At 42.3% G+C, this 56797-nt stretch carries 67 protein-coding genes, 1 tRNA gene and 1 pseudogene; 35 read left to right on the forward strand and 34 right to left on the reverse strand.

What is annotated here, in order from left to right; genetic code table 11:
- A partial coding sequence (locus U5L75_00640; GenBank protein ID MDZ7726072.1) for an FAD-dependent oxidoreductase occupies positions 1 to 658 on the forward strand: 658 nt, incomplete at its 5' end.
- Between the two features lie 638 nt (positions 659 to 1296).
- On the opposite strand, the gene U5L75_00645 is transcribed toward U5L75_00640, so the two are convergent.
- Entirely contained in the window at positions 1297 to 2214 is a 918-nt protein-coding gene (locus U5L75_00645; protein MDZ7726073.1) for a GH116 family glycosyl-hydrolase, read from the reverse strand.
- Positions 2215 to 2218: 4 nt separating this feature from the next.
- Positions 2219 to 2572: a hypothetical protein gene (locus U5L75_00650; protein MDZ7726074.1), complete on the reverse strand. Its 354-nt coding sequence runs from the start codon at positions 2570 to 2572 to the stop codon at positions 2219 to 2221.
- Positions 2573 to 2944: 372 nt separating this feature from the next.
- On the opposite strand from U5L75_00650, the gene U5L75_00655 reads away from it, so the two are divergent.
- Together U5L75_00655 and U5L75_00660 are read left to right on the forward strand one after the other, a co-directional pair.
- On the forward strand, positions 2945 to 3196 hold the full coding sequence (locus U5L75_00655; GenBank protein MDZ7726075.1) for a YkgJ family cysteine cluster protein: 252 nt from the start codon (positions 2945 to 2947) through the stop codon (positions 3194 to 3196).
- A gap of 333 nt (positions 3197 to 3529) precedes the next feature.
- Positions 3530 to 5569, forward strand: coding sequence for a thioredoxin domain-containing protein (locus U5L75_00660; GenBank protein MDZ7726076.1), 2040 nt, complete (start codon positions 3530 to 3532; stop codon positions 5567 to 5569).
- Positions 5570 to 5907: 338 nt separating this feature from the next.
- On the opposite strand, the gene lipB is transcribed toward U5L75_00660, so the two are convergent.
- The 6 genes from lipB to trpB form a co-directional block, all read right to left on the reverse strand.
- Positions 5908 to 6663 (reverse strand): lipoyl(octanoyl) transferase LipB, encoded by a 756-nt coding sequence (gene lipB, locus U5L75_00665; GenBank protein MDZ7726077.1) that lies wholly within the window; start codon positions 6661 to 6663, stop codon positions 5908 to 5910.
- 8 nt (positions 6664 to 6671) lie between these two features.
- Complete coding sequence (lipA, locus tag U5L75_00670) at positions 6672 to 7532, reverse strand: lipoyl synthase (GenBank protein ID MDZ7726078.1); 861 nt, start codon at positions 7530 to 7532, stop codon at positions 6672 to 6674.
- Between the two features lie 150 nt (positions 7533 to 7682).
- Positions 7683 to 8132 (reverse strand): cytochrome c, encoded by a 450-nt coding sequence (locus tag U5L75_00675; GenBank protein MDZ7726079.1) that lies wholly within the window; start codon positions 8130 to 8132, stop codon positions 7683 to 7685.
- 556 nt (positions 8133 to 8688) lie between these two features.
- Positions 8689 to 8997 (reverse strand): hypothetical protein, encoded by a 309-nt coding sequence (locus tag U5L75_00680; GenBank protein ID MDZ7726080.1) that lies wholly within the window; start codon positions 8995 to 8997, stop codon positions 8689 to 8691.
- Between the two features lie 266 nt (positions 8998 to 9263).
- Entirely contained in the window at positions 9264 to 9860 is a 597-nt protein-coding gene (locus U5L75_00685) for a hypothetical protein (GenBank protein ID MDZ7726081.1), read from the reverse strand.
- A gap of 382 nt (positions 9861 to 10242) precedes the next feature.
- Positions 10243 to 11559, reverse strand: a complete 1317-nt coding sequence (gene trpB / locus U5L75_00690; GenBank protein MDZ7726082.1) for a tryptophan synthase subunit beta — start codon at positions 11557 to 11559, stop codon at positions 10243 to 10245.
- 1204 nt (positions 11560 to 12763) lie between these two features.
- On the opposite strand from trpB, the gene U5L75_00695 reads away from it, so the two are divergent.
- The 8 genes from U5L75_00695 (at position 12764) to U5L75_00730 (ending at position 19898) form a co-directional block, all read left to right on the forward strand.
- Complete coding sequence (locus U5L75_00695) at positions 12764 to 14224, forward strand: lyase family protein (protein MDZ7726083.1); 1461 nt, start codon at positions 12764 to 12766, stop codon at positions 14222 to 14224.
- Positions 14221 to 15447, forward strand: a complete 1227-nt coding sequence (gene hydF, locus U5L75_00700) for a [FeFe] hydrogenase H-cluster maturation GTPase HydF (protein ID MDZ7726084.1) — start codon at positions 14221 to 14223, stop codon at positions 15445 to 15447. Before U5L75_00695 ends, hydF begins: the two co-directional genes overlap by 4 nt.
- 182 nt (positions 15448 to 15629) lie before the next feature.
- On the forward strand, positions 15630 to 16718 hold the full coding sequence (hydE, locus tag U5L75_00705; GenBank protein MDZ7726085.1) for a [FeFe] hydrogenase H-cluster radical SAM maturase HydE: 1089 nt from the start codon (positions 15630 to 15632) through the stop codon (positions 16716 to 16718).
- Between the two features lie 379 nt (positions 16719 to 17097).
- Positions 17098 to 17553, forward strand: a complete 456-nt coding sequence (locus U5L75_00710) for a nucleotidyltransferase domain-containing protein (GenBank protein MDZ7726086.1) — start codon at positions 17098 to 17100, stop codon at positions 17551 to 17553.
- Complete coding sequence (locus tag U5L75_00715) at positions 17546 to 17734, forward strand: HepT-like ribonuclease domain-containing protein (GenBank protein MDZ7726087.1); 189 nt, start codon at positions 17546 to 17548, stop codon at positions 17732 to 17734. The genes U5L75_00710 and U5L75_00715 overlap by 8 nt, the downstream gene beginning before the upstream one ends.
- Before the next feature lie 20 nt (positions 17735 to 17754).
- Positions 17755 to 18078, forward strand: coding sequence for a TraR/DksA C4-type zinc finger protein (locus tag U5L75_00720; protein ID MDZ7726088.1), 324 nt, complete (start codon positions 17755 to 17757; stop codon positions 18076 to 18078).
- A 434-nt stretch (positions 18079 to 18512) separates the two neighbouring features.
- The gene (locus U5L75_00725) at positions 18513 to 19013 is read left to right on the forward strand and encodes a hypothetical protein (protein ID MDZ7726089.1); all 501 of its coding nucleotides are present in this window, start codon (positions 18513 to 18515) and stop codon (positions 19011 to 19013) included.
- A 228-nt stretch (positions 19014 to 19241) separates the two neighbouring features.
- Complete coding sequence (locus U5L75_00730; protein ID MDZ7726090.1) at positions 19242 to 19898, forward strand: tyrosine-type recombinase/integrase; 657 nt, start codon at positions 19242 to 19244, stop codon at positions 19896 to 19898.
- Between the two features lie 75 nt (positions 19899 to 19973).
- Here the strand turns inward: U5L75_00730 and U5L75_00735 are convergent.
- Positions 19974 to 20186 (reverse strand): annotated as a pseudogene (locus U5L75_00735) (DUF6444 domain-containing protein).
- A 535-nt stretch (positions 20187 to 20721) separates the two neighbouring features.
- Between U5L75_00735 and U5L75_00740 the strand changes: the two are divergent.
- The 14 genes from U5L75_00740 to U5L75_00805 all read left to right on the forward strand — a co-directional run bounded on the left by U5L75_00740 (position 20722) and on the right by U5L75_00805 (position 31013).
- A complete protein-coding gene (locus U5L75_00740; GenBank protein ID MDZ7726091.1) occupies positions 20722 to 21255 on the forward strand; it encodes a hypothetical protein in 534 nt (177 codons plus the stop codon).
- 164 nt (positions 21256 to 21419) lie between these two features.
- The gene (locus tag U5L75_00745; protein MDZ7726092.1) at positions 21420 to 21935 is read left to right on the forward strand and encodes a hypothetical protein; all 516 of its coding nucleotides are present in this window, start codon (positions 21420 to 21422) and stop codon (positions 21933 to 21935) included.
- A gap of 856 nt (positions 21936 to 22791) precedes the next feature.
- Positions 22792 to 23238: a hypothetical protein gene (locus U5L75_00750; GenBank protein MDZ7726093.1), complete on the forward strand. Its 447-nt coding sequence runs from the start codon at positions 22792 to 22794 to the stop codon at positions 23236 to 23238.
- 333 nt (positions 23239 to 23571) lie between these two features.
- A complete protein-coding gene (locus U5L75_00755; GenBank protein ID MDZ7726094.1) occupies positions 23572 to 24099 on the forward strand; it encodes a transposase in 528 nt (175 codons plus the stop codon).
- Between the two features lie 163 nt (positions 24100 to 24262).
- Positions 24263 to 24580, forward strand: a complete 318-nt coding sequence (locus tag U5L75_00760; protein MDZ7726095.1) for a DDE-type integrase/transposase/recombinase — start codon at positions 24263 to 24265, stop codon at positions 24578 to 24580.
- Between the two features lie 729 nt (positions 24581 to 25309).
- Positions 25310 to 25519 (forward strand): helix-turn-helix transcriptional regulator, encoded by a 210-nt coding sequence (locus U5L75_00765; protein MDZ7726096.1) that lies wholly within the window; start codon positions 25310 to 25312, stop codon positions 25517 to 25519.
- A gap of 5 nt (positions 25520 to 25524) precedes the next feature.
- Entirely contained in the window at positions 25525 to 25695 is a 171-nt protein-coding gene (locus tag U5L75_00770; GenBank protein ID MDZ7726097.1) for a hypothetical protein, read from the forward strand.
- Positions 25696 to 25733: 38 nt separating this feature from the next.
- The gene (locus tag U5L75_00775) at positions 25734 to 26672 is read left to right on the forward strand and encodes an ATP-binding protein (GenBank protein MDZ7726098.1); all 939 of its coding nucleotides are present in this window, start codon (positions 25734 to 25736) and stop codon (positions 26670 to 26672) included.
- An 828-nt stretch (positions 26673 to 27500) separates the two neighbouring features.
- Positions 27501 to 27878 (forward strand): ATP-binding protein, encoded by a 378-nt coding sequence (locus U5L75_00780; protein ID MDZ7726099.1) that lies wholly within the window; start codon positions 27501 to 27503, stop codon positions 27876 to 27878.
- Positions 27868 to 28632 (forward strand): hypothetical protein, encoded by a 765-nt coding sequence (locus U5L75_00785; GenBank protein ID MDZ7726100.1) that lies wholly within the window; start codon positions 27868 to 27870, stop codon positions 28630 to 28632. The genes U5L75_00780 and U5L75_00785 overlap by 11 nt, the downstream gene beginning before the upstream one ends.
- Positions 28607 to 28903 (forward strand): hypothetical protein, encoded by a 297-nt coding sequence (locus tag U5L75_00790; GenBank protein MDZ7726101.1) that lies wholly within the window; start codon positions 28607 to 28609, stop codon positions 28901 to 28903. The genes U5L75_00785 and U5L75_00790 overlap by 26 nt, the downstream gene beginning before the upstream one ends.
- Positions 28904 to 29024: 121 nt before the next feature.
- Positions 29025 to 29402 carry a hypothetical protein gene (locus tag U5L75_00795; GenBank protein MDZ7726102.1) on the forward strand — a complete coding sequence of 126 codons (378 nt, stop codon included), beginning with the start codon at positions 29025 to 29027 and terminating at the stop codon, positions 29400 to 29402.
- A gap of 455 nt (positions 29403 to 29857) precedes the next feature.
- Positions 29858 to 30592 (forward strand): N-6 DNA methylase, encoded by a 735-nt coding sequence (locus U5L75_00800; GenBank protein ID MDZ7726103.1) that lies wholly within the window; start codon positions 29858 to 29860, stop codon positions 30590 to 30592.
- 76 nt (positions 30593 to 30668) lie between these two features.
- A complete protein-coding gene (locus tag U5L75_00805) occupies positions 30669 to 31013 on the forward strand; it encodes an LOG family protein (GenBank protein ID MDZ7726104.1) in 345 nt (114 codons plus the stop codon).
- 53 nt (positions 31014 to 31066) lie between these two features.
- Here U5L75_00805 and U5L75_00810 read toward each other — a convergent pair whose 3' ends face one another.
- Both U5L75_00810 and nth read right to left on the reverse strand, forming a co-directional pair.
- Complete coding sequence (locus tag U5L75_00810; protein ID MDZ7726105.1) at positions 31067 to 31564, reverse strand: hypothetical protein; 498 nt, start codon at positions 31562 to 31564, stop codon at positions 31067 to 31069.
- Positions 31565 to 31607: 43 nt separating this feature from the next.
- Positions 31608 to 32264 (reverse strand): endonuclease III, encoded by a 657-nt coding sequence (nth, locus tag U5L75_00815; GenBank protein MDZ7726106.1) that lies wholly within the window; start codon positions 32262 to 32264, stop codon positions 31608 to 31610.
- A gap of 47 nt (positions 32265 to 32311) precedes the next feature.
- On the opposite strand from nth, the gene U5L75_00820 reads away from it, so the two are divergent.
- On the forward strand, positions 32312 to 33430 hold the full coding sequence (locus U5L75_00820) for a YibE/F family protein (protein ID MDZ7726107.1): 1119 nt from the start codon (positions 32312 to 32314) through the stop codon (positions 33428 to 33430).
- Here U5L75_00820 and U5L75_00825 read toward each other — a convergent pair.
- Entirely contained in the window at positions 33427 to 34305 is an 879-nt protein-coding gene (locus U5L75_00825) for a hypothetical protein (GenBank protein MDZ7726108.1), read from the reverse strand. The two genes, U5L75_00820 and U5L75_00825, sit on opposite strands and share 4 nt — an antisense overlap.
- Positions 34306 to 34307: 2 nt before the next feature.
- Positions 34308 to 34736, reverse strand: a complete 429-nt coding sequence (locus U5L75_00830) for a hypothetical protein (protein MDZ7726109.1) — start codon at positions 34734 to 34736, stop codon at positions 34308 to 34310.
- Positions 34737 to 34936: 200 nt separating this feature from the next.
- On the opposite strand from U5L75_00830, the gene U5L75_00835 reads away from it, so the two are divergent.
- Both U5L75_00835 and U5L75_00840 read left to right on the forward strand, forming a co-directional pair.
- Positions 34937 to 35380 (forward strand): MarR family transcriptional regulator, encoded by a 444-nt coding sequence (locus U5L75_00835; protein MDZ7726110.1) that lies wholly within the window; start codon positions 34937 to 34939, stop codon positions 35378 to 35380.
- Positions 35381 to 35407: 27 nt separating this feature from the next.
- Positions 35408 to 36259, forward strand: a complete 852-nt coding sequence (locus tag U5L75_00840) for a lysyl oxidase family protein (protein MDZ7726111.1) — start codon at positions 35408 to 35410, stop codon at positions 36257 to 36259.
- A 32-nt stretch (positions 36260 to 36291) separates the two neighbouring features.
- Here the strand turns inward: U5L75_00840 and U5L75_00845 are convergent, their stop codons facing one another.
- From U5L75_00845 to U5L75_00855, 3 genes are all read right to left on the reverse strand, one after another.
- On the reverse strand, positions 36292 to 36492 hold the full coding sequence (locus U5L75_00845; protein ID MDZ7726112.1) for a cold shock domain-containing protein: 201 nt from the start codon (positions 36490 to 36492) through the stop codon (positions 36292 to 36294).
- 142 nt (positions 36493 to 36634) lie between these two features.
- Entirely contained in the window at positions 36635 to 37249 is a 615-nt protein-coding gene (locus U5L75_00850; GenBank protein MDZ7726113.1) for a DNA-3-methyladenine glycosylase, read from the reverse strand.
- Positions 37250 to 37561: a helix-turn-helix domain-containing protein gene (locus U5L75_00855; GenBank protein MDZ7726114.1), complete on the reverse strand. Its 312-nt coding sequence runs from the start codon at positions 37559 to 37561 to the stop codon at positions 37250 to 37252.
- An 89-nt stretch (positions 37562 to 37650) separates the two neighbouring features.
- Between U5L75_00855 and U5L75_00860 the strand changes: the two genes are divergently transcribed.
- Together U5L75_00860 and U5L75_00865 are read left to right on the forward strand one after the other, a co-directional pair.
- Entirely contained in the window at positions 37651 to 38223 is a 573-nt protein-coding gene (locus U5L75_00860) for an NAD(P)H-dependent oxidoreductase (GenBank protein ID MDZ7726115.1), read from the forward strand.
- Between the two features lie 104 nt (positions 38224 to 38327).
- Complete coding sequence (locus U5L75_00865) at positions 38328 to 38702, forward strand: FaeA/PapI family transcriptional regulator (GenBank protein MDZ7726116.1); 375 nt, start codon at positions 38328 to 38330, stop codon at positions 38700 to 38702.
- A gap of 65 nt (positions 38703 to 38767) precedes the next feature.
- Here the strand turns inward: U5L75_00865 and U5L75_00870 are convergent, their stop codons facing one another.
- The gene (locus tag U5L75_00870; GenBank protein MDZ7726117.1) at positions 38768 to 39115 is read right to left on the reverse strand and encodes a hypothetical protein; all 348 of its coding nucleotides are present in this window, start codon (positions 39113 to 39115) and stop codon (positions 38768 to 38770) included.
- A gap of 228 nt (positions 39116 to 39343) precedes the next feature.
- Between U5L75_00870 and U5L75_00875 the strand changes: the two genes are divergently transcribed.
- Complete coding sequence (locus U5L75_00875; protein MDZ7726118.1) at positions 39344 to 40222, forward strand: hypothetical protein; 879 nt, start codon at positions 39344 to 39346, stop codon at positions 40220 to 40222.
- A 68-nt stretch (positions 40223 to 40290) separates the two neighbouring features.
- Here the strand turns inward: U5L75_00875 and U5L75_00880 are convergent, their stop codons facing one another.
- From U5L75_00880 to U5L75_00935, 12 genes are all read right to left on the reverse strand, one after another.
- Positions 40291 to 40686 carry a TspO/MBR family protein gene (locus tag U5L75_00880; protein MDZ7726119.1) on the reverse strand — a complete coding sequence of 132 codons (396 nt, stop codon included), beginning with the start codon at positions 40684 to 40686 and terminating at the stop codon, positions 40291 to 40293.
- 64 nt (positions 40687 to 40750) lie between these two features.
- Positions 40751 to 41173: a DUF296 domain-containing protein gene (locus tag U5L75_00885; GenBank protein MDZ7726120.1), complete on the reverse strand. Its 423-nt coding sequence runs from the start codon at positions 41171 to 41173 to the stop codon at positions 40751 to 40753.
- A 124-nt stretch (positions 41174 to 41297) separates the two neighbouring features.
- A complete protein-coding gene (locus U5L75_00890; GenBank protein MDZ7726121.1) occupies positions 41298 to 41867 on the reverse strand; it encodes a hypothetical protein in 570 nt (189 codons plus the stop codon).
- A 113-nt stretch (positions 41868 to 41980) separates the two neighbouring features.
- The gene (locus U5L75_00895) at positions 41981 to 42499 is read right to left on the reverse strand and encodes a hypothetical protein (protein MDZ7726122.1); all 519 of its coding nucleotides are present in this window, start codon (positions 42497 to 42499) and stop codon (positions 41981 to 41983) included.
- Between the two features lie 215 nt (positions 42500 to 42714).
- The gene (locus tag U5L75_00900) at positions 42715 to 43380 is read right to left on the reverse strand and encodes a hypothetical protein (GenBank protein ID MDZ7726123.1); all 666 of its coding nucleotides are present in this window, start codon (positions 43378 to 43380) and stop codon (positions 42715 to 42717) included.
- An 84-nt stretch (positions 43381 to 43464) separates the two neighbouring features.
- The gene (locus U5L75_00905) at positions 43465 to 44655 is read right to left on the reverse strand and encodes a hypothetical protein (protein MDZ7726124.1); all 1191 of its coding nucleotides are present in this window, start codon (positions 44653 to 44655) and stop codon (positions 43465 to 43467) included.
- A 75-nt stretch (positions 44656 to 44730) separates the two neighbouring features.
- Positions 44731 to 45321: a hypothetical protein gene (locus U5L75_00910; protein MDZ7726125.1), complete on the reverse strand. Its 591-nt coding sequence runs from the start codon at positions 45319 to 45321 to the stop codon at positions 44731 to 44733.
- A gap of 70 nt (positions 45322 to 45391) precedes the next feature.
- Positions 45392 to 45955 (reverse strand): hypothetical protein, encoded by a 564-nt coding sequence (locus U5L75_00915; GenBank protein MDZ7726126.1) that lies wholly within the window; start codon positions 45953 to 45955, stop codon positions 45392 to 45394.
- Positions 45956 to 46050: 95 nt separating this feature from the next.
- Positions 46051 to 47175, reverse strand: a complete 1125-nt coding sequence (locus U5L75_00920) for a hypothetical protein (protein ID MDZ7726127.1) — start codon at positions 47173 to 47175, stop codon at positions 46051 to 46053.
- A 166-nt stretch (positions 47176 to 47341) separates the two neighbouring features.
- Positions 47342 to 47779 carry a hypothetical protein gene (locus tag U5L75_00925; protein ID MDZ7726128.1) on the reverse strand — a complete coding sequence of 146 codons (438 nt, stop codon included), beginning with the start codon at positions 47777 to 47779 and terminating at the stop codon, positions 47342 to 47344.
- 226 nt (positions 47780 to 48005) lie between these two features.
- Positions 48006 to 48197, reverse strand: coding sequence for a hypothetical protein (locus tag U5L75_00930; protein MDZ7726129.1), 192 nt, complete (start codon positions 48195 to 48197; stop codon positions 48006 to 48008).
- Positions 48198 to 48275: 78 nt separating this feature from the next.
- Positions 48276 to 48347 (reverse strand) — tRNA-Asn (locus U5L75_00935).
- Between the two features lie 140 nt (positions 48348 to 48487).
- Between U5L75_00935 and U5L75_00940 the strand changes: the two genes are divergently transcribed.
- Positions 48488 to 48703, forward strand: a complete 216-nt coding sequence (locus tag U5L75_00940; protein ID MDZ7726130.1) for a DUF167 family protein — start codon at positions 48488 to 48490, stop codon at positions 48701 to 48703.
- 11 nt (positions 48704 to 48714) lie between these two features.
- Positions 48715 to 49089, forward strand: coding sequence for a ribosome-associated translation inhibitor RaiA (gene raiA, locus U5L75_00945; GenBank protein ID MDZ7726131.1), 375 nt, complete (start codon positions 48715 to 48717; stop codon positions 49087 to 49089).
- Positions 49090 to 49093: 4 nt separating this feature from the next.
- On the opposite strand, the gene fmt is transcribed toward raiA, so the two are convergent.
- The 5 genes from fmt to U5L75_00970 form a co-directional block, all read right to left on the reverse strand.
- Positions 49094 to 49960 carry a methionyl-tRNA formyltransferase gene (gene fmt / locus U5L75_00950; GenBank protein MDZ7726132.1) on the reverse strand — a complete coding sequence of 289 codons (867 nt, stop codon included), beginning with the start codon at positions 49958 to 49960 and terminating at the stop codon, positions 49094 to 49096.
- Positions 49953 to 50489 carry a peptide deformylase gene (gene def / locus U5L75_00955; GenBank protein ID MDZ7726133.1) on the reverse strand — a complete coding sequence of 179 codons (537 nt, stop codon included), beginning with the start codon at positions 50487 to 50489 and terminating at the stop codon, positions 49953 to 49955. Before def ends, fmt begins: the two co-directional genes overlap by 8 nt.
- A gap of 12 nt (positions 50490 to 50501) precedes the next feature.
- Positions 50502 to 52421 (reverse strand): hypothetical protein, encoded by a 1920-nt coding sequence (locus U5L75_00960; protein ID MDZ7726134.1) that lies wholly within the window; start codon positions 52419 to 52421, stop codon positions 50502 to 50504.
- A 72-nt stretch (positions 52422 to 52493) separates the two neighbouring features.
- Positions 52494 to 53327 (reverse strand): hypothetical protein, encoded by an 834-nt coding sequence (locus tag U5L75_00965; GenBank protein ID MDZ7726135.1) that lies wholly within the window; start codon positions 53325 to 53327, stop codon positions 52494 to 52496.
- Positions 53328 to 53429: 102 nt separating this feature from the next.
- Positions 53430 to 54947 (reverse strand): UDP-N-acetylglucosamine 1-carboxyvinyltransferase, encoded by a 1518-nt coding sequence (locus U5L75_00970; protein MDZ7726136.1) that lies wholly within the window; start codon positions 54945 to 54947, stop codon positions 53430 to 53432.
- Between the two features lie 148 nt (positions 54948 to 55095).
- On the opposite strand from U5L75_00970, the gene U5L75_00975 reads away from it, so the two are divergent.
- Both U5L75_00975 and U5L75_00980 read left to right on the forward strand, forming a co-directional pair.
- Positions 55096 to 56109 carry a rod shape-determining protein gene (locus U5L75_00975; GenBank protein MDZ7726137.1) on the forward strand — a complete coding sequence of 338 codons (1014 nt, stop codon included), beginning with the start codon at positions 55096 to 55098 and terminating at the stop codon, positions 56107 to 56109.
- Complete coding sequence (locus tag U5L75_00980) at positions 56106 to 56771, forward strand: hypothetical protein (protein ID MDZ7726138.1); 666 nt, start codon at positions 56106 to 56108, stop codon at positions 56769 to 56771. The genes U5L75_00975 and U5L75_00980 overlap by 4 nt, the downstream gene beginning before the upstream one ends.
- Positions 56772 to 56797: the final 26 nt, after the last annotated feature.

A 56797-nucleotide genomic window follows, 5' to 3' on the forward strand; every position in this document is an offset into this window, starting at 1 on the left:
CGTGGATTTCCTATCACAACAGAATCGTGTTGTAGCTGGAAAACAGATCCCCTACGATTCGAGGATATCAGCTGAAGGTCGCCATGTATTGGTTATCGGAGGAGGAGATACCGGATCGGATTGTGTCGGCACCTCTATCCGTCAGAAAGCCAAAAGTGTTACACAAATTGAGATCCTTCCAAAGCCCCCGGAAAAACGAACAGCTGACAATCCCTGGCCCTACTACGGTAAGATCCTTAAAACAACCACCTCGCATGAAGAGGGATGTAAACGGCGCTGGAATATTTCCACAGTAAAATTCAATGAACAGCAGCAGCGTGTTGTCTCTGCCGATATAGAACAGGTTGAGTGGAGCCTGGTGAATGGAAGTCACGCCATGAACCCCGTTCCCGGAACGAAAGAGACCATCCCGGCCGACCTGGTATTGCTTGCCATGGGGTTTGTGCACCCTGTGCTGGAGGGATTGGTAACTGATCTGGGACTCAACCTGTCCGAACGCAACAATATCAGGGTAAGCAGCAAACACCAGACCAGCATTGACAATGTATTTGCAGGAGGAGACGCCATTACAGGTGCAACTCTCATAGTGAATGCCATTGCCAGCGGACGGAGGGTTGCTAAAAGTGTGAATGAGTATCTGGTTGAGAAGCTGAAATAAGTTGAGCTATAAGTTTAGCCATAAGTAAAGCTTTCACTGCATACCTTCCATTTTATAGGTCCAACACTCAAAATTACATAGGACTGTGCGACTGTTTTATGCCTAAGGTATTTCCATACGAAAAGCAGCTCCCTCCTTTAACGAAAGTCCTGTCGGGAATGCAATTCTTAATGCCTCGTCACTGTAAGATGTAAAAGCATCCTGCGAGGGCACAAACTCTCTGAATACAAAGAATGACCGGCCCTCCAGGATAAGTTGCTTCAGATCCAGGGAACCGTGGATACATTCCAGAACGATTGCTGCCCGGGAAATGTTGATTGTCCCCAGCCGGTGCTTGTTGACCAGAAACAGCGTACCGGCAGCACATCAATTGCCGGTGATATTTTCATTACCTGGGTTTTTTCTTCGTAAGAATAACCGGTGAATTCCTATACCTCCACCCCTCATCGTTAATCAGCATCGTGCCCCTGCTATCGCTGAACTCCTTCACCCTCATCATATTGTTGATGCGGATACAGGCTATCGCTGGCTCCTGCTATTCGCTACTGTCCGATATCACCACTCACCTCTTCCTGGCAATCCTGCCTGTATCTTCTTCACCCACTCATTACATTAGTGCAAAAATCTTACCCTCCCTGCTATTTCCCGATGGCGACCGCCAAATCTGTCATCATTGTATCCACCACTCCCGGGGGTACAGTGGAGGTAATAATGGCATGGCTAAATTGAAGGGTTTTCTTTCTGAGTTTTTCAAATTCATTTACCAGGTATCCTGAAAGATGATCTATGTCAGTAAACCTTTGAAAATATAGATTTTCATTGCTTGTACTTTGTACTTCCACCATGCCTGATGTTTCATCAGTATGCTCAGTTTTAGCTTTCGCAGCTTTTCCCTCAGCGCTTTTTGCTACCTTGCATTTTGCTGACTGTCCCTCGCTGATTTGCCATTGAATGTGCCATGAAAAGAGAAAGGGTATGTTAACAGACTCACCGGGTTGCAGGGTGCCGGAGATATGGATAGCAGCCACACCCGGTTCGTTACCGATTTGCGAAACATCATCACCACGGCTCTTTAATATACCATCAGTCAGAAATTCCCTTTTAAAATGCTCATCTGCATCTGTTCTATCACTGTAGTGTAACAATGACATATTACTGTGGCCAGGAGTCATTATCCTTATTGCTCCAGATTCCGAACCGGGAGATTCACCTTGATAATTGCTGAAGGTAATACCCTCCCAACCACTGACTGAGTGTGATGTTATAGCTAATCTTTCGGAAATTGAAGCGTCACCTTGTAAAGCCGGATTGAGCGGATTCTCTATCATAAACAGAATGGAATATGTCATTTTTTTTCTACCCGGGTTGACCAGGTCCCATTCGATCACGGCAGCGGGCAAGCTGCTATTCAAAAGGTCAACAGGAATGAGAGGACTCCATGCATTCATGGTAACTTCCAGGGGAACCGACTCATCCAGCAGGTCGATGTTTACCACCGGGTATGCATTGTGAAAAACAGCCTCACTGAATCCTTGAATTCCTGACTGCTGAAGCATGTTTCTACCAGAAGACCTGATCCAGACTCTGCAACATGTCTCCACTAGAGATCCTGACGCCATTCGTACAATTGCGCTCCAACAAACGGACCACCGGTTCATTATCTTCAGCTGCTATATGCAAGGCAAAAAAAGACAGGAGATCATCCTCTTTCGCTGGCAAAGGGCTTTTCAATAGATCAAATTCACGTATACCACCACACCCATTCAGCACCATACTGCCGGTTCCAATCCCCCCCAGGGGTGTCTGAATTGAAGAGAGCTGCTCACCCGTGTATGAAATATCAATCCTGTGATCATCTTCTGAGCAGCCAGCAACTGCCAACACAACAAATACAATGAAAAATAAATTCCTCATCTGATATTCCGCATAAAACTGTTTAAAGATCTTTTCTATTCTTAATACAAAGATGGTTTTTATTATTTTGAAGCAGCAAGATGTCTGGTTTTTTAAGTTACCTGCGCTTGAGCAGCGTTCAGGCAGACAAATCAGATCAACTATAAAAAGAATTCGATGAACCCCTCATCATTCCAAAGATAGTTTTTGTTATTTTTGAAACAGAACGATGATCTGGTTTTTCGGTAAAATAAGCAGATAGTATGACATTTTGCTCACTTAACGAAACAACAAAGAATCTGAGTTGTTCAGAGTAAAATAAGGCTTATAAGAGCACCCTGCGCTTGAGCAGTGTTCAGGCGGACAAAATTGGGTTCACCTATAAAAAAATAGATGAAATGCAGGTCAGGATGCGGTGCATGTTGCATCGCACCATCCATAAGTTCTCCCATCCCGGGCATGCCTAACGGAAAACCGGCTGGAACGCGGTGTATACATTTAACAGATGATTTCAACTGCGGTATCTACAACCACCCGGATCGTCCGGCAGTATGTGATAAATTCCAGGCCGATCCGGCTGTATGCGGGATAGACAGGGAGGAAGCCATTATTCTGCTTTCTGTGCTGGAAGAGGGTTCCCTGTAAACGAACTCATTGGTTCCACATCGGTCCTGTTGCTGCCCCGCCCAGGAAATTTTTTCAATGGTACCCGGGCTCCTGGGCTAACCGGGTACGCTAAGGCTTGCACCACCGCTATAGCTTTAGCGCACAAGGTTAGCGGTGGTGCAAGCTTCCACCGGCGGCTGAAGTCTTTCTCCTAATTATCAAATCTCCTTATTGCTCAATGTAGTATCTGTCAAGTTATTGTAGCATAATGATAGACTGAGTCCATTTTTCAAATTACCAATCAGATCAGTTGCACCTTTCACTGAACTTTCAATATTTCATATTGTTCTAAGCAGTATAAAAAGACATCTTATGACAACCCACAAACAACACAAATTTACCAATCAACTTATCCACGAAAGCAGTCCGTATCTGTTGCAGCATGCACACAACCCGGTCGACTGGTACCCGTGGGGTGAAGAAGCATTAAAGAAAGCCAGGGAAGAGAACAAGCTCATGATTATCAGCATAGGCTACTCTGCCTGTCACTGGTGTCATGTTATGGAACATGAAAGCTTTGAAGACGAAGATGTTGCAGCATTCATGAATAAACATTTTGTATCGATAAAAGTTGACAGGGAGGAACGCCCTGATATTGACCAGGTATATATGAACGCGGTTCAACTGCTTACCGGTCAGGGTGGCTGGCCCCTGAACTGTATCGCCCTGCCTGATGGTCGCCCGATATACGGTGGAACCTATTTTACTTCCGAACAGTGGATTGAGGTACTTCGCCAGGTAAACGAATTTGTGCAAAATCATCCCGACAAAACTGAGGAGCAGGCACAACAGCTGACCCATGGTATACAGGTGCAGGAGTCAGCTTATATGAAAAGTGGTGATGTTGCTGAATTTAACCTGGAAGAATTGAAACAGATATTTTCCTCATGGAAAAGGCGACTTGATTTCAAACTTGGAGGTACCCTCGGAGCTCCAAAATTCCCATTGCCAGGTGGTTACCAATTCCTGCTGTTTTACCATTATCTCACAGGCGATAAAGAAGCACTGGAAGCTGTAACGTTAACGCTCACCAAGATGGCTGGCGGCGGAATATATGACCAGGTGGGAGGCGGCTTCGCGCGTTACGCTACAGACGAAAAATGGAAAGTGCCTCATTTTGAGAAAATGTTATACGACAATGCCCAGCTGGTCAGCCTGTACTCCAAGGCATACCAGTCAACAAAAATACCCCTGTTTAAAAAGGTCGTTACCGAAACGCTGACCTTTATCGAACGAGAGTTAACCTCAGATGAGGGCGGATTTTATTCTGCCCTGGATGCTGACAGCGAAGGGATCGAGGGGAAATACTATGTATGGAGTGTGCAGGAATTCAGGGAGGTTTTGGGAGAACATGCCGATTTGATGATCGATTATTATAACCTGGCGGAGGGAGGAAATTGGGAGAATGGCATAAATATCCTGTTTACAACGGACAACGCGGAAAGTCTGTTGGAAAAATATAAGCTTACAGCGGCTGAATTAGAAGAAATCGTGGATCATGCCAAAGAAAAACTGTTGGCCGCAAGGGAAAAAAGAGTGTATCCGGGACTGGACGACAAAATCCTGACATCGTGGAATGCATTAATGATACAGGGCTATATTGATGCATATAATGTTTTCGGGAACCGATCCTATCTTGATCATGCAGTTGCAAACGCTGAATTTTTGAAAAAGAATATGTTTTCAAAAGATTACCAGCTTTTTAGAAATTACAAAAACGGCAAGGCGTCCATTCATGGTTTCCTGGACGATTATGCATTTACCATTTCAGCATATATTTCATTGTACCAGGCCACCTTCGACGAAAATTGGCTGAATGATGCAAACAGGCTGTGTGCTTCTGTCCTTTCTCATTTTTACGACGACAACACCGGTATGTTGTATTATACCTCAGATACAGATCCGAAACTGGTTGCACGAAAAATGGAGATTCCCGACAATGTAATCCCATCGGCCAGCTCTGAAATGGCCAAGAACCTCTATCTGACAGGAAAATATTTCAACAATGATGACTATATCCTAAAGTCAAAAAGAATGCTCAACAATGTCAGGGAGCACGCAATGACCGGCGGTGAATACTACTCTAACTGGGATAATTTACATGCCTGGTTTGCCCGGGACCCCTTTGAGGTGGCAATTATCGGACCTGAATATGAGCTGATTAGACAGAGTTTTGAAAAGTATTATCTGCCCGATGTTTTCCTTATGGGAGGCAGGCAGGAGGGAAATTTACCACTGATGAAAAACAAACTGGTTGCTGGTCAGACCACCATCTACGTATGTAGAAACAAAACATGCAAACAGCCTGTCACAACTGCCGAAGATGCCCTGAAACAGATTTTAAACGATTGATTAGTTTCAAATTGCACATTGTTCCTGATATTATGTCACAGATATGCAAAGATGGGGATAGGAAGTGATGAGAGTCGATGTGAATGTAGTAGAGTCAACGTTGTTGTATTGATGACGGAACGTTGTAATGATGGAACGTTGAAGTAATGGGCTATGGAGTGATGTAATAAAGTGGTGAGGCTGTGATTGAATAGTACGTTGAAGTAAAGAAAGCGATGGAGTGAGTAGTCGTTGTCGAGAGGGAGTGATGGGTCTATTTGACAGGAAGAGAAAATAAAAGGATAAAACAAGGACTTTATTACTGTAACATAAGTGAGAAGCAAGCAGCATTTGATTGCTTATCTCAGTCTATTCAGCAAAATATCTTTCAGTTCATTTTTCACCTTCTCCATATCCATCTTTTTGCCCAGCTCCTTCTCCATCGAAGTAACCCCTTTTTCCTGAAATCCACAAGGATTGATATAGGTAAAGTAGTCCAAATCCGTATTGACATTAAAAGCAAACCCATGCATGGTCACATACCTGCTGGTGCGCACCCCGATGGCACATATCTTTCGGGCCTTGTGCGGATGATCCTCATCGATCCACACCCCGGTTGCCTCTTTCGATTGCGAAGCCTCAATTCCATAATTCCGGCAGATTTCAATGATCGACTCTTCCAGAAAACCGATATACCCCTTCAGTCCCATGTTATGCGATTCCAAATCGAGAATCGGATAGCCAACGATCTGTCCCGGCCCATGATAGGTAATATCTCCTCCCCTGTTGATCTTGTAATAGGTGGCGTCGATCTTCTCCAAAAACTCCTTATGAATCAACATATTGGTCTCATTCCCACTTTTACCAAGCGTATATACATGCGGATGCTCAACAAACAGCAGGTACTGTCCCGGGGGATCGCCCGGTCCGGCGGGGGTACCCGGATCACTCTGGCTCCCCTGCTCTCCCTGGTTATCCTGGTCCACCTGGCTGCCGCGGACTACCTGGCCTACCTTACGCTTATACTCCATCCATTTACCGAACAGCTCCTCCTGGTAGTCCCAGGTCTTTTTATAGTCCATGACCCCTAGGTCACGAAAAATTATTTCTGGCATCGCTTTGATTATTTTTTGATGTGTTTAGCCGCATGATACGAAGAGCGTACGAGCGGACTGCTTTCAACATGTGTAAATCCCTTCGTCAGGGCAATCTTTTCATATTCGGCAAACTTTTCAGGTGTTACATACACTTCCACCGGCAAATGTTCCATTGTCGGCTGAAGGTATTGTCCGATTGTCATAACCTCACAGCCCACTTCAATGAGATCATCCATTGTCTGAATAATCTCCTGTTCAGTTTCTCCCAGTCCCAGCATGATGCCTGACTTTGAAACACAGGGCGATTCACTGATCTGGCGGATCACCTGCAGGCTTGTATCATACCTGGCCCGTGTACGAATCTGGGGGGTTAGTCTTCTGACTGTCTCCAGGTTATGTGATATCACTTCAGGTCCCGCTTCAATAATTTGTCCGATCAGCTTTGCGTCCCCATCCATATCAGGGATCAGTGTCTCCATGGTAAGATCAGGGATCTCTTTTTTGAGTATACGGATCGTTTCCGCCCAGAAACCAGCCCCTTTGTCGGGCAGATCATCCCGGTCAACCGATGTAATTACCGCATGACTGATTCCCATCTTTCTGATAGAATCGGCAAGGCGATAAGGCTCGTCCGGATCCGGTGGCAATGGTCGTCCCGTATGAACGGCACAGAACTTACAGGCCCGTGTACATGTGTCGCCCAGGATCATAAACGTGGCAGTCCCCTCAGCCCAGCATTCACCTATATTCGGACAATTGCCGCTGGTGCAGATGGTATGCAGCCTGTTTTTTTGAACCACCTCCTTTACCTGCATATAGTGCTTACCCCCCGGCATCTGCATCTTCATCCAGTGTGGCAGACGCTTTCTTTCCTGACGTGCATCCATTGCTGCTATACTTTAAATTAAAAGTCCAAAAGTATAAAAAGCGTTGCAATATATTTTCAACTCTTCCCGAATTAAGTATACCAACCGGTAAACATGTTTTTGCAAACCTACTACATCCTGTTGCAAAAACTTTGGTAAGCTGTTAATAAATCACTGATATCCCTTTTTTCCTGATCCCGAATTCCTCACTTCCCTTACCTCCGCGGTGGATATTTCGTTATCGGAGGAACCAAATTCCATCCTGACATAGTTCAGTACATCCTTCACCTCCTGGTCGGAAAGATGCGGCAGGGGTGCCATGATCTGGTTGTAGATTTCGCCATTCACCTCAATCTCTCCATCCATTCCGTGAACCACGATACTGATGAGGGTTTCATTATCACCGTCCACCCATTCCTTATCCAGCGGAGGAAACATGCCGGGAACACCACTTCCATCGGCCTGATGACAGGGAAGACATTGTTTTGCATAGAGTTGCTTTCCCGGATGATTGGAAAGGTCAGCTGCTGGAATTACAGCAGACAACTCTTTCTTTACAGAATCAGGTGATACCGCTCGTGCATTTGCTTTTTTGCTCTTTCCTGAGCAGGATATTGCCATCAAGAAGAATAACAAATATTATTATAAATAACAGATTTCATAAGTATTAATCCTTTATTTAACTAATTGATATAAAATAATTTAACTATCGATTTTTATACAGGTAACTTGTAGCCTCACAGAAAAATATTTTCAATGGTGCTCAGCGAGCCCTCATCATGGAAGAGTTCGCTATCGGCACATTTATACATGTCCTTTTGTCTTTGCACCGCTGAACCTTTAGCTCGGCGAAGCCAAATACCTATTCTCAATGATGAGGGGTTCATATGTATTAATTCTTTATTTAAATGCTTGATATAAAATAATATAACTATTGTTTTAACTACAAGTGACTGGAATAAGCTATTCATATCAAGTATTAAGCCAGGGAAGTATAATGATGAAGAATTCCTCCGCTATTCAAAAGAGAGGCCAACATATCCCAGCGAAATTAGCGTAATTATCCTGAATTTTCTAACCTGTAAAGAATATCCTCCAAACCCGACCCTTTCTGGAATCGACAACATACAGCGAACCATCGGATCCGACAGCCAGACCGCATGGCCGGTGTTCGGCATCATCCCGGGTTTTTAACCTCTTTCTGTTGAGAAAATCCATCGGCAAACACTTCCCAGTCGCCCGAAGGGAGAGCTCCGGAAAACGGCACGAAAGCGATATTATAGCCCTCCTGAGGAAGCGGAGCACGGTTCCATGAACCGTGAAAAGCAACAAATGCACCATGGTGGTAACTTTCAGGAAATTGGGTATTACTGTAGAATAAAAGATCATTTGGAGCAATATGTGCCGGAAAACTCATGATCGGATCTGTCTTAGCTTCACACCGACCTATTATCTCTCCGTCACCACCGTATTCAGGAGCAAGCACCTTTGCTTTCCCTGAAAGGAATTATAGTAGCAGTAGGGCCATCCGAAATCAGCTCCATCATCCAGCATCAGGAATTCCTCAGCAGGCAAATCAGCATTTTGCTGTTCGTCATACATCTCAGGAAAAAATTGATGAAGTTGATCCTTCCATGTTGTACGGCGTACAATTTTCCTGCATGATCATTCCATTTCAGTGCCACAGCATGACGTATACCGGTTGAATAGCGGTATCCATCCCTCATCTGATCCTGGCCAGCCACATCATCCTTAAATCGCCAGACGCCACCGGCATAATCGAGGATCGGACACTGGATCCATACCGGGTGATCCTTTGGTACGCATCTGTTCCATACAGGCGTTTGAAGGTGCTCCGATGGTCACATACATATTTCCTTCTCCATCAAACTCAAAGGGTTTTGCAGCGTGCTGCCTTTCATCAACCAATCCACCGGCAATAATCTCATAATCCTCTTGCGGCAGCAGATCTTCAGCATTGGAAAAGGGATAACGCACAACCATTGAATCTGCGCTAGAATAGAGAAATCCTTTGTGCATCTCTATTCCAGTTCCGGAGACTGAACCAAAATACTTTATCAGATCTGCTTTCCCATCGCCTGTCGTATCCCTCAGCGCAACGGCGCCTTTGCCATCCTGCAAATTGCGTAATGAAACATAGACATCGCCATTCTCTCTTACAGTAATATGTCTGCCGGGTCCCAACTCATCCGCCACTATAATTGCAGAAAACCCTTCGGACAATGTCAATCCTCCATTTTCAGTATCAGCGGTCAATTCATTACTTGCCGGCTGGTTGCAGGCTGTAGCAAGTATAAGTGCCAGAAAAGAATGATATAAAACTCTCATAATTCATCGATTTGGTTTCTATTTAATAACAACCCAAATGGATAAGAGTTTAATAGAAAGCCACAATCGGGGATTCCCAATTGTGGCTTTTTATAAATGCATGCCTCTTCCTACGATTCTACAGCAATATATAAACTACCACCCGATCCTTAAATATCCCACGTACAAGCGAACTACAGGTAAAATAAGAGATGGGGCTTCATAAATGGCGATCAACCGGCATTTTCACTACCGACAGATAACCCCATGAATCTTAGGCGGTCCTGCAGTAAACTGCTAACCTGAAGCATATGTTGGATTCTGCAGTAGAAATCGATATTCCACGGTAAACATTGCTTTCCTCCAGTAAATATTACGATCAACAAGAGCTTCTGAATCACTGTTAATACTCTTCCAGCTCCCTTTCAACATCCTTGTCGCCTCTGCCTGAGAGGTTAATCAGTGCCACTTCATCCTTTTTGTCCTTCATTAGTTTCATGGCGAGTGCAATGGCGTGTGACGATTCGATGGCGGGAATAATACCCTCCAGCTTAGAGAGCAATCTGAATGCCTGGATCGCCTCCTTATCGGTAACAACATGGTATTGCGCGCGACCTGTATCCTTCAGGTTGGCATGTTGCGGACTGATACCCGGGTAATCGAGTCCGGCAGCGATAGACCATGACTGTGCAGGTTTATCATCATGATCCATGAGACAATAGGAGAAAGTACCCTGGAAGACGCCCTGTTTGCCGAGGTTTAGTGTAGCGGCTGTTTTAGGGAGGGCTCCTTCCCCACCTCCTTCAGCGCCATGAATGGCCACTGAGGTGTCGTCGAGAAATCCCTGGAAGAGTCCGATTGCATTCGATCCACCTCCTACACATGCGTAGATGCTATCGGGCAGTTTACCCTCGGCTTCAAGGAACTGCTCACGAGCCTCCTTTCCGATGATACTCTGGAAGAATCCTACAATGTTGGGATAAGGGTGCGGACCAACCTGTGAGCCAAGGCAGTAGAAGGAATCTGGATTCTCGATAAAGTAGCCCAGTGCGGCATCCACTGCATCAGCAAGGGTCTGTGACCCCTGTGTTGCAGGCAGTACTTCGGCACCCAGCAGCTTCATCCGGCTCACGTTCATCGCCTGGCGCTTAATATCGACAGCACCCATGAACACCTTGCAGGGAATACCAAATAGTGCTGCAGCTGTGGCGGTTGCAACGCCGTGCTGACCGGCCCCGGTTTCGGCGATCACCTCTTTGGCACCCATATGTTTGGCCATCAGGATCTGTCCCACAGTGTTGTTGATCTTGTGGGCCCCGGTATGGTTCAGGTCTTCGCGTTTCAGGTAGATCTTGCTTCCTACCTCAGCTGAAAGCCTTTCTGCCAGGAAGAGCGGTGAGGGTCTGCCTACGTAATATTTCAGGTAGTACTCATATTCAAGGTTAAAGTCGACATCGTTTTTCAATTTAAAAAAACTTTCGGCAAGGCGTGTGAGGTTCGGTTCTAGCACCGGCGGAACAAATGCACCGCCGTATTGTCCGTAATATCTGTTTTTGTTGTTGTTGTTGAAGGTTCCATGTTTTGTTGTATGTTTTTTGACTCGTTTTGCTAGTGTATGCTTAACTCTGTTTATAATGATGAGCATCTTGTAAATGAAGCATGCCGGAGTTTGTGATGCAGGCATATGTTTGCCTGCGTTCGCCATCCCCAGGAAAGGCATTGGCTAATCCACCATATCAAAACTTTATGTATCATTAACATTCTTTTTACATTACACATTAACAGACATTTTGCATCTACGGAGCCAGGGTCCCTTTGGCACCTTACTGCTATAGCCATTCGGCATCTACGGAGCCGGGGTCCCTTTCGCACCTTTACTGCCTTATGCTACATGACCTGTGGATTCCGATAGGGCTAAGCCACATAGCTCCCAATGCAGCTGATTTAAAAAAGCCCCGGAATTTCCCGAGGCTTTTTGTTCCTTTTCAGTACTCTCCCATTCTCACCGCAGTAAGTTATGCCACCACCAAAACTGAGAATGTGAAATGGTTGTCATAATCATCGATTTAATATACAAATATGAATAATAATTTTTTAATTCAAAACAGATCCGAGTTATTTGAACCCGATCCATATAAATTTAGCTATATCCCATCAAATAACAGCATAAAAAGACTTTAAATATCTGGCATGCACATTGAAATTGTGACATTTCATATGTATTAATACTTTATTTAACTACTTGATATAAAATAATTTAAATATCGTATTAACGACAAGTAAGTTATTCGTCCTCCTAAGTCGGCCTCATGAGCTCCACTTCGTTCCGGTTGTTACCTCGCATAATAAAATATACTCAAAGGTGCTCGGCGAACCGAACGCAGTGAGCTCGCGAATACCGCTAAAATATAACTCTATATGAGCAACCCTCATCATCGAACAGTCCGCTACGGAAACATTTATACATCTCCTTTTGCCTTTGCACCGCTGAACCTTTAGCTCGGCGAAGCCAAATATCTATTTCCAATGATGAGGGGTTCATCCGATAGTTTTAAGCTGGTAAATGAAATCCGACAAGTTGGACAGCAATCAACCATGTACTTCAGAATAAAAAAAGACTTAACAACATGATCGACCGCGATAGCAACAAGCAGCGAGCTCACTAAGCTCATTTAACAACCGGAACGATGTGGAGCTCATAATTCCGACAAAGGTGGAAGAATAATTAACCGACAGTCTAAAAGACAGGTTAACTTATTATATTTCTATATTTTATATAAGCATATTAAAGATAAATACCTTCATCTTTGGGGAGTTTGCTTTACGAACAAAAATCCCTCATTCTTAACCTGTATTGTTATTCAATTCACAAAACATTTTGTCACTCCCCTTTTTAGCGCTATTTTTGCAGGAAACCGGAACAGATGAGAACGGAAAAGGATTTTCTGGGTGAGATACAGTTACCTGCCGAAGCATTATACGGCATCCATTCCGCGCGCGCATCCGTAAACTTCCCTAACCAGGAGCCTTTTCACATCGAATGGTACAAAGCGACCGGCAAGGTAAAACTGGCCTGTTACGAAACAGTCATAAAATTCAGGAAGGCAATTGAGAAGGAGCATCCTGGTTTGCTTTCGGAGCTAAGAATCCCTTCTGCAAAAATACTTGATGCCCTGCTAGCGGCTGCCACCGAGGTCAGCTCGGGCGAGCACTATCTACATTTTGTCGTTCCCGCGGTACAGGGAGGAGCGGGTACGAGCATCAACATGAACATCAACGAGATCATTGCCAACAGGGCCCTGCAGCTGATTGGAAAGGAGCCTGGGAGTTACAACATCATCGACCCCATCGAAACCGCCAACATCTATCAGTCGACCAATGATGTGGTTCCCACCGCCCTCACCGTGGCTGTCATGGAACTGCTCAATCAATTGGAGTCAGCCGTAAACGGCACACGCCAGGAGACCGAAAAGCTTGAAAAAAAACACAGGAGCACGGTGCGGGTCAGCTATACACAGTTACAAGAGGCGGTACCGGGCACCTACGGACAGCTTTTCGGCACGTACAGTGAAGCTTTTTCGCGCGACTGGTGGAGGATCTCGAAAGCCTTTGAGCGGATCAAGCAGGTCAACCTGGGCGGTGGTGCGACAGGCACCGGCATCTCTATTCCGAGGTTCTATATCATGGAGGTGGTCGGCCAGCTAAGGAAGATCACCGGACTGCCCCTCGCACAAGGGGAAAATCTCACAGACATTACCACCAACCAGGATTCGCTGGTGGAGGTGCATGCCATTCTGAAGGCGCATGCGGTCAGCCTGGAGAAGATGGTGAGCGATCTGCGGCTGCTCTCGTCGGGACTTTCCGGGGAAAGAGAGTTGCACCTTCCTGCGCGCCAGGCAGGCAGCTCGATCATGCCAGGCAAGGTAAACCCCGTGATCCCCGAGTATGTTATCTCAGCGGCGCATCAGATCTACAGCAACGACCAGCTGATTACCGCACTTGCGGGTCAGGGCAATTTAGAGCTGAACGCCTATTTGCCCTCCATCGGTGGTGCGATGATCGGCAGCCTGAAGCTGCTCATTTCCATGGATAAAGCGGTGAAGGAGCATCTGCTCGGCGGGATAGAGATCGATGCCCGGTTGGCCGCATCAAGGCTGTTTCATAGTCAGGCGGTAACCACTGCCCTATCGCCCCTCATCGGCTACCACCGGTCAGCCGAGCTTTCAGCATACATGAAAAAGCAGCGGGTGGATATTTTTGCAGCCAACGAGGCATTGGGTATGGTACCGGTCGACAAACTCAAAAAGATTATGACCGCCGAGCAGCTGTTGAAAAAAGGTTTTTCGGTACAGGATATCATTGAATTTAATAAGGAGGAGCAGTGAAGGGAAGCAATTCAAAGCCGCATATAGGGATTTTCGGAAGGCGGAACAACGGGAAAAGCTCGCTGATCAACTCACTGACGGGTCAGGATGTCGCCATTGTCTCCGAGGTTCCCGGGACGACGACCGATCCGGTTAAGAAATCGATTGAGATCCCGGGGATCGGTCCGGTGGTGATGATTGATACTGCGGGGATGGATGATATCGGGGAGCTGGGTGGCAAGCGTGTGGGGCGAACGCGGGACACGATCAGGAAGATTGATCTTGGGGTTCTTGTGTTGGCAATGAACCAGTTTGGAGCGCCAGAGGAGCAGATGGTCACTGAGTTTGAGAAGTGGGAGGTTCCGTGGGTGCTGGTGCATAACAAAAGTGATCTTCAGCCAGTGGAGAGCGTGTTGCTTGACAAGCTTGGTACGGAGCATGCCGGGCAGTTGATTGAATATTCATCGGTTGATCCTGTGAATAAAGAGTTGCTGGTGAAGTTGATGCGCGACCACATCCCGGAGACAGCCTATCTCTCGAAATCGCTGGTGGGTGATATCATTCGGCAGGGTGATTTGGTTTTGCTTATTACTCCTATCGATGATGAAGCGCCGGAGGGTCGCCTGATCCTTCCCCAGGTACAGGCGATCAGGGATATTTTAGACAATGATGCCATTGCCGTGGTGGCGAAGGAGCGGGAGATCGACACCTTGCTGAGGAGACTGCAACCCCGACCGGCGCTAGCGATCTGCGACAGCCAGGTATTTCTGAAGGCAGATGGTTCCGTGCCGCCGGATATTCCCCTGACCAGCTTCAGTACGGTGCTGGCGCGGTACAAAGGCGATTTTGAAAATTACCTGCGGGGGACGCCCAGGCTTTCAGCATTGAAGAGCGGCGACAAGGTGTTGATTTTGGAGTCGTGCACGCATCATGTGTCGTGTGACGATATCGGGCGGGTGAAAATTCCGCGGTGGTTGTCACAGTTCAGTGGTGCAGAGCTTGAGTACGAGGTGGTGAGCGGTTTGAGCGATGTACCGGGGGAGATCACCGATTACAGCATGGTGATTCAGTGCGGCGCATGTATGATTACACGAAAACAGCTGATTAACAGGTTGAAGCCCGCTGTTGATGCGGGGGTTCCGGTAACCAATTACGGGATGGCGATTGCCTGGATGCAGGGGATTTACAGCCGGGCGATTGCTCCGTTTGTGAAGGAGAGTTGGACCGATACAGATTATTTATAATGCGGATCGCTCAGCACTATGGGCAACTACCTCAGTCATATGATAATCGCTTCGCAAATAGCCGGACCGATACAGAATGATCATGGGGCAATGACACTGTTTCAGCAGACCGATACATGTATTGATGAATGATATCCTGATTGATGAGGCATGATTTTAAAATTTATATACATCAAGGATATATGGAGATGAGGATAAAGGAGATTTTACAAAAAGAGAGACTGGAGAAGCATGACCTGATCTCCATGCTGTCGGCGGAGGGTGAGGAGAAGAAGCAGCTTTTTCGCTATGCTGCGCAGGTGAAGCAGGAGCATGTAGGAAACAAGGTATATTTTCGCGGGTTGATTGAGTTTTCGAATATCTGTTCGAAGGATTGTTACTACTGTGGGATCAGGAAGGGCAACAAGAAGGTATCGCGGTATAATTTATCGGATGAAGAGATTCTTGAAGCGGCCCGTTTTGCGTATGAGAACAACTATGGTTCGGTCGTATTACAGGGGGGAGAGATTGATTCCCCGAAGTTCACGGAACGGATCGAGCGGTTGCTGCAAGAGATTAAAAAACTATCGGATGGAGGATTGGGCATTACCCTTTCCCTCGGGGAGCAATCGCGCGACACCTATGCGCGTTGGATGGAAGCCGGGGCGCACAGGTACCTTCTTCGCATCGAATCGTCGAGCAGGGCATTGTTCAACAAGATCCATCCCCACGATGAGCACCATGAATTTGATAGGCGGTATGACTGTCTTCGCACCCTGCAGGAGTTGGGTTATCAGGCAGGTACAGGGGTGATGATCGGTCTGCCGTTTCAATCCGTGGAGGATCTGGCGGACGATTTATTGTTCATGCAGTCGTTTGATGTTGACATGGTGGGAATGGGACCATATATTGAGCACCACGACACACCGCTGTATGCATTCAGGGATCAGTTATTGCCGATTGGGGAGCGGTTTGATCTGGCGTTAAAGATGATTGCCACGCTGCGGATATTGATGAAGGACATTAACATTGCCGCTGCTACGGCCCTTCAGGCGATCGACCCGTTAGGAAGGGAGAAGGCGGTAAAGATTGGGGCGAATGTAATTATGCCGAATGTGACGCCCGGGTTGTTCCGGAACGATTACGCGTTGTATGAGAACAAGCCGTGTACCGATGAGGAGCCGGATCAGTGCAAGGGGTGTCTGGATGCGCGGTTGAAGTTGGCCGACGGGGAGATCGGGTATGGCGAATGGGGAGATTCACGGCATTTCTTGAAGCGGAATAAGGGATAGAAGGATATATAAATCTTCCAAAAACGTTCGATTTTCAATTAATGATTATCCACAGAGTTCTTTAGCTGCAAAGCTAAAAATATACGAAACCCCATTATAATCTATTATACTGCATGTTAAGAATTATGTCTACTCCCTTCAAGGTACAGGGCAGGTCATCGATTAATTCTGGACATGAAACATATAAAATTGGGCAGGTCTCAGATATGTTTGGGCAGGTCCCAGATATGTATGGGGAGGAACCTAGATATGTATGGGGAGGAACCAGATATGTATGGGTGGTCCCAGTAAATTCGGGGCAGGTAATGCTCTCGAACTTTATGATCCAGCCACATCTACTCTATTGAAAGACTAATTAAAATAGTTGTATCTTTGTTTTATGGTCATAAATGAGAAAATCTCTGGCAGAATAGATGATTTCAAATCATTGTGCGAAAGTCACAAGGTTAAATACCTATATGCCTTTGGCTCTTCAGTTGCAGGTAATTTTGACGAGAAAAAAAGCGATATAGATTTACTCGTGGAGATTGACTCTTCAGATCCATTGATAAGGGTGAGGCTCTTATGTCCTTATGGGATAATTTCGAAGATTTCTTCCATAGTAAAGTTGATCTTCTTACAAATTCATCTATTAGAAATCCATACCTTCAAAAAAGTATTGATTCAACGAAAGTTCTTATTTATGACGGACAAAGGAAAAAAGTACTTATCTGATATTTTACATGCAATTGAGCTAGTAGAACAATTTACAGAATCAATTACTGATTACAATCATTTTCTTTCTGATTTAAAAACTCAGAGTGCTGTAAGAAAGGCAACTTGGAATAATTGGTGAAGCTGTTAATAGATTTGACCAACATTGTCCGGAATCATCTATTCAAAATGCTAAAAAAATTGTTGGATTCAGAAACAGGTTAATCCATGCTTATGACTCCATTGATTCCAGTATCATTTGGACAATTGTAAGGAGACATTTAACTCCGTTAAAAAAGGAAGTATTTGGTAAATTAATATAGAGCAGGTAGTTAGAAGCATTATGGAACAGGAACAGATCAAAGAGATTATTATTAAGGAGATAGCAAAAACCGAGCGGTTGATTAATGAATACCGTGAAATGAGTCAGCCCGTAGCCCCCGACGATGCGATAGGTCGGATCACCCGAATGGATGCGATCAACAACAAGAGTGTAACGGAGGCCTCCTTGCGGCAGGCTGAGGAGAAGTTAAAGAACCTGAACCGAGTATTATCAAAAATCGGCACGAAAGAGTTCGGTATTTGTCAGAAATGCGGCAAGGAGATCCACATCCGCCGGATCATCTTTCGTCCGGAGAGTTTGCTATGTGTAGACTGTGCCAATTAGGATCATTTGTTAACATTCCCACTTCATATAATATGTTTCCCGTTTCAGTGATGTCCGCTTAATATTTGAACTATTTTTTGCGCCCCTTTATAAATAAGGATTTCGTGGGTTATACAATTTTTCCAATTAGAAATCAGAACTTCGATTCATTTTCTTTTTTTTGCAACAAATATACCACCTTATATTACAGATTTATAGCGCATTAATAATTCCGAGGTGCAGCAAAAACCTCGACAATTTTAAGTCAACTACCCTCCTACTTCAATAGATTCTCCAATCTTCACTTCAATAGAAATTTCCACCCCTTCAACGGATTGATCTCAGAAACCTTCCCATCCTCAGTAAAATTCTGTCAAACTTCATCCGATAAATAACCCACCTTTTGTCCAGATATTTCCTTATCTGAGCACATTAACAGAACAAAAAGTCTGTTAATGATGAAAAAGATAGAAACAAGGATATTCCGATTAGGTGGAATACTACAGCTTGGTTTTCCTCAGCTAGAGCGAAATGAGATTGAAGCATTCAGGAGTTTAAAAGGGTTTCGGTTTTGCGGAGCTTTAAAGATGTGGCACATCATCTATTACAAGGGCGTTGTGGGGTATCTGAACGGATTGCATAAGGGCAGGTATCTGTTTCTTGAAGACATGACAGACCTGAGGCATATCCAGGATGTACAGGCTGAGCAACAGAGGAAGGTAGCTCATGTTAAGCTTGACAAAGCAGCAGGCATGATGTACGTGAAGCACACTTATGACACCCACTTTTACAAGGCCCTCCGGGTATTGGAGGATTCACATTACGACTCAGTGAACAGGAGGTGGACCATACCATTGGGAGAAAACTACGCGAAGTTATGCAAATCAGCAAAATCCTATGCATTTGAAATAGAAGCTTCTACAATTGAAAAGAGCACGGAAGTCGAAGATGACTGAGAAACAGGACCCGGCCGCAGGAAAGGCGATCGGTTTTCAGTGACGAAGAGATTGTTTTACTGGAAAGATTTGAGCGTGAGCTTATCATTTCGCAACAGAAGCAAGCGTACATTAGTAAGTTACCTGGAGTATACACAGACGGTTCATCGGATCATTTTCACGGCAGGAATTTCCAGGAGATAGCGAACCTCGAAGATACAGGAATATCTTAATGATATCGTCTTACGCATGGGATATTCCCACAGCACCCTGAATATACACATCAGTGCTATCAGGAGTTTCTACCACCTGGTATTTAGAATAGATTTACAGGACATTGATCTTCCCAGGCCGAAAGCGGCAAAGGATTTGCCAAAGGTACTTTCCATGGGAGAATTACAACGTATGATAGAAGGTTGCGCCAATAAAAAGCACCAGCTGATTATCACCCTGCTCTATTCCACCGGCATGCGCAGGGCAGAGATACTTGACATAAAAACTACCGACATAGACCTGGAATCGGGAACCATCCGCATTCATGGCAAGGGCAACAAATTCAGGACGGCCTACATTTCAAAAAATCTACATAAGTTACTAACGGGATATTTAAAGGCATACAAGCCTGTTGATTACCTGCTTGAGGGACAGAACGGTCACCAATATTCAGAGACCAGCATTGCGAAAGTGATCCAGCGAGCAGCCAGGGAGGCCGGCATCAACAAGCGGGTGACACCCCACATGCTCAGGCACAGTTTCGCCACACATCTGATTTCAAAGGGCTCTGCCCTTCCCTACGTTCAGAAATTATTGGGACACAGCAACATTAAAACAACTTTGATATACACCCACGTCGCAGACAATGATTTAAAGAACCTTCCCAATCCCCTCGACGACATGGACCTCTAATCAGTAAATCTATCTTTTTCCTCCAGGAACAGTGCCAATAGCTTTTCCACAGCATTCACAGTAGCCTGTTGTATGTTCAATGGTCTGATCGGGATTAGCGGTCATTTCAAGGGTGGTGCCCTCATGCCCTTTTTGTTCACCGGGCTCACGTCCGGTTTTCTTCCGAAGGCTCTTGCGCTTGAAGACTCTGTTCTCATCCTTCGAGGGTGGAATGGAACTGTTATTACTATTCTCTGGATGTTCGTATTTGGCCAGCTTTTCTTTCAATTTGTCATTTTCTTTTCGCAAACCCTTTATCTCGCTGTGAAGGTCATTTACAAGATTGATCAGTTTCTCTATCTTCCTGGTTAAGGTGGCTATTTTTGAATCTGTTGTCACTCAGCAATCCAGATTATACTCAAAGAGCAGATGATTTATATTCAGCATACGATTTTATTGAAAAACATCGGCGACCTGCAAGGCCCAGCGATGAGTCCATGTTGGAAATCAGTATTGACCAATTCATATCTTATCTGTACATCATATCCTTTTTTCATACTGGATTTTAACGTGGACTTCAACCGCACCCACCTAAGGATAAATAATGATACCACCTATTTGGTTCCATTTTTTTACCATTTTTCTTAATTTTTTTTCATTCACCCCTATCCCTTTGTTCATAAGGCATCCAAGACTTATGTCCTAATTATTTATCCTTTTTTTTGGCAAAAACCCGCCTAAAAAGATTCACACTTTTGGCCCTATATCGATTAATCTAATAAAGGGGCCATTGTAAACGAGCTTCTTTTTTCAAGAAACAACAGATAGATTATAAACCAAAAAAATGAAAATCATGGAAAATCCAATGATTCTTATCCTCGGTCTCGTGATCATGATCAGTTTATTCGAGCAGATGTACCTTTTCTGGAAACAAAGAGTTCGTCCAACCCTTCAAAAGCACTATTTCACAGCAAAAGCAGATGTTGCAGCCAGGGAAAAAGGTCATTTGACGTCGAAGAGTCATCTCCCTAATTTGCAGAAAGACTTTTCCACGTTGAAAAGTACTTCTGCAGTTGTGCACAAAGACGTTTCCACGTTGAAAAGTGTTTCTGCAGTTGTGCAGACAGGCATTTCCACCTTAAAAAGTCTTTCTGCAGTTGTGCGAAAGTACTTTTCCATGTTGAACAGTGTTTCTGCAGTTCTGCAAAACTACTTTTCAACATCAAAATGTGTTTTTGCAGCAGTTCGGGTATATGATCAGAACCTGGAACGGCATGTTGGCGCATCTGCACATCTGGTACGCAGCATCAAAAAGTCTTTTTTTAGCACTGCTCAAATACATAAAAACCTCCATAAGGAACTCACCATTTTTACATAGGAATTTTCCCATGATCATGCGATTCATTTATTACCGGAAACAAGACGTTTCCAGCTGATTATAGAAGTTACGTAACTGTTTATATTTATTTATTAATTTTTAAATTTTTAAAATTATGAAAAATCATTTAAGACTATCACGCAGCGAAACTTGAAAGGTTTCAATTGGCTTTAACCAATGCAACGACAGATGCTGCCATTGCAGAAGCTTTGTCCAAATTCGGACTTTTTACGGAATCTCTTGAAGAGGGGAAAGCTCTGCTTGCCGCTACCCGGGAGGCTTTCGAACTTTTCAATTCTCGCAGGAGAAAGCGCACTGTTGTGTACGCCGAATTCAATAAGCAGAAGATGGCGCTCACAAAGCTTTATTTAAAACATCGCAAAATGGCGAAGCTTGTATTCAAAGAAAATCGGGAGGTTTATGAAAGCTTAGGCTTAAGTGCCAGGTACAGGACGACTTATGTTCATTGGATTGAAATGCTTAAAAATTTCTATTCGCAGGTCGGGGCTGACAATGGCATCAAAGAACAGCTGGCAAAGTTGAATATTACCATTGAAGAGTTGGATGCAGCAGCTTCAGCCATTGCTTCTCTTGAGAAAGCACGAGCCGATTACATGATTGAAAGGGAGCATCCAGGACTCAACAGATGCGAAGAATATCGCATTTTCAAAAATGGATGATTGGATGGCGCATTTCTTCGACCTTTCAAAAGTAGCGTTCAGGAAGCAGCCTCAGCTTATGGAATCATTTGGAATAGTCGTAAAAAACTAAGACAATGAATCTATTAAGAAAACAGGACAAAGCACTGCAAAGGAGGTATTCCCTCCCGGCAGAATGGCCACCAGGAACCGATAAAGCAGGCGGAGCATTGGTGTTCCGACTCTTCCGGATCAAACGCAGCGGTGAGATCTGTTAATTTTTAATAGGTTAATAGTGTGAAAAGGCTTCCTCGTACGGGGAGGCCTTTTTTTGTGCGCCGGCATGGGCATGAACTATATAGTGTGAAAGTTCCAGGCGCACTTTGAAAAAGGATTTACAATCTATCTCCCGGTTACAATCTATCTCCCGGTTATAATCTATCTCCCGGTTATAATCTATCTCCCGGTTATAATCTATCTCCCGGTTACAATAATTGCTTAACTGGCGAATCATTTCTGCCCCGGGCAGAAACTGTAATCAATTCCAAGCAGCATATTTTACAGCAGATCTTTAGTATCGATTCAAATTTTTTATTTACTTTTATTCAGCAAGCCATGTAAATGAATTTGATTTTGGATAATTCACAGACAGATTGCCAGACATATAGATAACAAAAGGTGTGTCTACAGGCTTAAAGCCTGCGAGATATACGAGATAAGAAATGTACACATAACAAACCAATTATTGTATTGTAGAAAAACCTTTAGTACACATAATAACCTTAAAACTAAAACAACCACAATAGACTAAACCGGACAAAAGGTTTTTACATAAACAATTGTAGGGCATTAGGTAAGTCGTGTAAGCTTGAAAAAAATGATTCATTAAAATTATTGTATGAAAAAAGTATCGTTATATGTATTTCTAATTTTTCTTTCGATTAGTACGTTTTCCCAAGGACATAAAATATCATCTAATACTGTTGATATGGATTATTATAAATGGATTACATTCCTTTCCGAAGGGAAAATAAATTGGACTAATCTTGATGATGATACATATATCGGAGAGTCTTTCCGATTTGTTATTACGACGTCTGAGATATACATTCAACTCTATATCGAGAAAATTACTTATGGGATGGAGGGATGTTGTAAAAATATTGCTAATAAAAGAGAGATTCCTATTGGTGAGATTTTTTCCAGATTTAATATTGTTGGGGAACGATGCTGTGTAACCTTTGGTGGTTGGAGAAGTCCAACATCATGTGAGGTAATTATTCATGATACAAAGTATTTGATAAAAGATTTAAATACGACTGAAATATCTATGTCAAAATTATAACGCCCTACAACAAACGATATAATTCATAGTTTTGTCACGCGTTTTGCTGGAGCGAGTTACCGGTTTTTTTCATAACTTTATTGTGAATCAATCATCCTGACATGACTATGTGTTTCGCAAAACCCGCGCCACCCTGTGACTCCCCAAAATCCCCTCGCCTAAAGAACGCGCCCACTGACTGCGCAAGGCCAGCAAGCTCCCGCAATCGCTCCCCGGGAATTTTGGGTAGCCCAGGGCCAACTACGAATCATATCGTCGGAACGTTAGTATAATACTCCTGAAATCCTAGACCAGAGGTTTAGTTAAAATTAATACATTAAATTTACTAAACCTATGACAAAACAATCAAGACGTAAATTCAGTGCGGAATTCGAGGCCAAGGTTGCCTTGGAAGCCATTAAGAACGAGAAGACCCTGGCCGAGCTGGGTCATCAATTTGAGGTTAATCCTGTGACCATCTCCAAATGGAAAAATGAATTTTTGGATAGGATGTCGACAGTTTTTGAAAACGGCACGGGCAAAAAATCGCAGGAGGACTCTCCGGATCTTGACAGGCTTTACGCTCAGATCGGGCAGTTAAAAGTGGAGAATGACTTTTTAAAAAAAAAGTGCCAGGAGACTGGGGATATCAGACAAAGAATGGAAATGATGCGGCCAAATCACAAAGCGCTATCGATACAGAAAGCAATGCGATATCTCTTCTATACCAGGAGTTCCTTATACTATCAGCCAGTTCCGGAAAAACCGGAGAACGTAAAGATGATGCAGATCATGGATAAGCATCTTCTGAAGCATCCTACCGAGGGAGTCGTATCAATGGTTGATATGCTGAAGGAAATGGGAATACCGGGTGGGGCCTAAAGCGGATCCGGCGCCTTTTTAAGCTCATGGGGCATCATACCCTTTATCGCAAGAAGAACCTTACAAAAGGAGCCTTAAACGAGTTTATTAAGCCCTACCTGCTTCAGAGAGATGAAGATCACGCACGCCAACCAGGTTTGGTGTACTGATATTACATATCCCCATGTCCAAGGGGTTTATGTACCTGACTGCTATTATTGATGTTTACAGCCGCAAAATCGTTGGCTGGGGCATCAGTAACAATATGAGTAAGCAATGGGTGCTGGGTGTCTTAAAAGATGCCATAGCACAGCACGGAAAACCAGAGATCACCAACACTGACCAGGGATCTCAATACACGAGTTTTGCCTGGACACATTACCTGGAAGAACAGGGAATACAAATATCAATGGATAGTAAAGGAAGAGCGATAGATAACATCTGGATCGAAAGGTTCTGGAAAAGCATCAAGTACAATTACATCTACTTTAAATCCTTGTGACAATGGTCTGGAACTTTTAGAAGGAGTCAGGGATTATATTGATTATTATAACCAGAAAAAACATCAAACAATTAAAAAGAAACCCAATGACGCGTATCAGGAATCTATCTGCAAAAATGCAGCCTAAAACAAACAAATATTTAACTTAACAAACTGCTCCTTTGGTACAGGAAATAGGGAGTATTATATAGCTACAATTGCCCTCAGAAAACTTAAGTGCTTCGAATCTAGTGAGAGAAGAATAACAAAAAGGAATAAACCAAGCAGGAGGTTTTATTTTCATCCCTCCCTCAGCAAGCACATTGTGACTGCCCTTCGGGACAGCCACAAAGAGCTTGCTCTAGAGCCCTCTTGACTATTCGAATAGGATGATTGCCGGATTAGGACTATTGCATGCCATTTTTTAAACTCGGTTATTTCACCTTTAATTATCTAGTTATCATGTTGGAAATGCATTTTATATTACTTCATAAGGCTAAGTAAGTCATGCATGACATATAGGTTCTCAACCGCATGTAAAATATCTTTTCAGGCTCGACCTTGTTGTATCTCTGAATAGAAAAATTGCTTTGGAACAATAATTAATTCTTACAATAATATAATTATCTATATTTTAGTGATATTTGTAATCGACAATAACTAAAGAAGTAATCATAAGAGCATAATTCTAGCTAAAATGGAAAGTTTTGAACTCTGTTTATTTGCATTAAACAGCAATTAAAATGCATTATGGAAAAAATTAGCTACAATCGAATTAAGGCTGTCTTGGCAGAGAAAAAAGTATCTTCAAAGGAGCTTGCAAGGAAACTTGATAGGACGGAATCTACCGTTTCAAGGTGGTGTACGAATGATGTGCAGCCTTCAATCGAAGTGTTCTATCAGATTGCCAAGTATTTGGAGGTAAACATTCGTGAACTATTTGTTCCAACAACGAATTAGAACTTATGGACGATATATCAGATAAAATAATAGATCTAAAAAAACAGCTTTATGAAGAGTTGGCAAAGGATGATTCTAACAATAATAAAATCCTTTCCATCTCTAAATGGATTGAGCTCGATTGGATGATACAAATGTGCGTTTCTCAATTGATGCAGGTGTTATTGACCGGCTAGGGGGATGAATTCAGTCAGCTCAGTTCAAGAAACGGCCGTTGCGGGGGCTTGAAAATTCCTATGACGCAGATGCTAAAGAGGTCATTTTAACTTTTATCGACACTGATAAGATTGGCGGGACTTTAAATATCAAAGATGATGGAGATGGAATGACAAAAGATGAGCTAATTGATGGTTTTATGAGAATTTCTTCTACAAGTAAAATACATAACCCCTATTCACGAAAATATAATAGGAAAAGAGCTGGTCAAAAAGGAATTGGAAGATTCGCAGTTCAACGCCTAGGAACCAATTTAACTATAATTACGCAAGTTGAAAACGCGAATTATGCTTTAAAGCTTACCATCAATTGGAGTGATTATCAAAGAGATAAAGATTTAACTTCTATCACAAACAAACTTGAGGAAACGGAAAAAATAAGAGAAAAGGGAACGACGCTGATAATAGGCGGATTAAAAGATAAATGGTCAACTTCAGCGATACAAAGAATCTACCGGTATGTTAATGACATTATCCAACCTTTTCCAATTTCGGAGAAAAGTGCAGACAAGGAAAATAAAAGGAAGGAGGAAACAGAAGACCCAGGATTCAAGACAAAGTTTATAATGATTGTCAATAATGAGACCAAAACGGTTGCTGATGACAGAATTATGGTTTATGACCACGCGTTGGCAACAATTGAAGGTTTTGTTGATGAAGGAGGAAACGGTGAATTCGAGGTAAGGAGTTCTAAATTGGATATTAATACTGGTGGGAAAGTTGGCAGTAATCCTGATGACAGTTCAATTCCATTTCAGAAAATAAAAGATACTTGGTTCCGTGCATATTATTTCTATTTACCAAAGACGTTATACCTTCTATGCATGTTTCAAGTATTCAGAAAATTGCTAGAACACAAGGCGGAATCAGGTTGTATCGAAATGGTTTTAGGGTGTTGCCATATGGAGAAGCTGGCAATCGGCTCACACTCTAGATAAATCCTCAAGGCAACGATCATTATTACCGGCTCACGCCAATATGAATTTTTTTGGATTTGTGGAAATTCCAGATGAAAATGAAGTATTCAATGAAACATCAAGTAGGGAGGGACTTGCAGAAAACGAAGCATTCATAGAGCTTCAAAATTTTATATATAGATCAATCATGTCTGGCGTGACTTAGATTCTGCAGAAGTAGAGAAGGTACCCCGAAGTAACATTCTGGACAGCAGAAAGATGAAAAAGGTAATCGGGAAAAAACCGATTTCGGGATAAAAAACATAGCCCATACACTTGCAGAGCTTAGATCGTGAACTTGAAGATGAATCGCAGGAAGTATTGAAGCTAAAAAAAGAAGAAAACGAAGAATTAAGAAAGTTCAAAAAGCAATTGATGAACTAGAAACAATTCAAAAAGCGGAGCAAGAAAAAACAATTAAAGAAAGGTCTATGCTGAGGGTCTTAAGTAGTGTGGGATTGACAGTTGGACAATTCATCCACGAGATAAAATATTACGTGAATGATATTCAAAGTGATATTAGATACCTTCTCGAACCGACTGCATGATGAAAAAGATATCATTAGCTCGGACTAAAATCTTAGACAACAATTTTTCTTCATTCCGAACTTATACTTCTTATTTCGATAATGTTATTTCTCAAAATGTCGTTCGGGAATTGCGACCTCTAAACCTTTCTCACATAATTACTCCATTCATCAATTCAATAAAAACTGATGCAAAAAAATCGGGAATTGAATTTGTAGAACCTATAATTGGAAATCCATATCTATATACAAAATCTATGCATCCTTCTGAATAGTTCTTCCAATCCTTTTCAATTTTTATACAAATTCTAAGAAGGCAATAAAAAGAGTTGGAGAAAAGGGGAAAATCCTAATTGAATGTGGAGCCGAGGACGAAATGCTTTTTTTAGAATTCTCTGATACAGGAGATGGTATTTCAAAAGAAAATGAAGAATTGATATTCGATGAATTTTATACAACTACATCAGCTATAGATTTAGAAAGTCTAAATCAAAGTAATGAGATTTTAGGTACAGGGTTGGGCTTGAAAATAGTTAAAGACATTATTAAAAGCTACAGGGGAAATGTGTATGTAGCATCTCCAAAAGCTGAATATACAACATGTATTCGTGTGGAAATTCCGAAAGCAAACGATAAAGAATTAGAAAGATATGGCTTATAAAATTTTATACATAGAAGATTTAGACCCTGGATCAATTATTCACGACCTGAACAGCCAAGGTTTTGAAGTTAAACATCACGTTCCGAAAAGTTTTGAGAAAACTATTAAAGAGGTAGATGGCTATGACCTTTTACTCTTCGACTATAGATTGACTGAAACAACAGCTATATTTGATGCCCCAACAATTGCACAAACATTACGAACAATTAACTCAGAAAAGCATAAGGATATTCCAATAGTGCTAATTTCAAGCGAAACAAAGATAAGTGATTATTATAAAGATTTAACAAGTCAAGACCTTTTCGATCTTTCTATTTCAAAGGACACTTTATTAAACAATCTTCAAAAATATTCTCATCGATTCATAAGTCTAATAAATGCTTATCAAAAAATAAGTGATGAGAAATTTGATGTTTTTAAGATTTTGAATATTACTGACGATCGAAAAGATATTCTCGACTATCGAGTTGTGGAAAAACTCAATCGAGAAATGTTTAGTAATGATGTATTTGCATTTTCAAGTTTCATTCTGAACAATTTAATACAGACTATCGGCCCTCTCCTAGGGGAAGATGTATTATCTGCAAGACTTGGGGTATCTAAAAAATCAAAAGATTGGGAAAAGCTTAAAAATATATTTGATAGTTTTAGATATCGAAGGCATTTTTTCAGGATTCATACAAACGTTGGTGGACCTGATGGTCTTATCGATTGGTGGAAAAAACATAATGAAGGAGGAGAACTCATTGCGTAAATTAAATGCAGAGCAGCGATTAAAGCAATTAGAGAAAATTACTGGATTATCCCTGTCAATTCAAGAGCCTACAAAATATGCTAAAAGTACTAGTTATTGGACAATCTGTAAGGAAACATCGTTACCAATAGACCCAATAGATGGATTAGAATTGTATAAAAAAGATTTATTGGAGTGGCAGGACAAAGAATACCTCTCAATTCAAGCTGGATTAGAACCCAAAAAGTTTGATGCAGCTACTGGAAAGCCTATCTTTTTTAGAATTCCTTAAACCTAATGAGAAAAATAGATTAAAATCAATAGCAAAAAGTATACTGAACGATTGGGACACATATCTATATTCCAGAGATTTATCCGATTTTATTCAACTTATAAGAGATTATGAAGTACCTATGGAAATAACTGAATTGGCCAATCTTGACAGTTATTTGCAATACAGTGGTGAAAAATTTCAAATTTCTGTTGAAAATATTGTTTTCAATATAGATAAAAAGATTTCTGGCACCATTCCATCAAACATTGATCATTTGGAAATACTATTTACTCACAAATGTGAAATAGATCCTGAGGTTGATGAAACATCTTACAATCCCACGATAGTGTATGATTTTCAACTCCATATTAAAGGATATGATGATGAGAAGAAAGAATATGTGAACTGGTGGCATCTAGATAAAAACATTGAGTCTGATACACCAAAATTCACTCACCCTTGTACCATTTTCAAGCAGGCGGAAATGAAATTGAATCAGTCAATTCAGGAGATTTAATCTTGTTAGGGGCTCCTAGATTGCCGCATCCTCCAATGGATCTATTCTTAGGTTTCCATTTTGTATTGAATAACTTCTATAGTTCAAAAGATTATGACTTCGTAAATCAATTACTGGAGGATATTACTTATCAAAAGATTATTTTGCAGGGCGCAACTACGTATGTGGGACAATTATTTTAAGGCATTTTCAGAAAACACACATAATCACTTTACGAGACAAAATATTTTCCGCTATCGTAAGTAATGAGTAAAGAAATATTTACATATCTTCGCTCGTATTCGGTCGATCCACAAAAGATCAATCGTCTGATTGTGACCGCTTTTTTGCATTCATTTGGTATAAAAAAAACGAAAAACAAGCTTTTAAATACTTTCCTGATAAATAAAGAAGATGAGGATTATTCAACGTTAAAGGATTTTCTTAGCAATTCACCATTTTTCAGATATTAGGAATTGATAGAGTTCCTTGAGTTCGTTATTTCACCTGAAGAAAAAGTAGTCACTGGCGCTGTATACACGCCTAAACATATCAGGGAATATATTGTAGAACAATGCTATGCAGATGTAACTGATTTTAAGAATTTAAAAATATGCGACCCGGCATGTGGTTGTTCAGGTTTTCTTTGCACTGCAGCAAAGTTAATCAAGAAAAACACTGATTTAACATATCGAGAAATCTTCGAGAGAAACATTTTTGGATTAGACATTCAGGAATTTTCTATAACTAGGTCTAAACTTTTATTGTCTCTATTCGCGATAACTGAAGGAGAAGCAGCGGATTTTTCTTTCAACCTACATCAAGGAAATGCATTGATTTTTAATTGGTCAGATGTTGTTCGTAATTACGAAGGATTTGATATTATACTTGGTAATCCTCCCTATGTTTGTTCCAGAAATATTGATAAAGAATCCAGACAATTTCTCTTAAATTGGAAAGTGAGCAATTCTGGACACCCAGACTTATATATACCCTTCTTTCAATTAGGAGTTGAAAACCTTAAACCCAACGGAACACTTGGCTATATTACCATGAATACTTTTTTTAAAAGTGTAAATGGCAGAGCAGTGCGACAATACTTTTATGAAGAAGCTTTAGCACTAAGAATTTTGGACTTTGGTAGTACTCAGGTTTTTCAAAGTAAATCTACATATACTTGTATTTGTATTATTAAAAAGCAAAAATCTTAAAACTATTGATTATGCCAATGGAAATACAAATTCCTTAAATAACGGTGTTTTTTTTGTTTCCATCCCTTATACAAAATTGAGTCATAAGAATGGTTGGAATTTACATCAGGATGGATACTTCTTTTCACGAAAAGTAATGCTTGCTTTCTCAGCGGAAGCCTATATTTACTTTCCTGGAGGATTCGGAACTCTGGATGAATTTTTTGAAATTGTAACTTTGGTTCAAACGCAGAAGATCCCGCGAGTGCCAATAATTCTTGTCGGTGAAGAATTCTGGGGAGCTTTGGACGATTTTATTCACAATATGTTGGTGAACAAATATCAAACTATCGGCCCGGGAGACGAAGAGCTGTACACAATGACAGAAGATATAGATGAAATTTCTAAAATAGTCAAAAACGCGCCTAAGCGTAAGGAATAAACAAAAAACCGCTTTTGAGAAGCGGTTTTTTGTTTTAGTCCTGTATTATCTGCTTATCCTTTAACCTCAGGCAGGTCTACCGTAGTGGTAATTTGAACTCTGATCGCACTACCACCTTCGGTTTCTACTCGCTCGTCCTCGTCCTCTTCAAAGGTACCGTTTTCGTTTGTATCTGTGTACAGCTCTACGTAGTATTGATCTCCTTCGGATGTGGACTCATCAAGCTCTACATTACCCGTCATATCTGTACCGGCCTCCACAAAAGCAGAACCGATAACTTCTCCGGGCTCACCGTCTACTTCATTTCTTACAACAACAAAACCGTCTTCTGTAAGATTGAGACTGTCATAAAAAACTACGTCTCCGGGAATTTGATCGTTCACTATTACTGAATTTTCACTGTCCCCACTAACACTGTTAAATTCTTCTTCATTTTGTTCTGGAGGGTTAACCTCTTCACTGCTAGGCCGTGTTAAAAGTAACGCAACCACCGCAACTACCAGCACAAGAAGTACCCCGACTGTTATGATAATTGATCTATTATTATTCATATGCACACAGTATACAACAAAAACACCATTTACAACAATGGCCTTATATTAATCCCTTCTTAGCCAAAATCGCGGAAATAGGATCGGTGGACTTACCGCGAGCCGGACTAATTTCACGTCCGTACGCTTTAAGTTTATAAGAAATGTCAAACCATTCATTTTTGGGCCAAAGATCCATCAACTCTTTCTCGACGATCTCGGGGTCATTGGTATTGACCAGACCAAATTTTCTCGCCAAGCGCAGAACGTGTGTATCCACTGCAATTCCATCAACCTCACCAAAAAGATGCCCGCGAACAACGTTGGCGGTCTTTCTGCCGACTCCGGGTAGGGAGGTAAGTTCTTCCATACTCTTTGGAATTCTTGCTTTAAATTTACTCTTGATAATACGAGCCGAGTCACGAATGTACTTTGCTTTAGCTCGGCTAAACCCGATTTCTAAAATATCCTTTCGCAGATCCTCTTCGGAGACCTCAGCGAACTTGTTTAATGTGTTGTATTTTTTAAATAATTTTTCCGTAACCTGATTTACTTTTTTGTCCGTAGTTTGAGCCGATAAAATTACCGCAAAAAGAAGTTCGTGGTTTTTAGAGTAATTTAAGGGCGTTTCTAGTTTTTCTGGATACAAGCGACTTAACTCAGCGATCACTATACGCGATATTTCCTTCCGCCTTTTCAGGTCTTCGCTATTTTTATTCATGGTATATTGACTGTGACATTACAAACCCGTTGTGCAACAATTATTGTATGCGAAAAATTTTTCTGCTACCACTCTTGATCATCACCTTCTTTTTAATAACAGTTTCCAGTATATCCGCGCAAGAACTTCAGCAAGAAACTGAAGAAGTATACAGAGCACGTATTATAAAGATCATAAACGAAGAAACCATAGAAGTAGAAGGCACAGACGTTGAAAATATATCTCAAGAAATAGTCGTAAAGATCCTCAATAAAGACAAAGAAGGCGACAGAGTGCAATTCACCAATGATTACATAAAGTTAGATCAGGGAGATGTAATTTTTGTAAACTATTTGCAAACTAACGACGGACAAGAAATATATTCTGTAGCCGAGCCTGATAGGCGAGGTGTTTTATCTATCTTTGCAGTAATTTTTGTTGCAACCTTTCTTTTGTTCGCGGGATGGCGAGGTCTACGTCCTCTTCTGTCATTAGTTGGAGTTTTTGTTGTAATATTTACGCTTCTAGTACCAATGCTTCTCTCGGGGGCTCCTCCGGTTTTAACCAGCGTTCTTTTTTCCATAGTGATCATGGCAATAGTAATGTTTGTTACTCACGGATTCAGTCCTTCAACCGTAGCAGCCTATTTGGGGACAACCACCACGTTGATAATAGCGTCAGTATTAGCTCAAATTGCCGTAACAACAGCCAACCTTTCTGGTTTTGGCACGGACGCGGCAATATACCTCAACATAAATACGGATGGCGCTCTTAATTTATCGGGGATCTTATTGGGATCAATAATAATCGGCGCCATTGGTGTTCTAGATGATATAGCCATTACTCAGACCGCGCTCACAGGGGAGTTGAAACTCGCCAATCCTTCACTATCTAGGAGTGAGTTATTCACAAGCGCTATGCGGGTCGGAAGAGAACACATAAGCGCGTTGGTTAATACTTTGGCTTTGGCTTACGCAGGTGCGTCACTGCCTTTATTGTTATTATTTTCACTTTCGGATCTTTCGCCATTACTGCTGATCAATCGTGAAATTTTTGCCGTAGAAGTCGTTAGAACTCTTGTCGGATCTATCGGACTTATCATAGCCGTTCCTTTAACAACCTGGTTTGCCATACTTTTGATAAACAAAGAAGACAAAACACTCGAAGGGCACTCCCATCACCATTAGATCAAATTAATAGCCTCTTTTAATGGTGTGGTTTTAATATCCGAGAAGTGCTTTCTAGCGTCCCTTTCCTCGTCAACCGTCATATCAGTCGTCGTCTTTTCCAAAAAAACATTCCAAGCGGTATGTTCATCGGAAGAAAGACTTGCCAAACGTTCACGCTTTGGTAGCGGAGAAAATCCCAAAGTATGACTTTTGCGCCTTTCTTTTTCTACAAAAAGATCTACAAACTCTTGATAGCTGATCTTATCATTTCCGCCCAAGTCAAACCTGTAAGTTCTCTCGATCTCATGATCTACAGCTCTAACTATAAATTCTACAGCTTCCTTTAAAAGTATTGGCTGACATTGAAACTCCTTGGCTTCGTCCGGCAAAAGGGGAGACACGTCGTCGGCCACGTATGAAGATATAGACTTGGCTAACAAAAGATCCACATCAAGCAACAAAGAAGCTCTGTACGAGGTTAGTGGTATCGCACTGTCTGAGAGAAAAGATTCGGCGCGCGCAAGCACATCTCTGTACACAGGCTGATTTGGTTTAGAGGTAGTGATAGATTCTAAAAGCACACCTCTGGAAACTCCGGCGACCAATGCCTTCTCTCTCACTTTTTTTAAAAATTCTGAACTACCGATATGAACATCTATCGGCTCAAGATCGTAAGCCAGAATAAAAAAAGTATCGATGTCCTTAAACATCTCTTCCGTTACTGATTCGATCTTAGGCGAGGCAATCAACATTACCTCGTGTCCTTCTTCTTCAAGTCTTGCTTTTATTCTGTCGCCAATAACGCCGTTACGACCAAAAATGACCATTTTACGTCCCGAAGGCTCGGCTTGATAAGAGCCCTGAATAGTATTTATAAACAGTTCTCTCGGCATATCTATTGGCCAGACGTTTCTGGTCGCCCCTCGTTATTTTCATCTGGGCTATCCGGATTAACCTCTATTTGAATGTCAGCACCCTTCAATCCCTCTTCTAGTTCTCTTAGTTGGTTCTCGTCCAAATCGTCATTTTCTACCCCTTCTTCTCCAGTGCCTTTAATAAAATTTATTCCTTCTACATTACCTACATCACTTTCACCGGATTCAGAAGCGGTATTTTCTTCTGGGCGTTTTTCCGTACTTTGGTTTTCTTCAGGACTAAAACGTTTTCTTTCTTCTTCAAACAACTCATCCAGACGCTTGCGAGCCTCTTCGGAAGGAGCTTTTTCGTCTCCGTTTTTGTTAGGGTCCTCGTTGTTCCTAAGATCTTTGTTGAGATCTCCCTCAAATGGATTAGGATCTTCTGGACTGTTTATTCCTCCTATCATTGCTCTACATTGTACACAAGCAATTTTGTTGTCGCAATGTCAAACTATTAACAATATAGAGTCTTTGGGGACTAATTTTCATATTTTTTAACGATCGCGCAACAGCATTGATGTTTTTAATATCAAGAAAATGTTGTACCCTGGAGGTACACGAGAAGATCACTAATTCGTGAAGATAAATCATCCATCACACAATTTATATGAGTTCAAAAAACATAAAACAACACAATTCATACGACATAAGTCTTCTTCAGTCTAAGGCATACAGGATGGTAAAGACCAAAATAAATGAGGCATTGGAAAAATCAGATATCTCGGCCACCGACTGGGCTATTTTAGGAGCGCTTGAAAGCGCCGATGAGCCTCTATTGTTCGGAGAATTAGCTGAAAGCGCCGGCGTAACCGCACCCAGAATAACCATTGTCGTCAACAATCTCAAAAACAAAGGCTGGGTGTCAATAAAAATGGACTCAAGCGACAGCCGACGTAAACGAGTTGCTTTATCCAAAAAAGGAAAAAATTTCATAAAAAGCACAGAGAAAAAAGTTCAAAGTGTAATTCAGGATTTCTTTAGTGACATTCCGGCCAAGCAAACAGAGTACTACTTTAAAGTTTTGGAGAAAATTTCCGAGAAGCATATATAGATTTTTCAAGAAAGACCTATATTAAATATGGAAACTGAAAGAAGGGAGAGGTTTGTATTGTTTACTATATTAGGTGCAATTGCGCTCGCTCTAGTATTTTTCTCAACCGATGTTACGCGATCAGTTAGTACAACTAGTACAACCGACGAGAGTCAAACGAACACAGAAGTTAAAAACATAGAAATAGTAGAGACCGAAAAGGAAAAAGCACCGCCAGAAAAAACAAAAGAAACTCCGGAAAAACTACCGGACATAGTGGCCTTGAATCCTTCCGAGTTAGCACTAGAAAAAAGAGAAGGAGAGGCTTTACTGGTTTTTAGCTCTTCTTATTGGAACCAAGGTCCGGGCGTGCTTGAGCTCGTTGGAATAGAAAAGATAGATTCAAAGGAAGACAACGAAGAGGTTTGGCAGGTAGACCAGCGAATCTACCGCAAGGACGGCGGATATTCTGATAAAAAAGTGGGTGCCTTTAAGTGGCATGCTTCACACGAACATTTTCACTATGACTCATTTGCTTTATACACAATAACATCTCTTGATGATCCCGATATTACTTTAGAAAAAGAAAAAGCGGGATTCTGTGCCCGCGATAGAGATACGCATAACCTTATGCTTGAGGAGGCACCGGACAATTCAACTTATTTTTATTGCGAAGAGGAACTGCAGGGGGTATCTGTAGGGTGGGGAGATACATATGACTACACCATTCCCGGCCAAGAGATAAACGTGGACGATCTTCCAAGCGGCAGATACATAATCCGAGTTGAATATAATCCGGACAATGAATTAAGCGAAGTGAGCTATGAAAACAACATCTCAACAAAAGAATTCATTCTGGATAAAGAAAACGGATACATCTCAGTGGTAAATTCTGAGTAACAAAAAAGCCCCTCCGGTTGGAGGGGCTTTTATTAGGCTTTGTTAACGTTGACCGCGTTGAATCCTTTCGGACCCTCGGCTACTTCAAACGTTAGCTTGTCACCTTCGCGAAGCTCGTCGAACTCTACGTTCTGGAGCTCGTTGGAATGAAAGAAAAGATCTTTGTCTTCTCCTTCGCGACTGATAAAGCCGAAGCCTTTGTCAGTCAGTCCTGCGATAGTTCCTTCTTGCATAACTGTAAAAATACTTTTTTATAATGATCAAATACAGCGGCAGGAGTGGGAAACTCGAACCATGCTTCTACGTCTCTGGGCTGAGTTGATATCTTTATCCTGTCATTTCCGGAGCAAAAAGTCAATAGTAAAGCACAAATTTCTAATCTACGCTCTCCCAAAGTAAGAGAGAAGCTATGCTACGATACGGTTTCCATTTTTTAACAATTCTTTCCAAGTCGTCTGTCTTGATCTGTTTCTTTTTACCATAATTCTCTTGCATAGCTTGTAAAAGACCTTTATCGGCAAAAGAGAAAACATCCTCTCTTCCAAGTGAAAATATCAAAAACATTTCCACAGTCCAGCGACCTATCCCTCTAACTCGCGTCAGCGTTCTAATGATCTCTTCGTCATTCATTTCCTCAAATTTTTCAAACTCGATCGTGTTTTCAGTAAAAGCTTCCGCGAGCCCTTTTATATATGAAGCTTTTTGCGGAGAAACTCCCGCTTTGTACATTTCTTTCTCAGTTATTGAATTAACCTTTTCTGGGGTAGGAAAGTGCTCTCCTCCAAATAAAGCAAGAAATCTTTCGTTGATAGTTTGGGCGGCCTTAACCGATACTTGCTGGCCAATAATTGACTCAACAAGCGAGCGAAAATAATTATCATCAACCCGCCAAAGAGGCATACCGTTCTTTAGGGCGAGCCGCTTCATCGTAGAGTCGGACTCGATAAAAAACTCTTTGTATTTTTCTGTATCTTTCTTCTTTACAGACATTCAGGTTATTTTTTCGGAAAATTTGTTTATCTCTTTTAATACCGGAAGAGTTTCTTTACCGAGATCGGTCAAGCGATATGCCACCGAGATCTTACCCTCAGAGTCTTCAATACGTTCAATGATCCTGGCTTTTTCTAGTTTTTGCAGTCTGTCTGTCAAAGTTACGGGGTTGAGATTATCAGTTGCTCGTTGGATCTCACAATAACGTTTTTGCTCCTTTTTAAGCGCGTCAATTATTCTCAACGTCCAAAAATCTCCTAGTAGTCTTAGGCAGTCAACACAGATATTCTCTTGTGCTTCTTTTGTTCTCATTTGCTATAAAATTTATAGTACTATAGAATTTGTAGTATTAATAGTACGCTGCTAATTATAGATTAGCACCGCAAAATAAATAAGTACATATGATAAACATAAAGATCATAGCTGGCTCTAGCCGCCCGGGCCGCTTTAATATCCAACCAGCAAACTGGATCTTCGAATTAGCCAATAATAGAGAAAGCGTGAACGCTGAGTTACTTGATCTAAAAGAGATTGATCTGCCTTTTTTAGATGAAGAAAAATCTCCTATGTCCGGAGAGTACTCTAAAGAGCATACATTAGAGTGGTCGGAGAAAATAAAAGAAGCGGACGGATTTGTTTTCGTTACTCCTGAGTACAATCACTCCTTTTCTCCAGTGTTGAAAAACGCGATCGATTTCTTGTACAACGAATGGAATTACAAACCGGCGAGCTTCATAAGCTACGGATCTCTTGCCGGAGGAGCTCGAGCGGTAGAGCACTTGCGAGGAGTAGCCGGAGAAATAAAGATGTACGACCTGAGAGATCAAATATTGATCCCAAACTACTGGAACGGACTAAATGAAAGTGGAGAATACCAGTTTAACGAAAACCAAGAACAAGAAGCGGAAGCGCTATTAGACAACCTGGTGTTCTGGGCCGATAAAATGAAAGACATTAGAGCAGAATTGAACTAAATGTAAATACGTAAACTGAAACAGCAAGATTTTTTTAAAGAGAGGTCAACCCGGCCCGGGTTGACCTCTCTTGTTCTATTTAAAATAGTGGTATCATTTAGCCAATGCAAATAATATTAACCGTTATAGTTTCATTGTGGCTTGGTTTTACTGTAGCTTGGTGGTTACGAAAGAAGGAAATTTTAGAATTAAAACTCGATCTGGACAGATCAAAAAGGGAAATGGACGAGCAGATCAATGAAGGATCATCTTTCGAGGGATTCAACGAAAAGATAGCTTTAGTCAAAGAAAACCGCAAAGAAAAGATAGTCGAACATCTCAGAAAGAGTAGAGAAACAGTCCAGACTAATAATGTGGCAGACCTTTTGGATGTATCGCGAGCTAGCGCCTACAGATATCTCGAAGAATTGGAAAATGAAGGAAAAATTGAGCAAGTAGGAAAAGCCGGACGAAGCGTACTGTATAAGCTTACTCGCTAAATGCTTCAATCTATAGATTGAAGCATTTAAAAAGGCCCAAGTTGGGCCTCATTGCGACGTTTCAGTTATTCTGATTTAACGAGCTCGGCGCGGTTTTTCTCAGAGAGGAATAGAGCGGCCCAGTCATCAGGGACCCAACCCTTCTGTATCCAATGTATCCACAGACCTTCAGCGGATTGTTGTTCTATATCTGAGCCAAACCCTCGCGCTCTCTTGCCGGTTTCGGTATCCTTAACGATCCAGTTGCTGAAAATGACCTGTCCATCTTGGTTAAAAATAGTTAGAAAATCTCCTTCCTCTATCAGATGAAGAGCGTCATAGCCGGACTTATTGTCTTCAGAAAGAGCCCAGAGCACTCCTTCAGTTCCAGTCTCAAAGTGGGCATAAAGGATCCCTTGTACGGCCTCTGACATCAGCTACCTCCCACTTTTATATACTATAGCGCAACTTCTTAGTCAACAAATTGAATTATTTTGATACCTTGGATCTAACCATTACGAAACATTGACAATGTATTATTTTTAGGTTATTATGCTGTGAGGAAACGATGTTTCCACCCCAACGAGGCAGGGGGATGTCTGCCTAAGGAGTTCTCGTGATGCGAGACACTCCGATTTCTTGGCGATGCCAAGGAGGAGAAAATGCACATTAAAAAGGTACATAATGGTGAAGCGATTCTCAATTGTCTGGGTCCAAGGATCTATTATGGAAGCACATCCAAAGCAGGCGTTTTCCCGCCGGTCGGGCAAACTTACAGACAGTTTTGTTTCGCTCCCGACTCGGGAACTAGCGGAATACTCGCTTTCCGTGAACTGCATAGAGAACCGAGCGATACAGAGTTCGTTCAGTTCTGGTGGAATGACGACAAACTCTGGGTGGAGAGAGGTATCCCGAGGCACGTACGCAACTTCTCGCAAGGAGGATTTGAGGAAAGTTTCGGATTGATGATCACTCATCGATCCGGACATTACGTTACAAACGAGCCACCAGAGGGATTGCCGGAAGACACTCTCCTGGTGGATTTGCTAACGTTGCTCAAATACATCGAGGGTTCTATTGAGTTCGAAGAACTCTATAAGAACTCTCGGCACGTGAAGAGGCGTCGCGAGAGGGAAGAACAAGAAATTAGCTACTTGAGAGAGACCATGTTGGAACTCGAGTCTGATAATTTCAAAGCGGGTAACGCTCTCGCCGATGCACTTCGGGAGCTTGAGAAGAACCCTCTTCTCAAGCTTGTAGGTAGGAATCTATGCAAAAAACTGTCAGACATACTTCAGAAACTCAGAACATACACAATCACTTGGCGCCTTCCTCTTGAGCACCTAGAAAAACTTAAGTGCGATGACGTGGTGTCAGAGCTACGCACAGAACAAGCGGTACAACATGTGCTGAGTGAGTACACACTGGAAGAACTAAAAAACGTAAGCCACGCTGAACTAGTTGAACAACTGAATGAAGAGATCGGAAGAGTTAATCCTGGAATTAAAGTGACAGGAATCGATATCGATGTAGAGAAATAGTTAGTACCTTTGAATTCGTCCCGCCCGTGTCAACGACATGGGCGGTTTTTTTATATTACAAATTAAAATTAAAAGTTTAAAAAAGTAATGGTTAGTTGCAGAATAGTAGCAAATGTTACCCAGAGAAGATAAGGGATATTTACGTAAGACACCCAAGGAGCGTGCTTGTAGATCACGTACAGAGCCCAAATTAGAGTTACAAGCACAAGAATAATATCTATAGAGGCTAAAACGTTGCTCCTTAAACCAAACTGAACTGGTACAAACGCAAAATTAAAAACCAAGTTGAGCACAAAAGGAGAAAGTGTTGCAAGAGATATCTTTCCCTTAAAATACAAATAAATTACATAGCCAAAAGAGATGGCTATAATGATATATAGCAGTGTCCAGACAGGTGAGAATATCCAAGTTGGCGGAGCCCACTCGGGCTTAATTAGAGTTTGATACCAAGTGATCGTTTCCATTACTTAATTATACCGCATCTTAATGCTTGTAAGCTACAACAGTGCCACCAAATAAGTCAAAGCACTATTTTTCGTCTAATAATTTTAAACCCGTCTCTTCATCAAGTCTTCTAGTAAGTGAGGAGTCGGTAGGCGTAATATGAAGCTCGCACGTTACGCTTACAACAAGGCGCTTTACGTGACCTCCGATAGCACTAAGCTCTTTATTTGAAAATGTGCCGTGTATGTGCCAGACCGACTCCTCTTCAACGATCGAGAGGTTCCCGGTAAGATTCAGGATCTCGAGCGGCTCTTTGTACTCTTTCCATACGTATTCGCGATCTTCAAAATTATAGAGTCCGATCGCGAGATCATCGGTTGCTCCCAGTCCACTGATCCAGGCACCGCTTAGCTCATTTTCTCGCGCGAACTTCTCAAGCGTCGAATGTAACTCTTCTCCTCGCTCAAGAATAAGAATAAAACTTTCTGACGTTCTTATACGTTTCATTAACTCAGTCTATCAAATTATTAAAATATCCGTAAAATCAATTATAGTTACCGCCCAAAGCTTTATCTAAAAAAGAAAAATCCGCGCTGTTACTATCTGAACAGCGCGGATATTGTATGTAGAATTACCACGAATAACTTCCCGAGACGCCTCCCGTAACGTCGCCTTCTTCGTCGCGAGACACATTGACATTGAAGCCATATCCGTCATCGAACCGAATGCCGTAACGAGCAGACACATCGCCTTCGTGACTCACGTTTGCGGATACACTTTGGCGATAACTTCGTCCTTTCGTAACGACGTAGTTGATCGTCTCTACGACTTCGCCGTTGGTGTTTACGAACTCAACAGTTCCTTCGTGAGGAGCGTACGCCGTAAACGAGACTCCGATCCTGCTACCGGCGCGTATGCGTACAAGCTTGTCACCTGAAACCAGTAGATCTTCGTGCGGCGCTCGTACTTCGACCTCTGTGCTGATCCTGCTCGAAACGCTAACACTCAGATTAGCGGTCGTTCCGTCATCCGAGATCTCTGCCTCCATGAAAGTGGGGGAGAGATACAGCTCTTCTGCAACTTCAAACTCAATTCCTGCGTTGGGATCATTGAGTGTAATCGAGACGCCCGAAGGCATACCACTATTTGGATCTTCCGAATCGCCTTCTTGGGCAAAACTAAATCCAAACAGGGAACTCACAAGCAGTATCACAATGACGTTACGCAAATTATCTCCTTTCTTTAAGAACCATTAAAGAGGGGAGGAGAAATTCTCCTCCCCAAAACACCTAGTAGCAAGCGCGGTTCAGTACTTCACTGACCAAATGTCTGCGTACCCACGCCGCTGTTAACTCCAGTGGCGTGTAGCGTGAAGTAAATCGTTACTTGGTCGTTCGTATCACCTGGTACAAGTCCGTTGTTCGCAACGATCGTTACCGTGTAGCTCCTGTTCTGCATCGTGTTGGCAGGAATCTGCTGAGAACCAGGGTTTGCTACTACAAAGTACGAACCGTATGCAGGATGTTCATTGTAAGAGATTGCTGAGTTTTCGTTCAGGACATCGCTTACAAGGATGGGACGATCGCTAGTGTTCGTGATCGGGACAACAACGTCAAACTGCTGTCCCGGTGCAAGGGCTCCGGAATCAAGAACAAGAGTCCACGCGGGAACCGTAAACTCTACCTGATCGGGCGTCTGGCCTTGTACAGCGAGAGTCAGGCGCGCGTTATTCCAACCGGTCCCGTCCTGGACGGGCGTGGAAGTCGCCTGACTGAAAGCAACGCCACCAAAGGTCATCGCCACGAGGATCAAAAGCGCAAACAGTCGTTGCATATCGGAATACCTTCTTTCAAGCAAGAAACGTGAGTTTAGTCGCTTATGCCAAGCTACGGCGAATAGCTGTCACCTCCAAAGGTAAATATACATCAGAGTCTATTCGTGGTAAATGTAAATGTACAAAATATCGCACACCGAGGATGTTTATAGCAAATAACTTGATATATGTCAATAGCAAACTCGCAGTCAACCTGGCAGGTTGACTGATTTTATTACCACGTGAACTTATACCTGTATCGATCGTCTCCTCTATGTATCGATTGCAAAATTTCCATATGCGCCTCCTCTGAGCCCGATCCGAGTGCTACCATTTTCTCAAAATATCCTTTGTGGTAATACTCCGCCGCCAAGTGATTTCGATAGTCACAGAGATCCATAGTAAGAAAGCGCTCTTCTTCAGACAATTCCACTCCGACCAATTCTCCCGCGTCATATACCTTTTTCCACGCACTTGGACCGGCTTTATAGATACCGCCCATAGAGGCAAACCTAAATATAATAGATTTAAAAAATGAGTTTTTTAGGCCAATCGCTCCAAGCTCCTCGATATCTTCAGTCGTCCAGGAAAACAAATGAGTGGCAGTGAGCAGAATTGCTCCCGCGTAACCCAAGGGGTACCACTCGTGATATTTGAACTCAAATAAATTGACAGGGTGACCTATCTCTTTTAATTTTTCTTCAATTTTTTTCGCGCTTCCTTCTCCTTCTTTATGCTCAATTGCTTTGACCTTGTCTCCATCTAACGATGCCCCACGCTCAAACCCACTAAACATCATACACCTGTCTACCTCAAGTTTGAGAGCGTCAAGCGTCCCAACGTCGAGCGTGTCTTTAGTTGGATCATCCACGCTGAGTTTTAATTCTTCTGTTGAGTACATAAAAGCCTTGCTAGATCCTTTTAGTATACCAAATATTAAAGAAACAAACTCAGCAGACTATTACTTTGTGAATACACCATCTATTTATAGCCTGAATTTTACAAAGAGGTAGATAGACAAACAAATGAGTAACAACAAGATCGTAACTATAATAAGAAGAAAATTATCTTGCTCCTTTGTTGTATCAGGAGAAACTTGTTCTGCGCCTGATTTCGCGCCCGATTCAAAGAGTGCAAAATAGGTTAAGTGGTCGACAGAAAACGTTGCCGTTCGCGCGCCGAATGTTACATCTGATACTTTATCCCAATCCTTAGTATTGTTGTTTAAATAATAGGCCCCTACATTTTCTCGATCCGCGAGCGGCCTGAGCGTAGGCACGAACAGAGTGATCTCAATAGGGTTATCAAATGACTGAATGGACGCTCCATTGCTGTCTATCGCCTCAACGCGAAAAAGACCATTTTCAACAAGAGATAGATCGCTTGTCGGTGTATGTACATTTAAAATTTGCTCTATTGCGTTTTCTTCAGGTATTAGCGCATCTACTGTAACAGCTCTCTCTTTTGTGGCTTCTTCCGGTATCTTTACGATAATAGCGCGAAAACCATCCTCTGGTACCTCTCTACCGAGAGTGGGTGAATCACTCCTAACCAACAAACCAGAATGATCCTTTGGTAGGCTAAGAGGGTCATTGTGTCTTTCTACATAACGTTCGGATGAATTATTGCGTAAAGTAGGAATATCTAGAGGGGCGGTTTGGAAAAAATGTGATATTTCTTCTGATTCAGTGTTTGCGTCGGTATTTATTTTTAAGTTTGGATTTATATATCGCTCTATTTCTTCTGTAACAAAAGGGAAGTCATAGCCACGCTCCCACTGTTGGGTAATTCCTTCTCCGTTATCATCTATCGCGGTTTCTGATTCTGTTGGTCTGTTCATTCCAAAACCGAAGATATCTATAGTACCGTTTCCAGATCCAGAGGATCCTTCCGGTTCGCTTTCGCCGGTACACTGTGAAGTGTTGATCGTGCAGTCGGAGTTACAGTATAACAGCCCCTCTTCAAACCCCATTTTTTTGCACGTCCTTCCGCCGAGGTTTAATCCGTCGCATTCTTCAGTTCCTTCTCTTACATTATTACCGCATATGCCGATTTTAACCTTGGACTCAATAGTTGCCGTGTCAGCAAGTGCCGAGAACGCAAAAAAATAAACGGCAACAACGCAGGTCGCCGCAATAAAGGTATATAAAAGAAATTTTGTTGTTAGTGCCTTCATTCTCTTCCCGATTATCTTACAACAAATAACTCGCCCACGGGTGACTCCGAGAGCTATAAAGCAAAAGATAACGATCTATTTTTGCTTCATCTTTACACCAAATTCAAAAGAAACATACCTGCGCAATAGCGCAACGATAATCGCTCCTAGCAAAACAACAAGAATCACATACGACCAAGGGCTATGTGTTTCTACGATGGAAAGACCCCTGTAGTAAAGTCCCTGGAATATATTCGCAGGTGCTACGGTGAAATATAGCTTGGTCGCTGCCGCTACACCGATACTAGTTGCGCCTCCTTCGCCGGATTGGTCAACCGGCTCTGCTTCGAGATAAGCTAAGTAGTCTCCCGGTTTTACGTCACGCACCGGCAAATCGAGCTTTACATCAACTCGCTGTGTTTCACCGGGCTCGAGAGGGAATACACCAGGCGTGAAAGTAAACCATTCTTCGGGAGCTCGAAGTTCTTCTTGTCCCTGGAGATATCCTACCCCAACTGTATATTCGGCAGACTCATCGCCAGTATTGACCACAGTTACAGAGGGAATGGTGTTCAGGCTTCCTTGGCGTACCGGCTCGTCCAAGTTTATTTTACCGGTAGTTACTCCGACCCCTACGGTGCCGCTAGCAAACTGCGGAATCAAAATAGCTAGAAATAGGATAGCCACTACGGCAACTAGTAGCAGCCAAGAAGTTAAGTAATGTATTCTGCTTTTTATACTATTAGACAAAATAAATTTAGTTAGCGCTGGCTCGCAATGTCATATCAGCATTCTTCTGATCAGTGTCATTTGAGCTCGTAGGAGTTTGGATTTCGAGATGGAAATCAACCGTACTAGCCGTGGCTACGCCCGTCTTTAGAGACTTATAGCTCGTTGTCAGATCATCATAGCTCGTGTCATCTGTCGTGCAGTCATTGTCAGTATTATTACAGAACCTATGTACATACGCGTCTGTCCCAGCAGTGGCGGACAGTGTCCAATCATTTGATCCCGTACCAGAAGCGTCCTGTCCTTGTATATCCACATCCACGGCTACGTTACCTTCGTTTGTTACCGTCTGTAGGTCATTCACACCGGTTGCGGTCGCGTCTATACCGTCCGTTGTCGTATCTTCTTTTTCTCCCGCACTTATTATGCCGTAGTCAATACTTCCGTCAGCAACCGATATTGAGATCTCCTCGGCTTGCACAGTGGCGGTAACAGTCGTTGTATCTTGGGCGTTTGCGCCACTCCATACAACAACGCCCAATAGGGCAACTACCATCACTCCTAATAAACTCGATATTGATATTCTCTCCATACTATTATTACTTATTTTTAAACTATATTCGCTTTATGCTTTACATAATACATAATACAGCAATCTCAAATTTTTGTTATCCACAACGGTTAAGCTCAGGATTCGGTTGCTCGTATCGTTACGTCGACATTCTGCTCTGAATCGCACGAGGTGGAGCTTGGCGCTGTGATACGCAGGTCCAGATCCTGTGTTCCAGAAGCAGGCACATTTGTGGCCAGCTGTTGATACGACGTAGTGATATAGGTCCAGTTTGTGCCGCTGTCAGTGCTAAATTCATGCACGTACTGGTCAGTTCCGGCACTCGTGGCAAGTGTCCATGGGCAAGCCGTGTCTTGGCCTATTATTTCAAAATTTTCATTCACGTTTCCTTCATTAGTGATCGTTTGAGTATCGCTCAGGTTGAGAGTATTCTCAGTGGTTCCTGTTTCTACGAGTCCGTATGACACCGCTCCGTCACTCACCGATACCGAGATAACTGTGGCAACGGGCTCATTGAGAGCAATGGTCTGACAGAGCCAATCTCCACTGCTTCCTACTGTCGCTGAGCTCGACTGAGCGCCGGTTGCCCGAAGATCGGCAACTCCACTGAGCACTCTATCGCGTCCCGGACCTTTGCCTGTGTTCTGATCAATCCGTTCTGTAAAGGAATTATTCCAGGAACCGCCAAAATTATCGTCTACATTTATGTGTGCCGCCGTGATATATAGATGATCTTCCGTACCCGGGTTAACACTCGGACATGACACTCCGCTCCCCGTTCCGGTCGCGGACGAGGTGGTGTCCACCAAGTCGCTCGTATCCAGACCACTATACTCCAGAGCCATTGCATGCGTAGCTGATGTAGCGTTATTGTTACAAGTAAACGTAGTTTCACCGCCCGAGGCAACAGTATAGTAACTCACCACCGAAGGAACCGTGTTGTTATCAGATCGAATCTCGGTAAAACCACTAGGGATTGTAAACGTCGTACTCGTATCGCTACTGCATATAACGACAATAACGTTATCGGCGGTAGCGCCTGTTGCAAACGTTGCGTCTACCGTACCGTTTCTGTGGTGTCCGTCACCACCACCTTGTACAAACGCGCTCGCCGCTTGCACTCGCTTGACCTCAGGGGGAAATGACGGATTTTGACCCAATTGAGGCCAGCCGACCATAACCCACACAGCAAATACAAAAGTGGTGCCAAAAAATAACAGAAGATCATTTATTTTGAGCATATTCAATCTAATGATATCAGAAATAAGTATTTTTCTACACTAAGTTATCCGGTTCGCCGCGAAGAATCGAGGTTTAACTACTATGACGTTAGTATACAAAAACAGCACAAGCAAACTTGATCTTAAATCAGTCAATCTGCCAGTTTGACCATTCTTTAATAAATAATCATTCGATATTTGTATGCTCAAATTCCAAATTGTGTGGTTGAAACGCTCCAGACCGGAGGGTTTGCCCAAGTTCTTCTTCAATTGCCGCTAAATTAGGAGAGCTTCCTTTCCGTGCCCAACAATAACCGTCTCTCCATATTGTGGTAATAGTTTCTCCTTTGTCATTAACCTCGGACCCATACATAAAGTCCTGATCTCTCATCTCTTCGAGATTGGGATGATTCATTATCATCGGATTCTCATTTATATCAGTAAAACCAAATTTACGCATAACCTTAGCGGTTTCCCAGTGGTCAATATTGGGTTCAGATTCGGCTTTTATCTCATTGTCCTCCGGATTTTCTTCTAGGTTTTCTTCGGGAGTGGTTATGTTTTCAGACTCTTCCTCTTTGTTATCTTGTCCTTGAGGGAAGTTCTCTATACCTGAGTGTTCCATATTTATATATACGTTTGAACTCTAATTAGAATAACAATTTAAGTATACAAGAAACCAATAGCAAGTAAAAACCGCTTTATATAAAACTTGATTAAAATAAGACGGTTCTAAAGTTTGTAATAAAAGTAGTCAACCTGCCAGGTTGACTGCTTGATGCACCGCTCGGTCTGGCTTCTACATGCTCAAGTTCCGCAATGTAGAGCGGAACTAACAGATTGACTTTGTCTTAACAGCAGTTTTTCTTTTCTGAGCTGTAGACAACAACGCCGAGCGCCACGGCAATAGCTATGTTAACGCCGACTTCACTACTTGTGATCTGACCATCAAGTGAATGTGTGCCCAGAAGAAGAACAATAAAAAACAGTGTTGCAACGACTCCTTTTGCTTTTGGAGTTTTAAGTTTTTCGGGTATATGCATAACGAATGTATATTAAAACATCAGCATATAATGAGTCAATTAACAAAAATCACAATCATTGGGCGATTTTTTAACAAGCTCCGCGGGCTGGATTCGAACCAGCGACCTACCGGTTAACAGCCGGTTGCTCTACCGCTGAGCTACCACGGAATATCTTTTGCATTATAAATCTACAGCCGCAAATGAGCAATCCTTGCTCATAAGCATGCGCAATAGTACCAAAGTTTTTTGGATAAGGAAAGACTAGTTTATTCGCGTGTAATTGTTAAAATATAGACAACTGAAATGGTATGCATCTGAAAGTAAAAGTATATCCGGGATCTAAAAAAGAGTCAGTTCACAAAGAGGATTTTGACAAGCTAGAAATATACGTCAGAGAAAAAGCTGAACAAGGGAAGGTAAATAGGCGAGTAACAGAAGTTTTAAAGAATTTGTACTCTGATCCTTCGATAAAAATGGTAGCGGGACATAGATCGCAAAACAAAATATTTGAGATTAATTCTTAACACACAAAACTATGAAAACACGTATCAAGGCAACTAATATGGAACTGACCGATCCGATCAGAGATTATCTAAACGAGAAATTAAAAGATGTAGAAAAATTTATTCCTAAAAATGAAAGTGAACCCAACGTAGATATAGAGATCGGCAAAACCACGAACCATCATAGCTCCGGTGAAGATCTATATTTCGCAGAAATAAACGTAAATGTGAAAGGTGATCTCTATCGATATGTATCTGAAAATGCGGAGCTATACGCGGCCATAGACAAAATGAAGGATGAAATTATCCGTGAACTAAGGAGAAATAAAGAAAAGAAGCGCGATCTTTTTAGACGAGGCGCTCTCAAATTTAAAAATATGATCCGAGGGATCAGAGGAGGGAAGTAAATCTCTATAGATCAGCGCTCTTCTTAAATTCTTCGAAATCCATTTCTTTAGCTCCTTCGGGTATTACTTTCTCGATTAGTAGCTTGTTGTCTTTTTTGTTGTAGTCAACTTTTGTAACCACCACTCGAACATTCTTTCCTTTAAATTCAGCAAAGAAATGAGGTCTAAATCTTTTATACGCCCTTATTTTTAGAAAGTTGTGATAGGGATCATCGGAGAGACTTATCTTGGCGTCTTCTTTTTTGATCTTGGGAGTATAAGTAGCTTCCTCGTGGTCTTGTTCCTTGGGATCAATTTCACCACCAATATATGAAATGAGAGATTCTGCCAAAAGTTCTCCCCCTAAATCCGCGAGTATTTTTTCCAGCTCTATCGCGTCAGGTATCGAGCTCGGCCTGTTTATTGATTCTTGCGCAAGAATGGGACCGTGATCCATTTTCTCATCCATAAACATTATGGTTACTCCTATATCTTCTTCGTCTGCCAAAATTTGAGACTCTATAGGGGATGCGCCACGGTACTTTGGCAAGAGTGAAGGATGAACGTTTATTGAGCCGTAACGAGGGGTCGAAAGTACAGATTCAGGTATTATCTTTCCGTAAGCGGCGACAACACTACAATCAAGTTCGTAGTCGCGCAGTGTCTCCAAAAATTCCGGTTGGTTTAATTTATCCGGAGTTAGAACCGGGATCTCTTTTTGCTGTGCCCAGCTCTTCACTGGAGTGGGTTGTAGCTTTTGCCCTCTGCCACGAGGCCTATCGGGGGAACTTATTACAACCTCGGGGGCTAACCCGTGTTCTTCGAGGATATTTAAAATTCGGACGGAAAAATCCGGAGTGCCAAAAAACGCGAATCGTGGTGAATTAATCATGGAGAAGTTCTTTAGGATTATCTTCTGATTGTGATTCTGGTGGAATATCTCTAACATTGTCTGCTTTATCAATGAACAGTACTCCATCCAAGTGATCCAGCTCGTGCTGGAAGGCCTGCGCTATAACTCCACTGGCGCCATACACAATGCGCTTGCCGTTCTCATCATATGCCTCGACAGTTGCCTTTTCGAAACGTTCAACATCACCATAGAGCCAGCGAACAGAAAGACAGCCCTCTTCCACGACCTTGGTCTTTTTGGAGTGTTTAATAAGTTTTGGGTTTATAAATACTAGGTCTTTTGCGAGACCTTCTTGATTATTGGGTAAAATGTGTTTCGAGATAATAAAAATACGGACCAATTCACCGATTTGAGGAGCGGCTATGGCGGCCGCATCTTCTTCTTTGTCCATAGCTCCTTTCATATCTCTAATTACACCACGAATATACTCAGAAGAAATTTCTTCCGGTTTAACTTCGCGCGCCGATTTACGCAACAAGGCCTCGTCTTTTTGCAGTATTTCTTTCATTCAAAAGTAATGCTACCACAAGTTTTGTGGATTTACATATATTTCAATATCCGGTGGTAATGAGCGCAAAAACCGCCTGATCTTCTGTGCTTTCCTAAGATCACGGCTTAACTTTAGTAGTATAACCGCCTTATAAATTCCTCGTTTTTTTGTACCGTGTAGTACCGGGGAATATATAGCTTCACTTTTTTCAAGCAACTCTTTTAGCTTGATAGATATATTTTCTCTGGTGTTTATGGCTTCATTTTTTTTCTTACTGATAGCTAACTCCACAAGAGTGCTGTACGGTGGATACCCTAGCGCTTTCCTCATTTTTGACTCCTCCTTTCTGAATTCATTTAAGTCAATTCCTCTATAGTGGGGAAATATGCGGTGTTCTTTACGTCTGGTTTGTAGGATCATCTTCTCTTTGCTTAGAGAAAGAATTGAAAGCATAGTGCGCAACGCCATTTCCTCAGAGGTATAAGACGGTATAGCTAAACGCGAATCAATAGATACAATTCCTGATACATCTACTTTATTTTCTTCAAGATAAGGTAGGGCTATATCGGTTCCAATTATTAATCTACTTTTTTCTGATTCAAAAATGTTCTTTAAAATTTCTTTTGTTTTAGTTTTTGTTGTCGCAGTGTCGCCGGAAAAAACGATCGGGGAAGCGAAATGCTTCGTCGCTTCCTCGACCACTCGGTCTACTCCGATACCCAGCGGCTCCAACCGCCAACTCTCACAATTCCTACATAGCGCGTTAGCAGATTCCTGATTGCCGCACCGATGGCAAATAAAAATTCTTTTTTCTTCTCCTTCGTCTCGCTTTTTGTGCAAGACCAAGGACGATCCACATTTCTCACAGGTGTATTCATTGCCACAATCACTACAAACAGTAGAAGGGAAAAGACCGCGTCTTGAAACGAACCAAAAGACTCTCTTGTTTTCTTTTAGAGCTTCATCAGTGGCTTTGATCAACTCCTCTGACAATAGTTTAAATTTCTGCTTGGCAGTCGACTTTTTATCGTCCTCAATCATACTAATGAGCTCCGAGTCTGCTTTTGAGTACAGAGTATCTAATTCTTTTGTATTCTTGTTTTTAGTTTGTATAAGGGGAATGAACACGTCGCCAAACAGCAAACGCCCACCGTTTTGGCTTGCCATAAGTTCAAAAACTAGGCGAGCATCCAAATGCGGTCTTTTGATATTAAAAAAGGACTCTGAGGCGCTGTTCTCAAGAATATAAAGAGACTGCTTAGGTAAAGAAAGAGAAAGAAACTTTGAGGTAAGTACGACAACAGTAGGACTCTCGCGCTCGGCCAGAAAATTCCATGTCTCTCGTTGTTTTTTCGCGGAAAGACGAGATGAAAGTTCGAAAGCCGAATCCGGAAAATGATCTTTTAGCTTTTCTGTAATGCGTTTTGCGCCGTATACGGTAGGCGCAAGAACCATTACCGATTCGCCCTTATCAAAAACTTTATTTATTTCCTCGGCGTACTCCTGAATTCTTTCCCCATATGGACGTTGAATAGATTTTTTGGTCGGTTTTTTCTTGCTGTTCATTTCCTTGGCCTCAGCCACATCGGTGTTACCTAACACCGATACTGGTGTTAGGGAATGTAGGACACTGCCCGGAGAAGTAGCGTAAAAATCAGAAACTTCTTGGACTGTTTTTAAAAAAGAGGATCTGAATATTTTCTTTGGTGTTTGTTTTTTTATCTTTCTTAATGAAAAATTGGCGTTTTTTATCTCTGCCTTGGACTTTTTCACCGAAGAGGCGGAAACTACTATTCCATAGCGATCTTTAGCTCTAAGGGGTACCGTTATGAGCGCACCCGGTTCATATGGTTGAATTGAAAAATACGTAACGGAAGATTCACGAAAACCGCTTACTAAAGGCATAACTTCCAACACGAACATTTTTTCAGTTGCTTCCATTTGTTTCATTCCATTTTATCATTACAAAACAAACCCTGCCTGTACAGGCAAGGTTTGCTCTTACGATAAATGTGAAGATATTTAATTTAGGACCACTCGGGAGATCTCACCTCCGTCTGAAATATATATCTCCCCGTCAACAACGCGGAAAGCGGGGGCGGTAGCAGGAGTAGGATCAACGTATACAGGTTGATAGTTTTGAGTTCCTCTTCGATCGATCTCCAAAGCCGCAATAACTGATCCGCGGTCCAATATGAGCATTTGATCATATTCACCAAAGAAGTCTAGATTTTCAACGGAGCCCGACTGAAAACTGAACACGGGTTGTACTCGGCACTCTTCTACATTTTCACCGGGACACAAAAACTCAGGGAGGTTATCTACTTCGCCGTCCCAGGCGGCAAAAATAGTGTCAGCGTCCACATACAAATTGATGCTTTCAGAATTGTTTGCTAGAGGAGATTGCTCTCTCGGCAGAGAAGCAGGCGTTGAGAACGCTTCCTCTACTTCAGCTGAATCCACTTCTTCAAGTTCCGCCTCAGTTGGAAACAGTATTGGGTAAAATTCAGTATTTGTATCTTCGCTCACTTCCAACTCCTTTTTCCAAGGATAATATTCTTCGCCCCTATTGGCTAAAAGCTGGTAGCTCCCGGGCTCTAGTTCAATACCAAGTTCACCCGAATCCGGTACACTAAAAGATCTCGGATCAGAATCAGAGCTACCTTCTGATGAGTCTTCATCATCAACTCCGTCGGTATTTACGGCAATGATCTCGGTTCCAGCCGGAGCAAAGACAGTTATATTTGCTCCGTCGTTTCCGCCCAAGCCTTCGTTTCCTCTAAGTCCAAACCAGAGTGCCAAACCTGATAATAGGATCACAATAACAACCGCTACTGGAATAATTTGTTTTTTCATCTTTAATTTATCGTTTATTTACGCTGAATATAAACACAATTGTACAAGAAAGTATTGAGCTGTAAATAGAGACCTGATCTGCTAGGTTCGCCCAGACAGAAATTAGAACTCCCGCAACACTTTTATTTTAGCTCCCAAATTATTAAGTCGGAGAATGATATCTTCATATCCTCGGTTTATACTGTAGATATTTCTCAGGGTAGAAACCCCGCTCGCGGCTAGCATTCCTATGAGAATCACTGCGCCCGGTCTGAGTGCCGGGGGACAGATCACTTCAGCTCCGCGTAGTTTGCTTGGACCTGTTATATAAAGTCTGTGCTGATCCATAAGCACCGTATCAGCTCCAAGTTTATCTAGGTCCTTATAATAAACGGCTCTTTTCTCGTACATCCAATCATGTATCAAAGTTTGTCCTTCTGCCTGTGTGGCTATAACAGTAAAGAAGGGCAGATTGTCGGGGTTTAATCCCGGATAAGGGAGAGAGTGCAATTTGTCCGGAAGCGCCTTAAGTGAAGACGGGAAAGTTTTGATATCAACCAGGTCAGTTTTTCCGTTTTTGGCCTTATATCTGTTTACTATTTTGTATTTAAAGCCCATTTTCTCTAGTTTTAGAAGCTCTACCTCCAGAAAGTCAATGGGGCAACGCTCAATTATTATCGAAGACTTTGTAACGATCGCCGAAGACAAAAAGAACATTGACTCGATCGGGTCTTCCGACACATGATAGGTCACAGGAATATCAATCTCCTCCAAACCGTTAACCTTTAGAGTAGTAGATCCTATGCCTTCGATCTTTACACCCAAACTTTCAAGGAAAAAACACAGATCCTGAACCTGATAATTAGCCGAGGCATATTTTATTATTGTCTCACCGGGTATCTTAGCGGCGGTCATAATAGCATTTTCGGTAACCGTATCGCCTGATTCATACAAAACAATTTCAGAAGGTTTTAGACCTCTGTGCGATATACGATACGAGTTGTCGGTCTCTTGAAATTTTACTCCAAAATTTTCTAGAGCATAAAAATGAGGGCGTACAGTACGAGCCCCTAACTTGCAACCGCCCGGTTCCGGTAAAGTAAATTTTTTAAATCGATGCAAAAAGGGAGCAATGAACATAATGATGCTCCTGGTTTTGGCGGCGGACTCCGTATTAAGGTTATCGAGATTGAAATTTTCAGGAGGAGTGATCGAAAGGTCGTTTTCGTGCCACTTAACCGATGCGCCCAAACTCTCAAGAACTTCGGCCAAGCGATAAACCTCTTCAATTTTAGGGATATTTTTAAGCGTGGTTGTACTGTTGTTCAATAGCGCCGCAGACATAAGCGCTACAGTAGCATTCTTTGAGGTCCTGGTTTCTATTTTGCCTTTAAGTTTTCGCCCACCTTCAACCTGAATATTTAAAGCGCCTTTAGAGACAACAACTATATCTCTGTCTAAAGCCTTGCTGATCTTGGATAGCATTTCGGCCGATAAATTTTGTTCGCCATTTTCGATTCTCGCCACCACGCTTTGTGTGGTAGAAAGCTTTCTCGCCAAATCCGATTGAGTTAGATCGCGTTCTTTTCGAAGATTTCTAATTAGGCTTCCTATATGGGTTAAGTTTGCGGTTCCAGTCATTAATTAAATTTCAAGTGATAACTCTAGGAGTATAGCATCTATGCTATATATTTTAAGTTTTTTTGTGGAAAACTTGATCTCTGTTTATTAAAGAGACGGCAGAGTAATTTGAAAAAATAGCTAAAGAAGCTTACTATATTACTAACTTATGTCACCCTTATCACCTAAACTGGGAATAGACCTGGGCACCGCCAACACGCTCGTCTTCATTAAAGGAAGAGGGATCGTACTAAACGAACCTTCGGTTGTCGCGATCATCGAAGGCGAAAGCAAGGTTTTGGCAGTGGGTCTCGAAGCTAAAGACATGATAGGCCGCACACCGGAAACCATTGTGGCTCATCATCCTCTAAAAGATGGTGTTATCGCTGATTATAAGATCACCGAGGCAATGCTGAGGTATTATATCCGAAAGGCCGTCGGCTCATGGAATCCATTCAAGCCCGAAATAATGGTTTCAGTTCCGGCCGGCGTTACTTCAACTGAAAGAAGGGCGGTAATAGAAGCGGCGCTAAAAGCCGGAGCCGGCAACGTCTATATTGTAAAAGAGCCGATACTAGCAGCCATCGGAGCCGGCATTCCGATTCAAGAAGCCGGCGGTCATATCATTGTAGATATTGGTGGAGGCACGACCGATGTAGCCGTAATATCGCTTGGCGGTATTGTTGCCTCCACTTCGATAAAATGCGCGGGAAACAGAATCGACGCCAGCATAATAAAGCACATCAAACGCGAACATAACCTTTCGATAGGAGAAAAAACAGCCGAAGAAATTAAAATTAAAATCGGCACTGCTAAACACCTGAGCAAAGAATTAACCATGGAAGTTAAAGGTAGTGATTTTGAAACCAGTTTGCCGAGAACTGTTTCAGTTCGATCTAACGCGATCGCCGAGGCAATCGAAACTGAACTCTCGGAGATCATTAAAGCGATCAAAGATGTATTGCAAGAAACCCCTCCTGAATTGGCAGCAGATATTATTGACAGAGGGATTACGATGACTGGCGGCTCATCACTTTTAAGAAAACTTCCGGAGTTGGTGCATGACAGAACCGGAGTAAAAGCAACGTTGGCCAATGATCCGCTATTTTGTGTTGCGAAGGGTACCGGAGTCGCACTAGAGCACTTGAATACTTATAAGAAAAGCATAATCACAAAGCGATGAGGATCACGCATTTACCGGTCGACCAACACGCCTTTCTTTCAACTTTGGATGGCAAAACGATCACCGACAACGATCTAGTTGGTTTAGAAGAAGATATCCATTCGTTCTTTAGAGAAGAGACGATCACAGTTTTTCATTTTTTAAATGAAACTTTCACAATCGAAATAGCAAGGCAGCTAAAAACAACTCAAGTAAACAAAAACAGACCAGATGAACGACGCATACTGTTGGTCAATTTTTCTTCAATTACCCTTGAAGCACAAAACGCGTTACTAAAGGTATTGGAGGAACCAACCGAAAGGACGCATTTGATATTTTTGATACCACACTCGCAAATACTTCTACCGACCATTCGCTCGCGATGCAGAGAGATTGACATAACCATAGAAGAAGACGAGGTGGTCTTTGATCACTTTTTATCTAGATCTTTCAAGGAACGTCTGGAAAAAACAGCCGAGATTTTGAAAGATAGATCACAAATATCCGCCTTTTTTCTAAACCTAGAGAAGGAAATTTCTGCAGAAAGGAAATATATTAGAGCGCCGAGCATAGATTATAAAAAATTTATAGATTACAAAAGGCGGGCCTTATCGGGTACTCCGGCCACAAAATACATACTAGAAGAGCTTGCTTTGACACTGCCTGTGGTAAACCATTCGTAAAAAGAGACTTAAAGTTCCAACAATGG

It is taken from the genome of Candidatus Campbellbacteria bacterium (assembly GCA_034521025.1).
In the GTDB taxonomy this organism is placed as follows: Bacteria; Patescibacteriota; Minisyncoccia; order Phycocordibacterales; family JAXHMZ01; genus JAXHMZ01.

Coding starts and splice junctions, on each gene's coding strand:
- U5L75_00645 (MDZ7726073.1), bottom strand. CDS start 2,214: ATGCTTCAGCAGTCAGGAATTCAAGGATTCAGTGAGGCTGTTTTTCAC.
- U5L75_00650 (MDZ7726074.1), bottom strand. CDS start 2,572: ATGAGGAATTTATTTTTCATTGTATTTGTTGTGTTGGCAGTTGCTGGC.
- U5L75_00655 (MDZ7726075.1), top strand. CDS start 2,945: ATGAAATGCAGGTCAGGATGCGGTGCATGTTGCATCGCACCATCCATA.
- U5L75_00660 (MDZ7726076.1), top strand. CDS start 3,530: ATGACAACCCACAAACAACACAAATTTACCAATCAACTTATCCACGAA.
- lipB (MDZ7726077.1), bottom strand. CDS start 6,663: ATGCCAGAAATAATTTTTCGTGACCTAGGGGTCATGGACTATAAAAAG.
- lipA (MDZ7726078.1), bottom strand. CDS start 7,532: ATGGATGCACGTCAGGAAAGAAAGCGTCTGCCACACTGGATGAAGATG.
- U5L75_00675 (MDZ7726079.1), bottom strand. CDS start 8,132: ATGGCAATATCCTGCTCAGGAAAGAGCAAAAAAGCAAATGCACGAGCG.
- U5L75_00685 (MDZ7726081.1), bottom strand. CDS start 9,860: ATGAGAGTTTTATATCATTCTTTTCTGGCACTTATACTTGCTACAGCC.
- trpB (MDZ7726082.1), bottom strand. CDS start 11,559: ATGCCTTTCCTGGGGATGGCGAACGCAGGCAAACATATGCCTGCATCA.
- U5L75_00695 (MDZ7726083.1), top strand. CDS start 12,764: ATGAGAACGGAAAAGGATTTTCTGGGTGAGATACAGTTACCTGCCGAA.
- hydE (MDZ7726085.1), top strand. CDS start 15,630: ATGGAGATGAGGATAAAGGAGATTTTACAAAAAGAGAGACTGGAGAAG.
- U5L75_00710 (MDZ7726086.1), top strand. CDS start 17,098: ATGGTCATAAATGAGAAAATCTCTGGCAGAATAGATGATTTCAAATCA.
- U5L75_00720 (MDZ7726088.1), top strand. CDS start 17,755: ATGGAACAGGAACAGATCAAAGAGATTATTATTAAGGAGATAGCAAAA.
- U5L75_00725 (MDZ7726089.1), top strand. CDS start 18,513: ATGATGAAAAAGATAGAAACAAGGATATTCCGATTAGGTGGAATACTA.
- U5L75_00730 (MDZ7726090.1), top strand. CDS start 19,242: ATGGGATATTCCCACAGCACCCTGAATATACACATCAGTGCTATCAGG.
- U5L75_00740 (MDZ7726091.1), top strand. CDS start 20,722: ATGAAAATCATGGAAAATCCAATGATTCTTATCCTCGGTCTCGTGATC.
- U5L75_00750 (MDZ7726093.1), top strand. CDS start 22,792: ATGAAAAAAGTATCGTTATATGTATTTCTAATTTTTCTTTCGATTAGT.
- U5L75_00755 (MDZ7726094.1), top strand. CDS start 23,572: ATGACAAAACAATCAAGACGTAAATTCAGTGCGGAATTCGAGGCCAAG.
- U5L75_00760 (MDZ7726095.1), top strand. CDS start 24,263: ATGTCCAAGGGGTTTATGTACCTGACTGCTATTATTGATGTTTACAGC.
- U5L75_00765 (MDZ7726096.1), top strand. CDS start 25,310: ATGGAAAAAATTAGCTACAATCGAATTAAGGCTGTCTTGGCAGAGAAA.
- U5L75_00770 (MDZ7726097.1), top strand. CDS start 25,525: ATGGACGATATATCAGATAAAATAATAGATCTAAAAAAACAGCTTTAT.
- U5L75_00785 (MDZ7726100.1), top strand. CDS start 27,868: ATGGCTTATAAAATTTTATACATAGAAGATTTAGACCCTGGATCAATT.
- U5L75_00790 (MDZ7726101.1), top strand. CDS start 28,607: ATGAAGGAGGAGAACTCATTGCGTAAATTAAATGCAGAGCAGCGATTA.
- U5L75_00795 (MDZ7726102.1), top strand. CDS start 29,025: ATGGAAATAACTGAATTGGCCAATCTTGACAGTTATTTGCAATACAGT.
- U5L75_00810 (MDZ7726105.1), bottom strand. CDS start 31,564: ATGAATAATAATAGATCAATTATCATAACAGTCGGGGTACTTCTTGTG.
- nth (MDZ7726106.1), bottom strand. CDS start 32,264: ATGAATAAAAATAGCGAAGACCTGAAAAGGCGGAAGGAAATATCGCGT.
- U5L75_00820 (MDZ7726107.1), top strand. CDS start 32,312: ATGCGAAAAATTTTTCTGCTACCACTCTTGATCATCACCTTCTTTTTA.
- U5L75_00825 (MDZ7726108.1), bottom strand. CDS start 34,305: ATGCCGAGAGAACTGTTTATAAATACTATTCAGGGCTCTTATCAAGCC.
- U5L75_00830 (MDZ7726109.1), bottom strand. CDS start 34,736: ATGATAGGAGGAATAAACAGTCCAGAAGATCCTAATCCATTTGAGGGA.
- U5L75_00835 (MDZ7726110.1), top strand. CDS start 34,937: ATGAGTTCAAAAAACATAAAACAACACAATTCATACGACATAAGTCTT.
- U5L75_00840 (MDZ7726111.1), top strand. CDS start 35,408: ATGGAAACTGAAAGAAGGGAGAGGTTTGTATTGTTTACTATATTAGGT.
- U5L75_00845 (MDZ7726112.1), bottom strand. CDS start 36,492: ATGCAAGAAGGAACTATCGCAGGACTGACTGACAAAGGCTTCGGCTTT.
- U5L75_00850 (MDZ7726113.1), bottom strand. CDS start 37,249: ATGTCTGTAAAGAAGAAAGATACAGAAAAATACAAAGAGTTTTTTATC.
- U5L75_00855 (MDZ7726114.1), bottom strand. CDS start 37,561: ATGAGAACAAAAGAAGCACAAGAGAATATCTGTGTTGACTGCCTAAGA.
- U5L75_00860 (MDZ7726115.1), top strand. CDS start 37,651: ATGATAAACATAAAGATCATAGCTGGCTCTAGCCGCCCGGGCCGCTTT.
- U5L75_00865 (MDZ7726116.1), top strand. CDS start 38,328: ATGCAAATAATATTAACCGTTATAGTTTCATTGTGGCTTGGTTTTACT.
- U5L75_00870 (MDZ7726117.1), bottom strand. CDS start 39,115: ATGTCAGAGGCCGTACAAGGGATCCTTTATGCCCACTTTGAGACTGGA.
- U5L75_00875 (MDZ7726118.1), top strand. CDS start 39,344: ATGCACATTAAAAAGGTACATAATGGTGAAGCGATTCTCAATTGTCTG.
- U5L75_00880 (MDZ7726119.1), bottom strand. CDS start 40,686: ATGGAAACGATCACTTGGTATCAAACTCTAATTAAGCCCGAGTGGGCT.
- U5L75_00885 (MDZ7726120.1), bottom strand. CDS start 41,173: ATGAAACGTATAAGAACGTCAGAAAGTTTTATTCTTATTCTTGAGCGA.
- U5L75_00895 (MDZ7726122.1), bottom strand. CDS start 42,499: ATGCAACGACTGTTTGCGCTTTTGATCCTCGTGGCGATGACCTTTGGT.
- U5L75_00900 (MDZ7726123.1), bottom strand. CDS start 43,380: ATGTACTCAACAGAAGAATTAAAACTCAGCGTGGATGATCCAACTAAA.
- U5L75_00905 (MDZ7726124.1), bottom strand. CDS start 44,655: ATGAAGGCACTAACAACAAAATTTCTTTTATATACCTTTATTGCGGCG.
- U5L75_00915 (MDZ7726126.1), bottom strand. CDS start 45,955: ATGGAGAGAATATCAATATCGAGTTTATTAGGAGTGATGGTAGTTGCC.
- U5L75_00920 (MDZ7726127.1), bottom strand. CDS start 47,175: ATGCTCAAAATAAATGATCTTCTGTTATTTTTTGGCACCACTTTTGTA.
- U5L75_00925 (MDZ7726128.1), bottom strand. CDS start 47,779: ATGGAACACTCAGGTATAGAGAACTTCCCTCAAGGACAAGATAACAAA.
- U5L75_00930 (MDZ7726129.1), bottom strand. CDS start 48,197: ATGCATATACCCGAAAAACTTAAAACTCCAAAAGCAAAAGGAGTCGTT.
- U5L75_00940 (MDZ7726130.1), top strand. CDS start 48,488: ATGCATCTGAAAGTAAAAGTATATCCGGGATCTAAAAAAGAGTCAGTT.
- raiA (MDZ7726131.1), top strand. CDS start 48,715: ATGAAAACACGTATCAAGGCAACTAATATGGAACTGACCGATCCGATC.
- fmt (MDZ7726132.1), bottom strand. CDS start 49,960: ATGATTAATTCACCACGATTCGCGTTTTTTGGCACTCCGGATTTTTCC.
- def (MDZ7726133.1), bottom strand. CDS start 50,489: ATGAAAGAAATACTGCAAAAAGACGAGGCCTTGTTGCGTAAATCGGCG.
- U5L75_00960 (MDZ7726134.1), bottom strand. CDS start 52,421: ATGAAACAAATGGAAGCAACTGAAAAAATGTTCGTGTTGGAAGTTATG.
- U5L75_00965 (MDZ7726135.1), bottom strand. CDS start 53,327: ATGAAAAAACAAATTATTCCAGTAGCGGTTGTTATTGTGATCCTATTA.
- U5L75_00970 (MDZ7726136.1), bottom strand. CDS start 54,947: ATGACTGGAACCGCAAACTTAACCCATATAGGAAGCCTAATTAGAAAT.
- U5L75_00975 (MDZ7726137.1), top strand. CDS start 55,096: ATGTCACCCTTATCACCTAAACTGGGAATAGACCTGGGCACCGCCAAC.
- U5L75_00980 (MDZ7726138.1), top strand. CDS start 56,106: ATGAGGATCACGCATTTACCGGTCGACCAACACGCCTTTCTTTCAACT.